Below are 52,636 nucleotides of genomic sequence, written 5' to 3' on the forward strand. Positions count from 1 at the left end.
GCGACGTCGCGGATGGTGGCGGGCACAGCGGCGTCTCCATTCCTGCTCGTGTGGTGGTCGTCACTGGGATCGGCCAATTAATGCAAACGGTTGCTCACGTGTCAACGGGCTTGGATTGCGGCTTCGTTACGACGACCTGCACCGGGAGCGCTCCAACTCAGTACCAAAGGGATTTATCAGGTCACTTTTCCGGAAAGCGTTGACGCGCAGCGGGCACTCGGGAATTCTTCTGCTGCAAACCTTTGCACCTTCTGGAGGAAGCCTCGATGTCGGATCAGCCGGAGCGGCGGCTCCGCTACGCCCTCGTCGGCACCGGTTCGCGCGCTGAGATGTTCGTGCGTTCGATCGTCCGCGACCACGCAGACCAGGCCGAGTTGGTGGCGTTCGCCGACGTCAACCAGGCCCGCATGGACGCGCACAACTCCTGGCTGGAGGAGCTCGGCGCGGACGCGGTGCCGACGTACCAGGCGGGCGAGTTCACCAGCATGCTCGACAAGGAGCGGGTCGACGTCGCGCTGGTGACGAGCGTCGACCGCACCCACGACGAGTACATCGTGGCCGCGCTCAAGTCGGGTCGCGACGTGGTGACCGAGAAGCCGATGACCACCGACGTCCAGCGCTGCCAGCGCATCCTCGACACGGTCGCCGAGACCGGCCGGCACGTCACCGTCGCCTTCAACTACCGCTACAACCCTTTGCACGAGAAAGTGCGTCAGGTGCTCGCCGACGGTGAGATCGGCGAAGTGGGCTCGGTGCACTTCGAGTGGCTGCTGGACGTGCGGCACGGAGCGGACTACTTCCGGCGGTGGCACCGCGACAAGGCCAACTCCGGCGGCCTGATGGTGCACAAGAGCAGCCACCACTTCGACCTCGTCAACTGGTGGCTCGGCGCGGTGCCGGTCGAGGTGTTCGCGTACGGAGGGCTGTTCTTCTACGGCGAGCAGGGGCGCCGGCACGGGTACGCCCGCGACTACGAGCGCGCGCACGGCAGCCCCGAGGCGGCCGGCGATCCGTTCGCGCTGCACCTTGCCGCCAATCCGCACCTGCGGGCGCTCTACCTGGACGCCGAGGCGGAAGATGGGTACCACCGGGACCAGAACGTCTTCGCACCCGGCGTGACTATCGAAGACGACATGGCGGTGCTGGCCAAGTACTCCACCGGCGCCACGATGACCTACCACCTCACCGCGTACGCCCCGTGGGAGGGCTACCGAGTGATGTTCAACGGCAGCAAGGGGCGGCTCGAGCTCGAGGTCGTGGAGAGCGACTTCGTCAGCCCGTACGCCGCCACCGAGTTGAAAGGCGCGGCGCTGCACGGTGTGCAGGCGGCCGTGGAGGAAGGCTGGGCACGGATCACCCTGCGGCCGTTCTGGGCGCAGCCGCGGCAGGTGCCGGTGCCCGGGTACACCCGAGCGGGCCACGGTGGTGCGGACGCCCGCATGACCGCGGTCCTATTTGGGGGCGTGCATGATCCAATGGGTCGCGGCGCTTCCGCTCGGGACGGCGCGCTGGCCCTCCTTACCGGCCTGGCCGCCAACCGTTCGTTCGAGACCGGCCAGCCGGTCAAGGTCGCCGACCTGCTCACCATCCCCTAGGAGCCGTCCGTGTCGCGAGCCGACCTGCTCTTTCCCGCCGAACCCACGCAGCGGGGCATAGCCCGGGAGCTGTACGCCCTCGCCAAGAACCAGCCGATCATCTCCCCGCATGGGCACATAGACCCGGCGATCCTGGCCGAGGACACGCCCTTCCCCGACCCGGCGCAACTGATCATCTGCCCGGATCACTACGTCACGCGGATGCTGCTCAGCCAGGGCGTGTCGCCGGCGTCCCTCGGCGTACCGACCCGCACCGGCGAGCCGTACGAGACCGACGGGCGGACCATCTGGCGCCGGTTCGCCGAGCACTGGTACCTCTTCCGCGGCACGCCGTCCCGGCTGTGGCTGGAGGAGACGTTCGCCAACGTGTTCGGCGTGACGACCCGGCTCAGCCCGGACACCGCCGACGAGGTGTACGACGCGATCGCGGCGAAGCTCGCCGAGCCGGAGTTCCGGCCGCGCGCCCTCTTCGAGCGGTTCAACATCGAGGTACTGGCCACGACCGAGTCCCCATTGGACGATCTGGGCCGGCACGCGAAGCTCGCGGCGGATGGCTGGGGCGGCCCGGGTGGCCGGGTCGTCACCACGTTCCGGCCGGACAACGTGGTCGACATGGAGTTCGACAACTGGGCCGACAACGTGGCCCGCCTTGGCGAGATCACCGGCGACGACACGACGACGTACCACGGATACCTGGCCGCGCTGCGCAGCCGGCGACAGGCGTTCATCGCGGCCGGCGCGACCTCTTCGGACCACGGCCACTTGACCGCTCGCACGGTGCTGCTGGACGAACCGGATGCCGCGAAGCTCTTCGAGAAAGGGCTACGGGGCGAGGCGACGGAGGCCGACGCGGAGACGTTCCGGGGCCACATGCTCGTCGAGTTCGCGAAGATGTCCATCGAGGACGGGCTCGTGATGCAGCTGCACCCGGGTGCGGTGCGCAACCACAACACCTGGCTGTACGACACGCACGGGCGCGACGTCGGCGGTGACATCCCGCGGGCGACCGAGTACGTCTACAACCTGTTGCCGTTGCTGGAGAAGTACGGCAACGACCCGCGCCTGCGCGTGGTGCTGTACACATTGGACGAAGACACGTTCACCCGCGAGCTCGCGCCGCTCGCCGGCGGATACGCCTCGCTCTTCCTCGGCGCGCCCTGGTGGTTCCTGGACTCGCCGGAGGTGTTGCGCCGGTACCGCGAGGCGGTCACCGAGACCGCGGGCTTCTACAACACGGCCGGGTTCGTCGACGACACCCGCGCCTTCTGTTCCATCCCAGTGCGGCACGACGTGTCGCGCCGGATCGACGCCGGTTTCCTCGCCCGACTGGTCGCCGAGCACCGGCTGCCGCTCGACGAGGCGGCCGAGACGATCGTCGACCTCGCCTACCGACTGCCCAAGAGGATCTTCAAACTGTGAGCACAGTCATCACGTCAGTAGACGTCCACGACGTGCGGTTCCCGACGGCGGCCGCCGGCGACGGATCCGACGCGATCAACCGCGGCGACTACTCGGCGACATACGTTTCCCTTCGCACCGACGGCCCGCAGACCGGTGCTGGCTTCACCTTCACCAACGGGCGCGGCAACGAGATCACCTGTGCCGCGGTCCGCGCCTTGGCGCACCACGTCGTCGGACGATCCATTGAGGACATCTTCGCCGAGCCGGTCGCGTTCTGGCGTTCGCTGAGCGCCGACGTCCAGCTCCGGTGGCTCGGGCCGGAAAAGGGCGTCATCCACATGGCCACGGGCGCGATCGTCAACGCGGTGTGGGACCTGCGCGCCAAGCTCGAAGGCAAGCCGTTGTGGCGGCTGCTCGCCGAGATGCCCACGGAAGAACTGGTGCGCAGCATCGACTTCCACCACATCACCGACGCGCTGACGCCCGCCGAGGCGGCCGCGATCCTCGACAAGGGCCTCGTCGGCATCGACGACCGGCTCCACGAGTTGGAGCGCGACGGCTTCCCGTCGTACACCACGTCGGTGGGGTGGCTCGGCTACCCCGACGACAAGGTGCGGGCGCTGACCCGGCAGGCGTACGCCGAGGGCTGGCGGGCCATGAAGATGAAGGTCGGCGGCCCGATCGACGACGACGTCCGCCGCGCCCGGATCATCCGCGAGGAGATCGGGCCGGACGCGTTGCTGATGATGGACGCCAACCAGGTCTGGGACGTCGACGAGGCGATCGCCAACATGGCGCGGCTCGCCGAGTTCGACCCGTACTGGATCGAGGAGCCCACGCACGCCGACGACGTACTCGGGCACGCCCGCATCCAGCAAGCCGTCGCGCCCATCCGGGTGGCGACCGGCGAGGTGGCCGCCAACCGGGTCATCTTCAAGCAGCTGCTGCAGGCCGAGGCGATCGGCGTCATGCAGATCGACGCGTGCCGGGTCGGCGGCGTCAACGAGGTGCTCTCCGAGATCCTGATGGCCGCCAAGTTCGGCGTGCCGATCTGCCCGCACGCGGGTGGCGTTGGCCTCTGCGAGTACGTCCAGCACCTGGCGATCTTCGACTACCTGCGCGTGGGGACCTCGCTCGACGGCCGCATGGTCGAGTACGTCGACCACCTGCACGAGCACTTCGTCGACCCGGTGCGCACCCGCGACGGCCGGTACCTGCTGCCCGAGCAGCCTGGGTACAGCGCCACCATGAAGCCAGAGTCGATCGCCGAGTACTCCTTCCCGGACGGGCCGGTATGGCGACAGTGAGGCTTTCGCTGGGCGGCCTGCGCCAGGTACCGGTGGCGAGCCGGCCCCGGGTGCGCCCGGGTACCGTGCCCGCCGGCATCGTGCACCTCGGGCTGGGCGCGTTCCACCGCGCGCACCAGGCGGTTTACACCGAGGCGGCCATCGCGCTCGCCGGTGGCGACTGGGGCATCGTCGGTGTCGCACCGCGCAGCCTCGACGTGGTGCGCAACCTGACCGAGCAGGACTGCCTCTTCAGTGTCACGTCGCTGAGCGGCAACGGCACGCACAGCGAGGTGGTCGGTGCGTTCGCCGGGGTACGGCACGCGGCCAGCGATCCGGACGCCGTGCTCGACCTGATCGCGTCCCCGACCATCCGGGTCGTGACGCTGACGGTGACCGAGAAGGCGTACCAGATGGACCCGGCCACCGGGCGGCTGAGGCCGGATCCCGCCGTCGCCGCAGATCTGACCGGCGACGGGCCGCCCATGACGGTGCCCGGCCTTCTCGTGCGCGGCCTGATCGCACGAGCGGCCGCCGACGCCGGCCCGATCGCGCTGCTGAGCTGCGACAACCTGCCGTCCAACGGCAAGCGGCTGCACGGCCTCGTGACCCAGGCCCTGGAGTACGGCGGCGCACCCGCCCCGGTGGTGGACTGGGTGCGCGACAACGTCACGTTCCCGGGCTCGATGGTCGACCGGATCGTGCCGGCGACCACCCCGGAGACGCTCGCCACGGTCGAAGCGCTGCTCGGCGTGAGCGACCTGGCGGCGGTGGCGGCCGAGCCGTACCGGGAGTGGGTGATCGAGGACGCGTTCCCCGGCGGGCGGCCGGCGTGGGAGCGCGCCGGTGCGGTGCTGACCGACGACGCCGGGCCCTGGGAGCGGTTGAAGCTGCGCTCGCTCAACGGCGTGCACTCGGCGATCGCCTACCTGGGCGCGCTCGCGGGCCGCGACATGATCGCCGAGGCGCTGGCCATCCCCGGCATGCGGGAGGCGCTGCGGAGGTTCGTCGCCGAGGACGTCGCCGGCAGCTTCCAGCCGCCGGACGGGGTTTCGGTGATCGAGTACGGCGACTCGGTCCTGGAGCGGTTCGCGAACTCGGCGATCCGGCACCGGACCATCCAGGTTGCCATGGACGGCTCGCAGAAGCTGCCGCAACGGGTGCTGCACACCCTCATCGATCGGCGCGCGACCGGTGCGGTGCCGCGTTGGGGCGCCCTGGTGCTCGCCGCGTGGATGCGCTTCGTGCAGGGGCAGGCCGACGACGGCGCCCCGCTGCCGCTCGACGACCCGCTGGCCGAGCGCATCAGGACCGCGCTTTCGGAAGGCAAGGACTCACCGGAGGGCGTGGTCGACGCGCTCTTCGGCCTGACCGAGGTGTTCCCGGCCGAGCTGGTCGGCGACGACGCGATACGGGAGCTGGTGGTCGGCTGGCTCACCGCCCTTGAGCAGCACGGCGTCGAGCAAACCCTCCGAGAGGCCGCACTATGATCTCCTCCCCGGAGGTGTACAACCATGAGTGAGCCACGGGTGGCGCTGGTTGGTGCCAGTGGGCATGGTCTCTGGCATCGCCGGCAGATCGCGCCCATGCAGGAGGCCGGCCGGGTGCGGCTAGCGGGCCTGGTCGACGTGCGCCCGATCGAGGCGGCGCCGGATGCGCCAGTACCCGAGGGCACCGAACTCTTCACCGACCACCGCGAGATGCTGCGGGCCGTGCGGCCCGATGTCGTGGTGATCTGCACGCCGCCGCAGACGCACCTGCCGATCGCCACCGACGCGCTCCGCGCCGGTGCCGACGTGTTGCTGGAGAAGCCGCCGGTGCTCTCGCTCGACGAGCACCGCGCGCTCAGCGACGTGGTCGACGAGACCGGCCGGGCCCTGCAGGTCGGGTTCCAAGCGCTCGGCTCGGCGGCGCTCGCCGAGCTGATGGGCGCGATCGCAGACGGCCGGCTGGGCGTGGTCACCGGTGTCGCGGCGGTCGCCTCCTGGCACCGCGCCGACTCGTACTACCAGCGGTCTCCGTGGGCCGGAAAGCGTACGGTCGACGGGCACCCGTCGCTCGACGGTGCGCTCGCCAACCCGCTGGCGCACGCCTGGATGCAGTGCCTTGCCATCGCCGGGCTGGCGCCGTCCACAGTGGAGCTGGAGCGGTACCGCTGCCGGGACATCGAGGTCGACGACACCGCCTGCCTGCGGATCACGCTGGAGTCGGGCCTGCCGATCCTGGTGGCCGTGACGTTGTGCGGCGAGGAGAAGATCGAGGGCGAGGTCATCGTGTACGGCACCGGCGGTACCGCGGTGCTGGAGTACCCGACCGACCGGCTCCGACTGCCGGGCGACTCCGAGTTCCGCGAGGTCCCCGGTCGCACGAGCCTGCTGGAGAACCTGCTGGCGCACCGGGAGAAGGGTGAGCCGCTGATCGCGCCCCTCGCGCGCACCAAGCCGTTCACCGCGGTGCTCGACGTACTGCACGCCGCGCCACAACCGACCCGCCTGACCGACGACCTGCTCTCCGAAAGTGGCGTCGCGCCAGAACGCTTCTTGACGATCAAGGGGATCAACGCCGTGCTGCGCCAAGCGACGGAGCGGCTCGCGTTGTTCTCCGAACTGGCCGTCCCGTGGGCCGAACAACCGCTCCGGGTCGCCTTGAACGAGGAGGTGACCGGTGCCTGAAAACGCACTGCAAACATTGGCAACTGTCGTTCGGTAAAAATCGGACCCAACACCCACTATCTCGGCATATAGCGGCCGAGCAATTCTTCTTTGCCTGCTTTAGTTGCAACATTTCTGCAAATCGAAGGCATTGACTCTCTTAAGCGTGGATCCGTAGCTTTCTTGTTAAGAACGCGTTAACCGGATCCCGCGCGGAGAGTGCGATGCAACTGAGGCAGTTGGCCGCCGTAGCGGCCGGGCTCGGCATGGTGGCGGCGTTTGCCGCACCGGCCCGCGCCGAAGGCGAAGTGTCCTGGGGAGCACGTCAACTGGGCCGGCAAGTGCTGCCGGCAAACGATGGATGGGCCGCGTCAGGGCCCGGCACAACCGGCGGTTCCACCGCCACCGAGGAAAACGTCTTTGTCGTCGAGAACCGCGCCGAGCTTATCGCCGCGGTCGCCGGCACCACCCCGAAAATCGTGTACGTCAAAGGCACGCTCGACGGCTTCGAAGGGCTGGACGGCGGCTGTGCGGCACTGGCCGACCCGGCCTACTCGCTCGACGCGTACCTCGCCACGTACGACCCGGCGGTCTGGGGACGGGTCAACCCGAGCGGCCCGCTGGAGCAGGCCCGGGTGCGGTCGGTCTCCAACCAGACCGCCTACACACAGGTCAACGTCGGGCCCAACACCACGATCATCGGCATGCGCGGCGCGACCCTGAAGCACCTCACGCTGATGGTCGACCGGGCCAACAACGTCATCGTCCGCAACCTCACCTTCGTCGACGCGCAGGACTGCTTCCCCGCCTGGTCGCCCACCGATGGTGACCTCGGCAACTGGAACTCGCAGTTCGACCTGATGTCGGTGCGGCGCAGCGAGAACGTGTGGGTCGACCACAACACGTTCACCGACGGCGACAACCCCGACAGCGAACAGCCTGTCTACTTCGGACGGCCGTACCAGGTGCACGACGGTGCGCTCGACATCACGCACACCGCGAGCCTCGTGACCGCCTCGTTCAACCGGTTCTCGGCGCGCGACAAGGTGATGCTGATCGGCTCGTCGAACACCGTCGGCCCGGACGTCGGCCGGCTCAACGTCACGCTGCACCACAACGTGTTCGACGGCAGCCTCCAGCGCCTCCCGCGAGTGCGCTTCGGCCAGGTCGACATCTACAACAACTACTACAAGGTCGCCGGCGACGGGTTCTCGTACGCCTGGGGCGTCGGCGTCCAGTCATCGATCTACGCGGAGAACAACTTCTTCGCACTCGGCGCCGACGTGACCGCCGCGGACATCATCTACGACTGGGGTGGCACGGCGATCACGGAGAAGGGGACCTGGGTGCGGTCCGGCAAGAGCCGGCCGGCCGCGGTCGACCTGCTCGACGCGTACAACGCCGAGCACGATCCCGACCTGAGCGCCGATTCAGGCTGGACGCCGACCCTGCGCAACGGTCCCGTCCTGCCCGCACAGTTCGTGTCCATCCTGGTGCCGGTACTGGCCGGCGCCGGGCGGCTCTGCTGAGGAGGTCCGGCAGTGAAACTGAAAGGCGCGATCGCGGCCGTCGCCACCGGGGCACTCGTGGTCATCGCCGCGCCGTACGCGTTCGCGGACACGTTGCTCTCCGACGATTTCGAGGACGGCAACGCAAGCGGCTGGTCCACGTCCGGCGGTACGTGGTCGGTCGTCACGGACGGCACCCGTGCGTACCGCCAGGCGGGCACCAGCAGCGACTCCCGTAGCCTGGTCGGGTCGACGAGCTGGGCCGACTACTCGGTACAGGCACGGGTCAAACCGACCGGCTTCAACGGATCGAGCCGGTTCGCCGGCCTGATCGCACGCGCGCAGAGCAGCAGCAACTACTACGCGCTCGTAATCACCAGCTCCGGTGCCGTTCAGTTGATCAAGCGAGCGGGCGGTAGTCCGATCGTGCTGGGCAGCGGCACCGGAGCTGGCTCGGTCGGCACCTGGACCACGCTTCGCCTCGACGCGGCCGGCAGTTCGCTGCGGGGGTACGTCAACGGGGCGCTCGCGGTCAACGCGACCGATACCGCGTTCGCCAGCGGCCGTCCGGGCATCGCGGCCAGCTACGCCAGCGTCACGGTCGACGACGTCACGGTCGCCACCGGTGTCGGTGAGCCGACCCCCGGACCGACGAGCGGCGGGCCGACCCTGCCACCCACCGAACCGCCGATCGAGCCGGGCGCGCCGCCAAAGGGCTTCGCCTCGGTCAACACGCTCGGGCAGAACGGCACCACGGGCGGTGCCGGCGGACCCACCGTCACGGTGGACACCGCGGCCGAGCTGCTGGCCGCGATCGCGCAGAACGGACCGCTGAACATCCGGGTGAGCGGCATGATCGCGCTGCCCGGCCCGATGCACGACGTGACGTCCGACAAGACGATCGTGGGCGTCGGTGCCGGTTCCGGCATCACCGGTGGCGGCTTCAACGTCGGGGTGCCGATCAGTGACGTCACCACCCCGCCGGCCAACGCCGTGCACAACGTCATCATCCGGAACCTGAACATCCGCGACTTCCCGGACGACGGGATCAACGTGCAGATGTTCTCGCACCACGTGTGGCTCGACCACAACGACATCTCGAACGGCTACGACGGGGCGCTCGACATCAAGCGTGGCTCGTCGTACATCACGGTGTCGTGGAACCACCTCCACAATCACACCAAGACGATGCTGCTCGGGCACGACGACGGCAACGCCGCTCAGGACACCGGAAACCTCAAGGTGACGTACCACAACAACTGGTTCAACCGGACGCCGCAGCGCAACCCGCGGGTCCGCTTCGGCGAGCCGGTGCACGTGTTCAACAACTACTACGTCTACAACACCGACGTCGGCGTGGCCTGCCAGGCGAACGCGGGCTGTGTGGTCGAAGGCAACTACTTCGAGGACGTGGAGGAACCCGTCAGCAACAGCTACGCGGGCCCGGGCGGCCGCTGCGTCGCGCGCAACAACGTGTTCGTCGGCGAATCGGGGCAGCCCGATTGCAGCGGCACGGTGCAGGAGCCGAGCGCCTACTACAGCTACACGGTCGCCGACCCCAACACCATCAAGTCTGTCGTCACGGCGGGAGCTGGTACCGGGAAGCTCAGCTTCTAGGGGCCGTGCACGCGAGATGTGACCGCGGGCGGTGGGCAGACACCGCCCGCGGGCACCACACCCGGTCGGGGACGGGGCACGGGCGGCTACAGCCCGGGCCTCCCGCGTCCCGCCCCGGCCGGTCCTGCTCTTTGCGGTTCCCACACAGAAAAGGGCGGGCCCAACCGGGCCCGCCCTTTTCGTAGCTTGTATCAGAGGCGCTGGCCGGTCGCGGCGTGGAACGCGTGGTAGTGGTCGGTGCGCGGCTTCACGAATACGGTGTCACCCATGTTCGGCATGGTCCGCCGGTCGGTGCGCACCACGAACCGCTCCGAGCCGCCGTCGAGCGCGGCGTGGCCGTACACGTTGGCGTCCGAGCCCAGGTCTTCGACCAGCTCGACGACCACGGGCAGGCCGCCCTCGGTGGCGCCGACCAGGTCGCAGTCTTCCGGACGGAAGCCAACCGTGATCTTGCCGTCGCCGCCGTTGGCCTGCGCGGCCGCGACCTGCTCGCGGCCCAGCGGCACGATCATCTCGGCGAAGACGGCACCCTGCTCGGTGAGCGGGACGGTCTTGATGTTCATCGCGGGCGAGCCGATGAAGCCGGCCACGAAGACGTTGCCCGGCTTGTCGTACAGCTCACGCGGGGTGTCGACCTGCTGAAGCACGCCGTCGAGCAGGACCGCCACGCGGTGGCCCATCGTCATGGCCTCGACCTGGTCGTGGGTCACGTAGACGGTGGTGATGCCGAGCTTGGCCTGCAGCGTGGCGATCTGCGTGCGGGTCTGCACACGGAGCTTCGCGTCGAGGTTCGACAGCGGCTCGTCCATGAGGAAGACCTGCGGCTCACGGACGATCGCGCGGCCCATCGCGACACGCTGGCGCTGGCCACCGGAGAGGGCCTTGGGCTTGCGGCCGAGGTACTCCTCGAGCTGGAGCAGCGCCGCCGCCTCCTTGACCCGCCGGTCGATCTCCGACTTGGGGGTCTTGCGGAGCTTGAGCGCGAACGCCATGTTCTCGTACACCGTCATGTGCGGGTACAGGGCGTAGTTCTGGAAGACCATCGCGATGTCGCGGGCCTTGGGCGGCAGGTGCGTGACGTCGCGGCTGTCGATGTAGATCGAGCCCTCGTCGACGTCTTCGAGACCAGCGAGCATCCGCAGGCTGGTGGACTTGCCACAACCGGAGGGGCCGACCAGAACGAGGAACTCGCCGTCGCCGATCTCCAGATCCAGGTGGTCAACCGCGGGACGTTCGGTGCCCGCGTAGATCCGGGTCGCCTTGGAGTACGTGACCGTAGCCATGGTGGAGCGCTTCCTTTCACCGGCAGGAACGTGCCGGACGATCCGAGTGAAGGAGCGACCGGCGCGGAATGGCGCCGGCCAGCGGGTGCACCTAGGTGTCATCCGCGTCACGCAACGGTAAACGGTTTCCGGCTGCGTGCCAAGGTGCGACGTGGTTTCTGGGACCGCCCGGTGCGGATCATTCGGGCATCCGGGCATGGCTGGGCACGAACGCCCCGCGCGTCGATGAGACACCGATCACCGGCGATGCCAGTCTGTCGTTATGCTGGCGACGAGCAAGCCCCTGTAGCTCAGTTGGCCAGAGCTTCCGCCTTGTAAGCGGAGGGTCGCCGGTTCGAGTCCGGCCGGGGGCTCCAACACTCCTCTACCTGCGGAAACGTCCGTGAGCGTCCCGGACAAGGGGATGCAACGAGGCTCATGGAGTATCCGCTTAGCGCACATCGCCCGATGCCGCCCACCGTCCTCTCCGGGGGACGGTGATCCACATGCCACCGCTACACCCGAAGCAGCGCAGGCCCAACGCGGGACGCTTCCAGCCGCTCATCAACAGCTTCGCCCTGGCCTTGCGCGCCGTCGGCCGCAGCGAACGCACCGTCTTCACTTACACGGACGCCGCCGTCCTGTACGCAGGCTGGCTCCTACGCGAACACCCGCACCTCAACGGCTGGGAAGACGCCGGCCGCGACCACCTCCGTGGTTTCCTCGTGTGGATCCAAAACGGCGGCGACCCGTGCCCCCACTGGTTCGCGCCAGAGACCCGGCACGGTGACGCACCGGCATGGCGAATGGCCGAGGAACGACAGCCCTGCACCGGGTACGGCAAGGCATACGTCAACCAGCTCGCCCGGTCGCTCCAGCAGTTCGGGCACTTCCTCAGCGAGGAAGAGGACATGCCCGAGATGTTCGACCGCCGAGTCAAGGTCCCACCGGCCCCCAAGATGACCGAGAACCCCGTGCCCGTCCTGACGCCCACCCAACTGGCCACGCTCATCAAGGACGCCGAGAGCAAGAGAGACTTCCCGCATCGGCGCGACGCCGCGATCCTGCACCTATTCCGCGCCACCGGATGCCGCCTGGCCGAGATCGTGGGCATGAGCCTGGACCACGTTGACCTCAGCGACCGGTCCGCGCTGGTAACCGGCAAGGCCGACAAGACGCGGCGGGTCCGCTTCGACCATGCCTGTGCGCGGGCGATCGACCGGTACCTCCGTGTCCGTCCGCGCCATCCGGCGCAGCACCTGCCGGCCCTGTGGCTGGGTGTGCGCCGGCGGCAGGCCATGACCATCTCCGGCTTGTATCAGCTGGTCGAGCGGCGCGGCGCGCGGCTCGGGATCAAGATCCACCCACACATGTTCCGCCACGGCTTTGCCGACGCCTGGATCGACAACGGTGGCACCGAGGGCGACCTCATGGAGCTCATGGGCTGGGACAGCACGCAGATGCTCCAGCGGTACGGCCGCGCGGTCCGAGCCCGCCGCGCGGCGCGCGCGTACGACCGGGTCATGGGCGGATGACGCAGCAGACCGGCAACCGTAAAGGGCTGCCGGTCTGCGCTGGAGCGTCTAAACCGAGTGAAGCGGACGCGTTGCCGATCCGTTCGTTGCGTGGGTTTCTGGCGCCTTGCCGGTGGAGCCGTGAAGCCAGCCGCGGTCGTACCCACGGGTCTCGGCCTGGTTCAGTGCGACCGACATCGAGGACAGGATCTGTGCGAGCTGCTCCTCGGTGGCCTTGAGGCGTGCCTCGTCGGCCAGCATTCGTGCGGCGAACGCGTCGACCAGGGCGTCGACGCGTTCGTCCTCGCGCTGCTGGGCGACCTGCTGTCGTTCTTCGGCGCGGTCGTCGAGCCAGTGCGCGACGCTGTCGATCAGCCAGGCCAGGCCGCCGACGATGAAGAGCACTGCGCAGAGGCCGATCAGGGCGCCGTGCTCTTGGTAGCCGAGCTGGGCCTTGCTGGCGCCGGTCCAGTAGAAGGCGTCGGCCATCAGCATGGCGCAGGTGACGACGCTGCCGCCGATAGTGCAGATGAGTGCGGTGGTGCGAGCGGTGGCTGGTGGAGTGGCTGGTGCGGGGTGCTTGGTTTCTGGCACGTCGTCGGTTCCCTCCGTGGTTTTCGGCGAGTCCCGCCCCTCGCCGAGTCCTCCTATGTGTGCGCTCCCACCGGCTGTGTTGCCGACCCCGCCGGTCGGATCATGGGAAGCGAAGCACCTATGATTCCGATCACTGAAGGCCGCGCGCTAGACACGGAGAGTTGACCCCACGTCACCCGAACAGGCGCATCGCTGATCGGCCGTTAAGCCCGATCAGGACACCAAGGTCGAGAACACCCATGAATAGCCGTGACCAGCGAAAGAACGTCCTCGGGCTGATGGTCCACTCAGCATGACCAAAAGGTCAGACCGGCCGTGCAATCACCCGATCAGGTGACGGGAATCCGTCACTCTGCGTGCGGCTGCAGCTTGGCCTCAACCACCGAGCGCCGCACCTGGATGACCCCACGGGACGACAGCGGCTTGAGTCGCCAGCCCTCGCCCTCAGCGCCGAACTCGCGCTCGCGCGCCGCTGGGTCGTTCAGGATGCGCAGCATCGTCGACCGGTGCACCCCGAGCAGGTCGGCCGCTCGTGGCCCGGTGATCCACTCGTCGTTGCTCACGCACACCCCGACGTCATGCACCGGATGATCCCACGTCCGCTGCACCTGCTCCAAGCGACTCGATAGCGCAAATTGCTTCATCCGACGCAACGGCTTCAGTTGCATCATTCGCTTCAGTCGCGTCACACTGTCCGGCATGACCTTCACCCGCCGCCTCGTGCTCATCACCAGCGCGGTCTTCGCCCTCTTCGCGATCGTCTGGGTCGCCGGCGTCGCCCTCGCCCCTGGCCCCATCCCCTGGGGCGTCGCCGCTGTCGGCGTCATCGCCCCCGTCGGCGCCGCCGTCACGCTGCTGCTCAACCTCCGCGCCGACCAGCTCCGGGCCTTCCGTCCCCGTCGACGGCGGGCTCGCGCGGCCGCCGGCTTGGAGGCACCGCGATGAGCACCGACACCCTCCTACCCCAGGCCCGCCGGCTCGTCGCCGAGCTGGGTGAGCTGCCCGCCCGCAACCGGCTGATGTCCGAGTTCAAGATCTCCGGCCCCCGGGCTACCGGCCTGCGCGACGAGCTGATCCGCGAGGACACGCGCGCCCAGCTCGCCACCCCGGGCCCCGCCGCGGCAAGGCCCCGCCGGCGTCGCCCCGGTGCCCACCTGGCGTGGGCATCCCGTCGGCTCCGGCAGGTGGGCACCGACCCTGCGCCGCCGCCGGTTCACGTGACCGTGACGGCGCCAGCTCCGCAGCCTCGTCGCCGGCTCGCGGGTGCCCACCGTGCCCTCGCGTCGCGGAGGCTGCGCGAGGTGGGCACTAAGGCCACCGTGTCGGTACCGCCGGCCGCTCCGGAACCGATCACGCCACCGCAGGCCACTGTGGACGTGCCCACCCCAGACCCGGCACCCATCGCACCCGCCGACGGTGGGCACCAGCCGCCCGACCGCGCCGCCCGTCCGGTGCGCGCCTGGCCGGTCCTGGTGCTCGCCCTACCCGCCTCCATCGCCATCTGGGCCGGCTGGGTCGGCATCGGCCGTCTGACCGGCTTCGGCGTCGTCAACCTGCTGCCCGGCATCGCACCCGAGGGCGGCTGGGCCACCATCGACACGGCCATCACGCTGCCCATCGGAATGGAGGCGTACGCCGCGTACGCGTTGCGGGTCTGGCTGAGCGGCCAGGTACCTGCCCGGGCGCGTCGGTTCGCACGCTGGTCGGCCATCGGCGCACTCGCGCTCGGCGCGGCCGGACAGGTCGCCTACCACCTGATGGTCGCCGCCGGCGTCACCGCAGCGCCGTGGCAGATCACCACCGCGCTCTCCTGCATCCCGGTCGCCGTCCTCGGCATGGGGGCAGCGCTCTACCACCTCATCCGCACCGAGGAGAAGTGATGGCCGCACGCCGGTACCGCATCCGCGCCCACGACCCGCGAGGCGCTGAGATCCACACAAACCGCGAGTTCGCAGCGGTCCTGGACCTGGACGGCCGCGGCGCCCGCGAGGCAGGCGCCCACCTCGACGACCTGGCCGTCATCCTCGCGCGGGCGGACGGGGCACGCGGTGAGGAGATCGCCGGTTACTACCTGGCGGTGCACGAGGTGGAGACGGGCGCGCTGATCTGCCACTGGCCGGCCATGATCGAAGGGGAACCGTGGACCAGCCGATGAGCCCGACCGGCGTCGCCGTCCTGTTGTTGTTGGCCTTGGTCGTCGACTACATGAGCGTCGGCCCGAACTCGCTCCGGGACAGGCTGGCGTTCTTCATGGCCTTGCCAGCAATCCGGCAGGGCTTCGACGGCTCTCCCCTCGACCAGTGGACCGTCAGCGCGCTCTCCGGCGTCATCGACGAACTGCTCGCGGCGAGCGGCGGCGCCTACATCGCCGGCGCCACCACGTCTGTTGTGCTCGGCGCCGGGATCGGGGTGCTCGCGATCTACACGGTTGGCTGCCTACTCCCGGTACGCATGTCCAAGCGGCTCGGGCGGTTCGCGTCGCTGTCCTTTCCCACATCCGGCATCTACCGCCTCAACCTGCCGCTCTGGGCGTGCGCCACCCTGCTTGGACTGATGGCCGAGCTACCCGGCGGCGCCGTCGGCTCGCTACTACTCGCCGCCATCGACTTCGTCACCGGCTGGGTCAGCTTGATCCCGGCCTGGCTCTTTGGAGTGTCATGACCATCCTTGCCGCATCCGAGCAACCGGCCGGCTGGGGCCGCTTCGTCGGCCTCCTCGTCGCCCTCGGGATCTTCATGGCCGGCGTCCGCCTGCAACGCTGGTGGGTCGCGTCCGGCCGATCCCTCCCCTCCCCCAGGGGACAGGGGTCACGCGTCGGCAGGGTCAACCCGCAGGTCAGCAAGGGTTCTGACCCCACTGACCCCTCCGATGACCCTACGGCGGAAGAGGACGTGGCCGAGTACGACTGGGGCAGCGTCTCCGGCCGCGGCAACAAGGTCGAGGTCGTGCTCCGCCGCGCCGGCGAGCCAGCCCCGTCGGGCCAGGATCTTGACGGCTGGGTCGCCCAGCAGCTCGGCAAGCTGCGCCCGGCAGAGATTATCCGCGAGGCGCGGCGACGATTCGGTGCAAGCGAGTCCACGGTCAAACGGCGTATGCGCCGGGCGCGCGGTCGCCGCTAGGGCAGCTCGTCGGGCACGTAAAGCCCACGGCCCTGCGAGCTGACCACCCAGCCCCGATCAACCAACAGCGCGACGGCACGCTGCATCGTGCTCACCGACACCGAGTACAGCTCGGCGAGCTGGGGGTACGTGGGCAGCTTGGCACCCGGCTGGTACTCCCCGGTGTCGATGCGCTCCTGAAGGTCCGCGGCTATGTCGCGGTACCCCATCGGTATGGGCATGGTGGTGGATCTCCCTGGCTGACCCGGAGATCCGACCATGCCCACTGTGGGCACATCAAGCACTATGTGTTCTCTGGTCACACTGTGACCAGAGTCGCTAGGGTGTTGAGCTGGGTACCTGCTCCCTGGCTGACACCGGGCGTAGGGCCTGCCGGGGGTGGCCGAAGGGCGCCCGCCCGCTCGTGTCACCCCCGGCCCCCGCACTACCCTTGTGGTGGCGCCGGGCTTGCGGCCGGCGCCACCATCCCTGACCGCAAGCAGGGAGCACCATTGCCGAGGACCGTCGACCCTCGCTTCCCCAGCGAGCTGCGCCGCCTGCGCCAAGAGCGTGGCCTATCCGTGCGCGGCCTCGCCGCCCTCGCGCACCAAAGTCACGGCCACATCAGCGACCTGGAGAGCGGACGCCGAGCACCGCTGCCCGACGTCACCGAACGCCTGGAGACTGCCCTCGGCGTGGCCACGGGGACGCTCGCCGCCCTCGCTGAGACTCGGATTGAAGACGACGACGGCCTCGACGCCGTGGAGCTCGCGCGCCGTGTAACCGCCAGCGACGTCCGCAGCGCCCTGCCTCGCCTGGAGGGGGCGGTTGACGGCCTCGCCATGGCGTACGCCCGCCGCCCACCAGAGGAACTGCTACCACGTGCACGTCGCAACCTGGACTACGTCGGCGAGCTGCTCGACAAGCGCAAGACGCTCGACGAGCACCGCCGCCTCCTCGTCGCCGGCGGCTGGCTCTCCCTGCTCGCCGCCACGCTACGGATTGACCTGCGACATCGGCGCGCAGCCGATTCCCACCTGACCACCGCCCGCGAGCTGGCGGAACAGGCCGAGCACCGCGAGATCCAAGCCTGGTGCTGGGAAACCGAGGCATGGGACGTGCTGACTACGGGCGACTATGCCCGCGCCGTCGCCCTGTCACAGCAGGCCCAAGACGTTGCGCCGGCTGGCAGCTCGGCGCTCATCCAGGCCACTGCGCAGGAAGGCCGGGCGTGGGCGCGCATGGGACGCGGTAAGGAGACCAGGGATGCGCTCGGCAGGGTCGAGCGCCTCGTGTCGCCGCTGCCGCGCCCGGAGCGCCCAGAGCACCACTACCAGTACGACCCGGCCAAGGCCCTGTCGTACACGGCTACGACGCTCGCGTGGGTCGGCGACGCGGGCGCGGAAGCCTACGCGCGGACCGCGCTCGACGAACTGGAGGCCGCAAACGACGGCGTACAAAGGCCGCGGCGGATCGCGTCGGCACGCCTGGACTTGGGGCTTGCGCTGTTGGCTGCGGAGAAGGTCGATGAGGCTGCGGACGCCGCGCGCCTGGCGATCACCTCGGGGCGCGTGGTGGCGTCGAACTGGTGGCGCGCCACGGAGATCGTCAGGGCCGTTGAGGAGGCTGGCGTCGGTGAGGCCGCGTCCGAGCTTCGTGACGCCTACGAGACGTTCAAGCCGCGTCCGCAACACGATCGGGTGACCGCCGGCTGAATTTGCGGACACTGACGGTCCTTTGCGGACACCAAAGTCCTGGATGTAACGGCTGGTGCCGGCGAGGCTACGGGGTGTCGGGTCGGCTTGGGGCTCGCCCTCCAGGTCGACCCGGCCCGCCAGGCCAGCGTGTCGAGGGTGTCCCCGGCACGGACCCGTCGCCCGCTGGCCTGGCACCAAGCCGGGTGCGGCGGCTTGCTCGGTACCCTCCGCGGGCCACCGCACCCCCAAGAGCCGGCGCGGCGGCTCGTGGCCCCCCAGACTCGGGCCGTCGCGCCATCCACCACCTGGAGGAGCGCGATGCAGGACCGGCAGCGATGGTTTGCCCGACGAACCGGCGGCGAGATGGTGTACGACGCACCCGGCAGAGCTGAGCTTGTCGCCCACCCGGCGCGCGGCGTGGCCCGCGTAAACGAGCAGGTCACCTACTACCGACGAAACCCCCTGCTCACGCTCGGCCAAGAGCACCGAGCGCCGACACCGTGGTGGTACGGGTGACGACGACCGCGACGGACCAGCACACCCCGCAACGACCCAGCTGGGATTGCAGCTGCTGCGGAAAGGACTGGCCATGCTCGCCCGCCCGCATCCAGCTCAGCGAGCAGTACGGCCCGCGTCGGACCGACTTGGCGGTGTACATGGCCGTCCAGCTCGGCCACGCGGCCGGCGACCTGCCCGCCGCCACCACGTCTACGCAGCTGTACGAGAGGTTCATCGAGTGGACCCGGCCTTGACCGACGGACCCGAGGCGAACCCTGAGCTGATCGCCGCCGTCGTGGCCACCGATGACGAGCTGCTCGGCGCAGCTATTGCGCTGGGCGAGCACTCCTTCCAGCACGGCCACGCGGTCGGGACAGGTGACTGGCAGCGAGCCGGAGCGGAGCACCGCAACACGGTGGCGACGCTGGCTGTTATCCAGCGCCTTGTTGACCAGCTGCGAACGGAAGGAACGAGCGGTGGGCGATCAGCTTCCAAGGGACGAGCAGGCCAGGCAGGAGAAGGGCAAGGAACGCCACGAGCCGCCAGCGAAGCCGGTCAAGGGGGCGCCGATCAATCCGCCGCACCGAGAGCGTAGCCAGAGCTGACCCGAACAGCCTGGGACGCAAAAAGCGCCCCCGCCGCCCATGAGGGCAGCGGGGGCGCTCTTCTGTGTGCGCGGGGCGGATGGGCGTCGGTCAGCGGATGAGCTGGGGCGGCTGCGGCGCCGACGCCAGCCACGGCAGGTACGTGCGGAGCCAGGCGTCGACGCCCGGCAGCGCGAGCACGCGGGTGACGGCGGCCGAGACGATGACGACCTGCCCGATGGCCGGGACAGTGTCGATCCCGGCCGTGGCCGCGATCGTGGGTACGAGGGAGATCCCGCCGACCGTAGCCGCGAAGATCGTGCGTACCGTGGCGCGCCACGGGTGCCGACTCTGTGTGGATGTGGCCGGTGAGCTGGAGCTTTGGTGCATGACTCACTCCTCCTTGACTTCGAACGCGTGTTCGATGGATGCTGCGGGGATGGACATGGTCAGCCGGCTCTGGAATGGGAAGTGGGGCAGGGCGCGGCTCGACATCTGGGTCGACCGCGACGGCGACCAATGGCACGTCACAGCGCGCATCGGCGGCCCCGAGGGCGACGTCATCCCGTACGGCGCCGGCGGTGAGGGCGCGGAAGACGCGGTGGCGTACATGGTGGACCGGCTGAAGGCCACCGCGCCGGGCGATCAGGAGTGGCAGGACATCACCGACACCTACCGGCGGCCAGACCGCTAGTTCGCGTCTGCGCCGGTGGCCTGGACGATCGCCGTGATCTGATCCTTCACCGAGCTGCCACCATTCGGCCGCAGCTCGCGCTCGATTCCCGCCACCCGCCGATCGAGCGCGCGGGACGTGGCCGCCTGCTCGCCCTGCTTCTGCTCGATGCTGGCGACCCGGGCCATCAGGGACGGCCGGGCCGGCTGGCCCTCTCGCTCTGGCTCGCCGAGGACGTCATCGAGGAGGTGGCCGAGCTGGCGGGCTCGGCGCAACACCCACCGGCTGGCCTTCCCGATCAGCACGATGGCTCCGCCGAGGACCACGATCGCGCCAGCGGCGCCGAGCAGCCAGTCCACCTCAGCCTGCCGCCAGGAGCTGGCCGACGGCGGCCGCGCGATCGCCGAGCGCAGCACGCAGCAGCGCAGCCGTCTCCTCCACGCTGTCGGCCTGCAGCGCCTGCACCACCTGCTCGTCGACGTCCCGCACCGCCAGGAGCAGCTCGTCGCTGGCAGCGTCGATCTGCTCGAACTCGGCCCGCAGCCGCGCGGCGACCTCCTCGTCGACCGCCGCCACCGCGGTGGTGAGGGCGTTCACCTTCTGCTCGATGGCGACGATCCGCTGGTTGATCACGACGGGCTCGCCGCGGGTCGGTCCGCCGGCGACGGCGAGCCGGCCGGCGGTGATCCCCTCGATGCGCCAGATGAGCGCCCTCTGGTCGGGCTCCGGTATTCCGGCCATGAATCCCTCCTCCTGGTCGAGCAGGCCCCACGGCCTGGTGTCCTGCTCCGCCGTCGCCGACTGGCGGATGCTGAAATGCACGTGCTGGGTGTGCGGGTTGTCGCCGTGGTACGCGCGCCGCTGCCAGCCGTCGTCCTTGTCGGCGATCTGCCGGTTGTAGATCCAGTAATGCGACGAGGGGTGGCGCTCGAACGCCCCGATCACGGCCCAGACGTCGACGCCGTCCTTGTCCATATCCCAGGCGTCGACCGACCCCCGTGAGTTCGGGTTGTGGTCGGACTGGGTCGCCTGGTGGGCGGCGTCTCCGATCGTGCCGTCGGATTCCTTGCTGCGGGTGGGCCAACGCTGGTTGACCTCCGACCTGCCCACCGCGAGCGCGGGAGCCAGATACCACGCCATGACTGCCTCCTTACGCGACGATGAGCCGGTCCCAGTCCACCGCCATCGACGGCTGCTCGGACGTGGCCACGGTGGTGGACAGCGAGCCGCCACTGTTCTGGAAGGCGAACAGCTCGACGAAGTCGCCCTCGTCCAGCTCGACCCTGATGGCGCGGGCCGCGTAGTAGGCGGTGCCGCTGGCGGTCGGCGGCTCCAGCGTGCTGGAGCCGTTGAGCGCGGTGCCGTTCCTCGCCCATCTGCTACCGCGTACCCCAGCGTTGCTGGCCGCCCATCCGACACCGCCACCGAGCAAGTAGATCCCCGGATACCGCGCTGTGTACCGCGAGGTGTTGCTCGATGTGGAGTGCCCGCCGACGCCATCCGGGTCGTCGTCCCAGTCCTCAACCCCGAAGGTGAGCGCGGTCCACGTGTTGTTGGCGATCGCCTGGTTGGTGGCCTGCCGCAGCATGGCGCTGGGCTTCCGCATGAGGAAGCGGACAGGATCGCGCAGGTAAGCGTTCAGGTTGGTGCTGTCGAGGGCGTCGACGTCGTTGGTCCACGTCGCCTTGGTCTCGGGTACGGCAGGCATCGAGACCCCCTCAGTAGGCGATGATCGCGTCGGCGGAGACAAGGTCGCCGACCATGGGGCACGGCGGCGGTACGCCTGGCTCAGGGCCCAAGAGCGGCGATGTATTGAACTGGATCAAGCGCCGCCTGCCGGGCCCGATCGTGTGCCGAATGCCCTGGACGAGCAGGTGCGGCACGTCCTCCGGCGAGCCGTCCGGTAGGTCCGTGATCTCGATCCGGTCGCCCACCTTTAGCCCGAGCAAGGCTTTCCGCTCGGCGAAGCTCCGGCGCAGCATCCGGATCACAATGCTCGGACAGCGGGTCCGCATCTGGCTCAGCGCGGCCAGGAGCCACCCCGCGAGGTTGCCGGGGTCGGAGTCGATCGCACTGTCCAGGTCCACCGTGAGGCCGCGCACGCCGTACCGGGAGCGCTTGATGCGGTCGATCCGGCGGGCAACGCCGCCGCCCGTCCGGGTCACCACGACGTCCGTGACTGGTGGGTCTGGGCGATAGCGCAGACCGCGGTATCCGATCCACCCGAACGGGATCTCAAGGGCAACGGCCTGGTTGTACCGCTGCGACCTCGGCACCACCGTGATCTTTCCGTCGCCAGAGGTGATCAGCGTGTCCTGCCCTGCGCGCGCCGTCGCGCGGAAGGCATCCGCTGGGTTAGCCCCCGCCAAGCGAGCAACCTGGAGAGGCGTCGACGCCGCGGCCGACACGTCCAGCTCCGTCGATGGAATACCTGCGTACCCGCCCAGCGTGACGAGCCGCTCAGCCACCGTCTGCCGCTCCAGCCCGCGGTACCCGTGCCGGTGCTGGGCGACATGGTCCGTGTACGTCATCGTCGAGGTGTCGCCGACCCGGACCTGCACGTGGCCGATCGCGCCGATCCAGCCGAGGCCGATGCCCATCTCGGTGACCGTGTGCGCCCCGGGCGCCGTGATAGTGCCGGACGCCACCATGTCCGTCCCACACCACAAGTCGACAGCTCCCGTGGCGCAGTTGACCCTTCCGGTCACCAGCCGCCACTCGTCGAGCTCGATCTTCCGGCTGCCGCTGACCTGGCCACCAGGGACGGACGCAATAGACGAGTCGACCCCCACGCCGGTGAGCTGATCGTCCTCGATCCAGATGAATACATCGTCAGCAGGCGCCCTGAGTGTCACAAGGATCGAGTTCGGCACCCACCCATCCGGGTCGGGGCGAGACTGCACCCACACCGAGATCGCGACGGTGTCTGTGGCACCAACAGGGATACTGACCGGCGCGAGCAGGTACGCGCGAGCTAGCGGTGCTGTGCCGTCTGATACGACGTCCCACCGTGCGTAACGCTGGTCGTCTCCGGGGGGTCCATCAGCGTCTTGCGCGCGGATCAAGTCGGCGGGCTCAGCTACCACTGACAGATCGAAACCGTTGACTACCCGGCGGACGGTTGCATCGCTAAGCGTGGACATGTGCGGGTACGGGTCAGTGAACGGAAACCACTCGGCCAACTCGCCACCCTCGGTGCGGATGTGCTCGGCAAGGGTGCCCTCGAACGGCGCCGCCGACTCCAACCGGCCGATCCAGTCGACCGCCGTCACCGTCACGGCCTGCTGCGAGTTCGGGTCGACGATGGGCATGTCCGGGATCGTCAGGAACCCTGTGCCGAGGTCGAAGGTGTCGCCGTCGACGGTTTCCCGGACCTGGCAGCGGCGGCCCTGCTCCCACTTCTCGTACAGGTCGCTGCCCGGGTTGCGCGGTGTGAAGCGGTTGTCGTTGTTGCGGACCGCCCAGGCTTGCTCGGTCGGTTGGATCTCCGCGCGCTCGTCCTGTCGGCCGATCTCGACCACGATCTCCCGGCCGCCCTCGCCGTAGTGGAGCCGGTCGTTGAGGCTGGTCCAGACCGGGGCTGGGTCATCCGGGTCGCTGTCGAGAGCGACCCGGACCGTAATGTCGGGATCGGCCACCAGGCGCCTCCTTACGCGATGCCGAGGTACGGGCCGACGTCCTGCCCGCGCAGGCTGGCGGCGTCGACGAGCTGGTCCTTGATGACCCGCCCGTCAGGCCACTGGAGGATGATCCGCAGCACCCCAACCAGGCCCGCCATCGCGGAGCCGCTGGCGAGGGGCTGGACCTGGGCGCCGCGGCCGAGGCGGACGAGCTCAGGTCCGGCGTCGCCGACGACGGCCAGGCCCTCGCGCAGGATGTTGCCGCCCTTGGCCAGCATCGGAATGTTCGGCGTGGAGATCGTCCCGCCGCCTACGCTGCCGATGCCCGGGATGGACACGCTCGGGATGCTGAAGCTCAGGTTGTTCCACCTGGTGATCACCCAGTTGAGCGCCGACTTCAGCGCCGACTTGATCCCGTCGAATAGACCCGAGAACGAGAGGCGCTTCTTCAGCCCGTTGGCCTTGGTCACGATCCACTCGATCTTGTCGCCGACCCAGGACGCCACCCCAGTCACAGCGCCCTTCACCTTGCCGAACGCATCGACCCAGAACGAGATCCACTCGATCACGAAGCCGATCCCGTCGATCAGCCGCGCGAAGACCTCGGTGTAGAGCATGTAGAGAACGGGCAGCAGGTTCGCGATCACCCACTCGGCCACAGCCTTCACGACCGCGCCGAACTGCTCCAGCTGCTCGCGGTTTTCGTCGACCTTCTCCTCGACGCCCTGCCAGGCGCTGATCAGCCGGTCGAGCGCGTCCTCGCGGATCTGCCGCAGGACCGGGATGACCTTCTCCTGGATCCACGACCACAGCGTGCGCAGCGCCGGGACGACCCGCTGGTCGATGAAAGCCGATGCCTTGCCCAGGAACTCCTGGGTGTCCGGATCGTCAGCGACCTGCTGAAAGAGGCCGATCGCGCCGCCGGCCAGCTCGGTGAGCTGCCCCATCGCCTTCCGCTTGAATGACTCGATACGCGTCGCGGCGTTGTCGTTAAGGGTCTCGCCCATCCGGTCGGCCGCGCCACCGACCTGGCCGAGCATCGCAACAGCCTCGGACGGGTCCAAGGCGTAGAGGGCGTCACCGAGGTCTTCCGCTTTGGTGCCAAAGAGCGCCACCGCGGCGGCATCCCGCTCGGCCGGGTCCTTGATGGCGCGCAGCCGGTCAAGCACCAGGTCGAGCGCCTTCGCCGCACCCGGCCCGCCCCGTGCGAAGATCGCGGCCATCTTGCTGGCCGACAGCCCGATAGCATCGAAGCCCGCCTTTGTGGACTCCGAGCCGTCGATCGCCCGGATCGCGAACTCTTTGAGCGCGTCCGCGACATAGTCTGTGTCACGCGCACCGGCCCGCAGCCCCTGCGTCAGCAGCCCCATCGCCTGCGCACCGGACAGACCCAGGTCCCGGAACTTGGTCGAGTACTCGGTGACCGTGTCGAGCAGGTCGTCTGCCGGGTCGCCTGTCTCCTGGAACCCCCTGGTCAGGATGTCGAGGGCCTCGGCGGCGTCCTTGGCGAGCCCGTTGCGGATCATCTGGCCGACGGCGCGGGCGGTCTCGCCGACCTCCTCGTCGAAGGCCGTCGCAAGATCCATTGCCTTCGCGGTGACGGCCTCGATCTGCTCCGAAGACTCGTCCTCCATGACGGCGCCGGCCTGCATCACCGCGCGGATGGCCTCGGTGACCGCGCCCATGCTTTCGCCGTAGGCGTCGGCGTAGAGGTTGCCGGCGATCTCGCCGAGCTCGGCCGACCACTCCGGGTTGGAGCCGCCGAGCTGGGCGGCCAGCTTGTCCTGAGCGCGCTCGACGTCGAGGGCCTGGACGAAGGCCACGCCGAGCGCGAGGGCTGCGGCGGTGGCGGCCGCGACGGCGCCACCCTTGAGTAGCGGCCCGAGCTTGCCCAGGAAGCCACCGCCGGTCGCCTCGCCCGTCGCTTCGCCGGTGTCCTTGGCGATCTTGACGTAGCGGCCCTTGGCGTCCCGCAACCTGCCCTCGCCGCGCTTGAGCCCCTGCTCCATCGGCCGGTCGTCGGCCTTGAGGATGGTGGACAGCTCGCCGAGCACGAGCGACATAGCCACCTCCTCGGTGACGGATGGGTGACAGCCGGTCTTGACGCAGCCCGATAGCGTGCGCCAAGTCACAGGCGACGACAGGAGGCCGGTGTGAGGGCACGACACGCGTGGGTCGCCGCAGCCGCGGCAGTGTTCGCACTCGGCTGCGGAGCCGGCGGCGCCGGCGAAGACAAGGCCGACGAGCCGCCAGCGACCACAGCACCAGCGGTCGACATGTCGGCAGCGCTCGCCGCAGCTGGCATCCCGCCCGCGCCGGAGGCGAAGGCCTGGACCGCCTACATCGCCGCGCTCCGGAAGATCGACCCCGCGATCGTGGGCGATGACGAGGAGAAGGCCGTCGACCGCGGCCGCAACCAATGCGGCTCGGTGAAGGAACATCCGGACGACGAGGCGAAGCTGGTCGACCTGACCAACAAGCGGTTCACCGCTCCCGGCCACTCAGCCGGTTTCGGCAAGGCCAAGGCGACGAAGATCCTCGCTGCGGTGCGCAAGTACATCTGCCCCAGCTACTGATCCTGCGGCTCGTCGCCTGCCTTCGGGGCGAGTGCCCGGTACACCCGGCAGTCCGTGGTGAGCAGGCCCAGGATGCGGGTCTTCAGCCACCGCCAGGACCGGGCCTTCATCAGCGCCCGGTCCTCGACGTCAACCCCGTATACCTGGTGCAGGTCGGCCTCTACATCCGCCCAGAGGGTCAGGACGGCTTCCCACGTGACGGGGCTGCCTTCTTGGCTGCGGCGGACTTCCTCGGGGTACTCGTACCACTCGTAGAGGCCCGAGACCGGGTCGCGGCGGCCGCGGCCGTACGGCTCCCGCCAGTCGCCTTCTTCGCTGCCGCCCGACGCTCCTGCCGGTTCGTCGGGCGCATTGCTTCCGGGCGGCCACCAGCCTGCCAATAACGCGTGGCAGCCTCCTCGCCCCCGATGATCCAGATGTAGGCCGTGGCGCCGCAGAACTCCACGAAGTGGTGCGGCACGTCGTCGGCCATCATCTCGTCGTACGCGGTCCCGAGTACCCGCTGCTGGAGAGTCAGGTCACCCTCCAACTCCGGCAGCGCGTTCACCCGAGCGACGGCCGCAGCCATCTCCTGCTCGGTGTCCGCAGCAGAGATGGCGCCGGCAGCGCGCGCCATCCGCTGGCACCACAACCCCAGTTCCGCGTTCGGAAGCGGGACGACGTACTTCTGCCCCCGGACGGTGAGCGTGAGCCCGGGGGAGAAGTACTCGTCGAGGTCGCCGAGTACGGCGCCCATCAGACGTACACGTAGTTGTCGGCGGTGCCGCCGGTCGCCGAGGTGCCCTCGGCGGTGGTGACGGAGACGTTGACCGTGGAGGCGGCGACAGCCGGGGCGACAGCGACGATGTGGCCGTCGTTGACGACCTCGAACACCGCGGCGGCGACACCGAAGTCGACGTCGGTGGCGTCGGTGAAGTGCTGGCCGTAGATGTTGACCAGGTTCCCGCCCGCTGCCGCGCCGGTCGCCGGGTCCAGGCCGGTGACGACCGGGTCTAGGTTGGCCAGCGGGTTGACGATGTCGGCGAGGGCGCCTTGGCCCTGGAGGACGACGTCGACGACGTTGCGGCCCTTGCCGCCCGGCGGAGTCCACGTCTTAACAAAGACCCTGCCCTCGGAATCGTGGCCGGAGTCGATGCCGCTGCGGTGGTAGAAGCGGACGCCGAACTCGGCCTGCTCGACCCGCATCGTGCGGTGCTTCTTGAACTGGGTGCGCAGAAAGGCGTGGATGGGGTCGAGAAGGGTGCCGGCGAGGTTGGTGGAGTAGGCGAGCTTGCCTTCGATCCGCCACTTGTAGCCGGTATTGGTCTCCCGCCCGGCGCCGTCGTCCTCGTAGTTCTCGTCTTCCTCAGTGCGGAGTTCCTCGATCAGCTTGGCATCTTCGATGCCCATGAGCTGGTTGTAGGCCACGGCGGGGAACGTCGCGGTGTCGATGTCGATGCGGTACTCCCGCGCGAGGTCGGTCACGCGGGTAGTTGGGGTCGTCGCCATGACGCCTCGCTTTCAGTCGGTGCGGTTGGTGGTGGCCCTCATGGCCTCGACGTAGTAGTTCTCGCTGCGCTCCCAACGGTTCTGGGCGTCCTGGCCGAGCGAGGTGTAGGACTGCCTCCACATGTCCACGACCGCGACGGTGTTGAGCGTGGCCCGGCCGAGCGAGTCGAGGTCATCGAAGATCGCGTCGGCCAGGTCGTCACACACGCGGGGGTCCTCGGTGCCGCGTACCCGGATCTGGATGGCGCTGGTGTGGTCCTGCATCCCGCGTAGCGCGGTACCGACTGGATACGGGGCGAGGGTGATCAGCAGGTTGGGCGTCTGCGGGATCGCCCGGATCACGATGGCCGTCTCGTTGACCATGTAAGCGCCGGTGGCCCGCCAGGTGCCGATGCCGGCCGTGTGAAGGCGCTGGGCGATGCCAACGAGCAGGAGGCTGGTCCAGCCTTCCCCGGCCACCGGTCAGCCCTCCAGCGGCTCGCCAGCCGCCTCCGCGATGAGTGCGATCATGGTGTCCGCCTCGGTGCCCATCGGCTCCTCCAGGTACTTGGCTTGCTTGCCCTCGTCGTGGCGGAAGGTCAGGTCCTCGTGCTGCACGGCGGCATACGGGCGGTCAAAGTAGACGGCGACCGCGCCGTCGGCCTCGTCCTTGGAGATGTCGCCGGAGCGCTCGAGTTCGCCCTCCTCGTGCGGCGCCAGGTCGGACGAGACCTGGAGCAGGTGTTCGCCGGCCAGCTCCAGGCCCTCGAAGCTGGCGCCTTTCAGCGCCGCGAGGATCTCGTCGCCGTGCCATTCGAGGACGAAGTCTTCGTCGGCCATGGCGGTCACCTCACTCCAGGGCCAGCTCCCAGTGCGCGGGCAGCGGGTGCCCGTGCGGGTCCTGGTAGGACGCTGCGAGGACCTTGGTGACCGCCCCGGTTGGCAGGGTGACCCGGGAGCCGACCGGCAGGACCGTCGCAGGCGGCGCGTACACCGTGGTCGACGAGATCACCACACCACCGGCGGCATCCTGGGTCTGTACCTGGACGCGGCGGCGGGTGTGCTCGATGACGCAGCCCTCGACGTCGACGGGTGCCGCGTAGGTGTCCCCGTAGGCGCCGCTGCCCTCGTACGCCTCGCCGGTGATGGTGTGCGGCTCCGGGATGTTCTCGGCCAGGAAGGCTGCCCAGTCCATCAGCAGTAGCCCGGCTCGGAGGGGCCATCGCCGGTCAGGCCAGCCTGCTGGAGCACGTTCCAGGCTTGCTCCCACAGCGCGCCGATCTTGACCGGCGAGGCGGCGTCGCTGCCTCCCGTCGCGCGCTGCACGGAGAGCCGGCCGAGCGTAAAGCCGCCGGACGTCCGACCCAGACCTGAGGTGTTGCCCGCACCGAGGTTGCCGGCGACCTGTTCCAGGGTCGCCATCCGCAGCGCCTCCAGGTACGCGTCGGAGGTCGGCAGGCCGTCGTCGTCGACCTCGTACACCGCGCAGAGAAGCGCCCGGTTGACGTCCCTGCTCGCCCGTACGAGCAGCAGCGCTGCGTTCGCGGGCGTCGACCCCAGCCAGTCCTCCAGGTCGTCGACCGAGGCGTATGCGCCTGCAGCCGGCCTGGCCAGCACGGTAACGACCTCGTCGGCCGTGACCGGGTCGCCGAGGTAGGTTCCCGCCCAGGCGGCGAGGTAGTCGCCCTTAGGCAGTGCGTCTGGGGTGGCCCACGGGTAGCCGTAGGTGCCGGTGCCCGGGTGCGTGATACCTACCGAGGTCGGTCCGACGACCGCGGCGCCGCCGGCGATCGGGGTGATGGTGATGGTCAGCCCGGTCACGTCGACGAGTGGCCCATCAGGGTAGGCGCGCATCCGCGCGACGAGGGTGACGGTGCGGCCCTGCACCACGCTAGTCATCGAAGTCCACCGCCCCGAAGTTGATCGCGTGTATGCGGAAGCTGTAGTTGGTGTCCGCGTAGACCTGCCCGGCACCGCCTGTGCCTCGACGCACCAGGGCGATCTTCGCGTCGCCGGACACGAGCATGGGCGCGGTGACTTTGAAGATCGCCGAGCCGGGCGAACGAAGGTAGGTGTTGTCCGTGTACCAGCCCGGCTCGCCGTCGAAGTCCGGTGCCGCGCCGTTCGTCGAGCCGTACTCGACGATGGCGTTGGCGGCGCCCAGTGCCGCGAGGTCCAGCGCGATGCCGCCGCCCACGATGGCCATGAACCGCGCGGATACCTGGATCACGTCGTCGACCGCAGCCGGGATGACCACCGCCAGGTCCTCGGTGCCGTTGTTGCAGACCACGAAGTTCCCGCTGGTGTTGGAGCCGGCCACGTTGCCCGAGGTGATCCGCTTGCGCCGGATGACGACCGTGGAGCCGCCTCCGCCTTCGTGGGTGTGGTCGCCAGCGGCCACGGTGCCGGCAGCCGTCCCGACTGCGCGGGTGGCGGAGTCGCCGAGGCCGAGGTTGGTGCGCGAGGTGCTCGCGCTGGCCAGGTCAGAGAGGTTGCTCGCACGCTGCGCTGAGGCGGCGATAGCGGCGGCCTGGGCGGCGTTCGCCTTCGACGTCGCGCCGGCCTGGGTCTCCAGCGTGCTGGTGTCGGCGATGCCGTGCACGCTGGTGCTGTCCGCGTTGTGCGTGGTCACTGCGGCGTCGGCGTATGCGCGGTCGCCGTGTGGATCGCTGGCCCCCGCGTGCGCCACCACCGCGGCGGCCGCAGTGCCGGCAGCATCGGCGCCGACCTGAGCAGCGTTCGGCAGCACCGGTGTGCCGTGTGTGTGGTTGCCACGCGAGTAGGCGGTGGCGTTTCCGGCGGAGGCAGCCTGGCCGTAGGTCGTTTCGGAGACCACAGTCGTCGACGGCGTTCCGCCCCCGCCGCCGTTGTTGGCCACGTACTCCTCGGATGCGGCTGGGGAGCCGTCCTCGAGGACGAGAGGGCCGGTCATGGTGCCGCCGGCGAGGTCGAGCTTCGTGGGGTCGCTGGTGTCGGCGTAGCCGTCCGCAGCCATGGCACCTCCCCGGCATGTGGTGAGGGGTGCCCGGCCGCCGGGGTGGGTGGCGGCCGGGCACGATCAGAAGGTCAGGAGACGATCGCGATGGGGCACTTAGCGACCCCGGTCTGCGTCCCCGTAGCGGCCGGGAACACCCCGTCCAGCCCGGTGCCGAACGTGAAGCCCAGCGCCCTGCCGCCCACCGCGGCCGAGGCAGTGACGATCGGCGCGCACCCCAGCAGCGTGTTGACCGTGGTGGTGGCCGTCGTCGTGGTGGCGACGATGTACCAGCCGTCTTCCTCGATCACCTGCGGCGTCGCGAGGGCAAGCTGCTTCTTGGTGTTGACCGCCCACGCCGTGTTCGTGATGTCGGCGGACTGGGCCAGGAGCGCGCCGTCCGGGTCGTACAGCGCGTGCGCTCGGTGGGTCGGCCCGTTCTCGGCGGTGTTGCCCGCGACGAACGCCAGGTTGGTGACCAGGTCGCCCTTGCGGAGCCAGATGCGGGTGCCGATGGCCACCCCGGAAGCGGTGGCGGCCAGGTCGGACGTACACGCCCAGGCCGGGATGTTCGACCTGACGAACGCTCCCTGGCTGATGCCAGGAAGGGCGTTGAATGCCAGGTCAAGGGCCGCAGCGTCGGCGAGCGGTCCCTCGTAGTAGCGGCCGAGTACCGTCATGCCGGCTCGCCTCCCTTCGGGCCGAGCACGAGCTCGGCGAGCTGGTCGCGGGTCTTGGCGTCGGCGTCGGCCTGGGCGAGACGCTTCTCGCCGGCGGCCTCGGACGTCACGTAGGTGACCCAGTCGGCCTTGGACGAGCCGCGCGTCGGCACCTCGGTCGGCTTCTCCTCGGCGGGCGGGTCGGCGTCGGGCTCCTCGATGTCGGGCTCCTCGATGCCGAGCTGCTCGATGCCGTACCTCTTGCGCTCGAAGTAGGCGAGCGCACGACGGTGCTTCTCTTCCGCGGTGTCGATCGTCGCGGAGCCGTCGGCGAACGCGACGCCAGCGACCAGACCGGTGTACCCCGCAACCGGGGCTGTGATCTTGTACCGCATCACTGCACCTTGACCTTCCGGAGCACGCCGCAGCTCTTGGTGCTCTTCAGCACCATGGCCACGGGGCCCATCTCGACCTCGTAGGTCTTGACCGCGCCGGGCTCGTCCTGCCGCGGCAGGTACGTCTCGACGAGCGGCTTGTTGGACACAGCCGCGCCGTGCAGCGCGTCCATGCCGAACGTCGCCGCATAGAGGTCGGTCAGCCCGGTGATCGTGCCGCCGCCGCCGGCCTCGTCCGCGTCCGCCGAGTAGATCGGCACGATCGGGCTGGAGCCGGTCTGCCCGTTGCCGAGGTCGACCAGGACCCAGTCGCCGTACCGCTCGATGCGGCGCCCCAGGTCGTCCTTGTCGGCCGTGTACATGCCGGCCCAGCGCGCCAGCGCACGGATGCGGGTCACGCTCTTGTTGTTGCCGAGGATGGCCTTCTCGCCGGGCGGGAGCGCACCCGGGACGCCGAGGTCACCGCCGCCGGTCTTCGACGGGGTGATCAGGGACAGCATCTCGTCGAGGCGGTCCAGGGCCGCCATCGCGAGCGCCTGCGTGATCACCGTGCTGGCAGTCCAGTCGAGGTACCCGGCGCTGACGCCGTTGTCGAGCGGGTCGTACTCGGTCTCGGTGCCGGTCAGGCTCTTGTCCAGACCGTCGAAGCCGAGCACGTCGACCGCGACGTCGCCGTTGATCAGCTCCTCCTGCACCTTCTGCTGAGTGCCGGTGAGCAGCTGCTGCATCTGGAACGTGGCCTCATTGGTGGACGCCTGGCCGAGGTTCCGCAGGACCCGGTCGATGTTGAACGCGCCGCCGAGGGGCTTGAGGTCCACGGTGTACCGCTGACGCTGCGCCTGCCCGGGCGTGTACTCCGTGTTCAGAGCACGGAATGCTGCACCGCGGGGCGTGGTCAGTCGGGTGTAGCCGTAGGTGAGGGTGGCGCCGCCGGTTGGGTTGACGACGTCGTCCCAGACGATTCGGTCCAGGAGCCAGGAGTACCGGCGCAGGTGGTCGATCACCGCGAAGGCGACGTCGTCCTGCACGTTCACCTGGGCCTGGGCGAGAGTGATAGCCATTCGGCTACTCCTGTCCTGGTTGGTGAGTGTTAGCCGCTGGCGGCGGCGAGTGCCGCGCCGAGCGAGGATGGGCGTTGCTTGCCGCCGCCTCCGCTGCCGGTGTGGTCCGCTCCCTGGCGGGCCGGCCCTTGGCCACCCTGGGGAGCAGTCGCGGCGAGCTTGGGGTTGGCCTTGATCGCGTCCTTGATCGCGGCCGTGACGCTCTTCTCGAAGTCGGTGGCCGTCGGGTCGAGCTCGGCCAGGGTCTTCATGAAGCCGCGGCTGTCCTGGAGCGCGTCGACGTCGCCGCCGGCCTTGCCTGCGAGTTTGAAAAGCGCGTTCTCGATGGACAGTTCGCTGATCTTGGCCTGGGCGTCGGTCAGCTCCTTGGCGACCTTCGCCGCGGTGGCGGCCGGGTCGGTCTTCGGGTCCGGCTTCAGCCCGAGCGCGATGAGGACCGCGTCGAGCTTGGCCTGCTGGTCCTGCTCTGCCTTCTGGCGCAGCTCCTTCTCGCGCTTGGCGTCGTCTCGGGCCTTGCCGAGGTCCCGCATTGCACGGTCGGGGTCGAGGTCGCCGTCCAGCTTGGGTTTCTTGGCCGGGTCGTCTCCGTCGCCGGCCTTGCCGGGGTCGGTGTCGCCGGTACCGGGGCCCCCGCCCTGGGGGTTGGGGTCGCCGGTGTCGCCGGGGGCGTCCCGTCGCCAGCCGCCGCGTGGTGCACGGATGCTGGGGATGCCGGACAGGGCGCAAGCTGCGGCGATGGTGCGTGTACGGGTTTTGTGCATGGTGAGGTGCCCTCCTTGAGGGTGCTCAGGGTTGACCCAGCCGGCCTTGCCGGTGGGAGCAGAGGGTGAAGAGTCGGGCTACTGCTCGGCGGGGCGCAGCTGCGTGTACCCGTTGGACCAGCTGCGGAGAGCCTCAGCGACCGGCGTGGTGGTGGGTAGGTGGCGGGTCACGTCCTCGACTACCTGGCGGGCCTTGCCCGTCTCGTAGGAGATCTCGTCGCCGTCGACGGTGATTCGGTCGAGCACCTTGCCCGACCTCACCGATACGTACTCGATGATCATCCGAGGAGTCCCTTGCCCTTGGCGTACGGCTCGATGGCGCGTAGCCGGCCCATCATCCCATCCCACCAGTCCAGCCGACTCAGTCGCTCGAACTCGGAGCGCAGCGCGCGGAGCCGCTGATCGAGCCTGCGGATGTCCGCCGGCGAGAGCGGATTGTCGCGCCAGCCGCCCCCGCTGGTTCCGAACGCTCGCCACCAGTCGTCTCGCAGCTCGGGTGGCCGCCCGGGCGCGTTGTACTCGTCATCGAATGCGAAGGCCGCGCCGTGGTCGATCGCCCTGATCTGGCCGCCGCTGACGAGCAGGTTGCCGCCGTTACGGTCGACGTTGCCCATGAGCAGGTCGGCGAGGCCCAGCCGTGCGCCTTCGTCACTGGCCATCAGCGCGCTCGCCGCAGCGTCGTCCAGCTCGTCGAAGACGTCGCCGTCGAGGTATTCCATGTAGACCTCGTCGCGGCCGGACCGGTGGATCTCCGGCGCGCGGACGCCGGTGGCGCGGGCGACCAGGGCGCCCAGCTCCTCGGCGTCCTGCTGGTCGACGGCCGGGATGCCGGAGGAGTCCTTGGCGCGCTTGCGGACGGCCTTGGTGCCGTCGGCGAGGGTGACCAGTTCGGTTTCGGCCATGACGCCGCCGCCGAGCTGACGCCGTTCGGTGATCCCGCCGGCGACCCGGTCCCCGAGCATCGGCTTGGGCGCGGCCGCGGGCGTCGGGGTGGGCTTGGGCGGCGTCGGTGTAGCCGGCTGCGCGGCGCCACCAGGGGGCCGCTGGCGCGGCAGATTGCCAGCCCCCGGCGTCTCCCGGTACGGCAGTCGCTTCAGCTCTGGGGTGGCCTTGAGGTGGTCGCGCATCGCGCCCTGCCACTGCCGCACCTTGGCCTTCGCGGTCGCCTTGCCAGCGTCGTCCAGGGCGGCGAGCTCGCGTTCCTTCCACCGCCGGATATGCCGCTCGATGGCGCGCTGACGCTGCTTGGCCTCGTACCCCTTGGGGTTGGACAGGTCGCCGGTCGGGACCTTGGTAGCGCCGGCGATGTAGGCCCTGAGCGCGTGTGTGCAGTTCGGGTGCTGCAACCCGGCCGCTCTAGCCTCCTCGACGCTGCCGGCGATGTCGACGGTGACCGTGCCCCGGCCGACCGCGGACTCGAGTTCGACGCGGCCGCGGAGCCTGCCCGAGATGGAGAGGACCTTGCCCTCCCAGGGCCGGCACTTGGGGCACTCGCGCGGGCTGTTGCTGACGATCACCGTGTCGACGCCCAGCCGGGTCAGCCGGTCTGTCTGGCCCTGCACCGCGGCGCGCTGGGTGACAGTGCGCGTGCCCATCTCGACGTACGACGACAGCCGCCACTGCCTGCCCGCCGCGTCCGTGAAGCTCGCGATGCCCTGGTCGACGAACCGCGAGTACGCCCACTGGGCGGCCTGCCGCCGCGTCATCCCGCCGGCGACGGAGACCGCAGACGCCTGCTGGATCACCGACCGGTACACGTCCTGCACGTGCCTCAAGACGTTGCTGTGCTTGGCGCCGATGTCCTGGACCAGGGCGACAGCGAGGTTCTCCACCACGGCCGCCCGGATACCGGTCTCGGCGACTGCGGAGGCGGCCTGCACGGCCGCCGGGTTCCTGGGCAGCACCTCGGCGGGGATACCGGTCGTCGCGGCCCCTGAGCCCGTCCTGTACGCCTCGGCGAGGCTGTCCCGAATGGCCTCGGCGGCCTCGTCCTGGACCACCGCGAGGATGGCCTCGACAGCCTGCCGCAGGGTCGCCAGGGCGCCGAGCCGGTTGACGGCCCAGTCTGCTGCGTCGATCCCGGCGGCGAGCTGGCGGGTGACCTGCTCGACGATCGCCCGCTCAGCGCCCTGGTACAGCTCGACCACCGAGCGGGTGATCTCTTCGATTTGGTCGCCGGTGAGCGCCACGGATCACTCCTCGCCTGGCGGGGCCTCCTCGCCGGTCGGCTCGTCCGGGTCGTTGCCGGCCAGCGCGCCCAGCGCCCCACCAACCTCGATCGGGGCTGGCTGGTCGCCCTTGATCCGATCGACCTCCTGCTTGACCTGGGTGTCGTCCCAGTCCGGATGCAGGGTGCGGACCTTGGTCTCGACCGAGATCGCCTCGGCGGCGTGGAGCAGCTGGAGCGTGCGCGCCACGGTCTCGGGTGCTTCGCTGACGCTGTCTCCAAACTCGACGTTCGGCAGGATCGGCTCCGGGCCTCGCCTGAACGCAGCGCGCTCGACGGCCAGGTGGAGCTCCAGGTACTTCGCGATGCCCGGCCGCCACGCCCCGGTGATCCGGTTGCCCCTGGTGGTGAAGCTTTGACGCTCGCGGGCTTGGACCTCGGTGGCGGTGACCGCGACTTCGCCCTCCTCGCCCAGCGTCTGGCTGGACAGTCCTGCGTGGCGGAGGGCGACCTCGACCAGGGCGTCGATGGTGGCCTTGTGCTCCACGTGCCGGATCGGGAAGTCGGTCATCGTGATGGGGGAGCCGCCACCCTTGTCGTCCGGGAGGGCGTTCAGCGCGGTGAAGACGGCACGCTCGGCGTCGAAGACGGCCCCTTGGCCGGGCCCCTTCGACTGGAGCATGTAGTCCGGCACCAAGATCCGCGCCCGTGCGAGGCGCAGCTCCTGCATCCACAGCGTCCAGCCCTCGTCGACGCTGTCGAACCACTGCTCGTTGCCGTCGAAGTCGGACTGGCCGAGGTGCTTCAGGCCGGCCGCGGTGCGCCAGAGGCGCTGCGGGCCGGCGTTGGGGATGCGGACGACGTCCAGGCGGTCGAGGCCGGTCGGCTGCGAGCCTTCGGCGTCGACCAGGTCGGCGAGGTAGGCCGTGGCGGGGTGCTCGGTGTAGGGCACTGCGCGGCCGAGGTGGGTGGGGCTTCCCTCGTACAGGGCGTAGGTGATCCGCCCGACCCGGGTGGTGCCGGGGTCGCCGACGACGTCGTGGTGCTCCAGCAGGCGTAGGACCGTCTGGCCCTCTTGCAGGATGGTCGACCAGAACGTGACCTCGATGAGGTGACCCCAGCGGATGGTTGGCAGCGCACCGTCGGCGTGGACGACGTCGGGGAAGGCCCGGTCGGGGTAGATGTCCCGGTCGATGACCGGGCGCAGGTACACGTCACCGAACACGCTGTTGGCTTCGGCCGCGTGCAGGAGCGTCGCGTTGAGGCCGTCGTCGACGAGCTGGTCCAGCCGCGTTTGTACCTCGACATCGTCCGCGGTGAGCTTGGGCGGCTCGGAGAAGATGAGGTTGGAGGCGGTGCGGGCGAGGTCGGCGGGGAGTGGGCAGTGGAGCCGGCCGTCTCGCTGGCCTTGCGGCGGCGGTGCGCCCCATAGCCAGCGGGAGAGGGTGCCGACGAGTCCGCCGGCGTACTGGCTGGCGCGTACCCGCTGGGACGGCGGAAGGCTGTTGCTGGTCAGACCGCGGCCGTTGTAGACGTCGCGGAGGCGGTCGGTGTTGCCGACGTACCAGGCGTCCCAGTCCCTGTAGCTGGCGTAAGCGGGCACGTACGCGGGCGGGGGCCAGGCGCCCTCGGTGGGCATCGGCATGACGGCCTGGCCTCCCTTCCAGATCAGGTGGTCCGGCATTCCGGTGCCGCTGCCGGTGACGGTGGTCGACGTGGTGGGGAGCAGCGTGTGCTCTACCGGTCGGGGGGTGGCCTCCTGCGAAAGAAGGCAGACGATGCAGAGGACGACGCGCTTGATCTTGCTGCTTGCAGGCATGGCAGGAGCATGCGGTCAATCCGGCATTCATTTGTGACGGTCGATCAAGCGGCGAGTTCTACGGCGCTGCGGAGCAACGGCCGCCAGAGCACCTCGGGCGTCTTGATCGCGTACCGGGCAGCGTCGATCGAGTGGTCATCCGTCTTGATCGGCGCGTCCGTTCCGTCGCGCTCGACCGCCTTGTCGTCCCAGCTGTAGCCGGGCATCTCGTTGATCAACCCGGTGCACGACTTGTGCACCTTCAGCAGCCCTCGGCCCAGCAGCGACGACATGAGCCGAATGCCGTCGAGCACCGCGTTGTCGGCGAGCGCCGGCGTGAGGCCATCCTCGTGCAGTTGGAGCCGCAGCGAGGCCGCCGAGGGGTCGACGACCAGCCACTCCGGCATTACGCCCTTCAGCCCTGGCGCGACCTCGACGTTGCCGAGCCACTTCCGCAGCTCTTGGGAGAGCTTGTGGTCGGTGAGCTGCCGCCGCGCCGTGGCGGGGTCGTGGCGCCACTCGCGGGCCAGGTACAGCACGCCGTGGCCGCTGACACCCAGGAGCAGGGCAGCGGTGGCGTTGCGGGTGCCGTAGTCGATGCCCAGCGAGATCCAGCGGTGGATCGCTGGCAGGACAGGCACGACGTGCTGGTCCTCGTCCCACATGTCGAAGACGGCGCCCTCGGCCTGCACCCAGCGGCCCTCGATGAATCGCTTGTACCAGAGGCCGACGTACTCGGTCTTGAGGTCGGCGACGTACTGCGGGTCGAGGTGCGGGTTGTCGTCGATGGTGCTGTGCCAGCTGTGGAGGTTGATCTCGCCCGTGCCGCCGGCGTTGCGGCCGCGGAGGAGGTACTTCTTGCGGAGCCAGTGGTTCGGGGCGTCCGGGTTGGTCGTGCCGAACAGCTGTGCGCCTGCCACGCTGAGTCGTGCCAGGACCTGGGTGAAGAATGCCTCCGGCACGGTGGTCAGCTCGTCGCCGTACGCAAGGCACAGCGTCATTCCGCGGACTTTGGGCTCGGCCTTGGCGTCGTTGGCGCCCAGGACGTCGACCTCGCGGCCGAGGATCGTGCCGGTGGGCGCGCCGGGGTTGTACTTCGTCAGGCGGGCGAGGGGACCGAAGAGCGCGGGGTCGGTGAGCACCGCGAACACGTTCCGGTTGACCGACTCTCGGGTCTTCCCGAACAGCAGCACGCGCCCCGAGGTGGGCGCGGTCGCGACGGCCATCAGGAAGCGGAGCAGGCTGGAGACCGTCTTGCCGGACCGGACGCTGCCCTGCCAGATGTTCAGCCGGGCCGTGCTCTCCACGATGGAGCGCACGTGCACCGGGGCGAGGTTGCGGGTGACGGCGTCGACGTCAATCGTCATCAGAGGTCGCCTGGTTGAGCTGGTCGTACGCGGCGCCGAGACCTGCGGCGAGCGCGCCGAGCATGGACTTGGCGGCGTCGATGCCGGGGTCGGCATCGTACTCGTCGAGGCGGACAGCCTTGTCAATCGCGGTGCCGATCGCGCCCATCAGGTCCCGCTTGTCGCGGAAGCTGGGCTCGTTGATCAGTGCCTGCTCGAAGGTGTTGTCCTTGCCGCCGAAGTTGTAGACCATGCACGCCGCGAAGAGCTGTTGCCGGAGCCGCTCGGCGTCGTCGAGCAGGCTGACGGCGAGCGCGGCCCGCTTGGCGCGGGCGTCGGCCTTGCGGGCCTGGGTGGCCTCGCGGACCTGGTCGCCGCGCTCGAACGACAGGTTGAGCTTGTCGGCGATGCGGGAGACGGTGCGGCCGGAGCGGTGGATGCGGCGGGCGATCTCGTTGCGGGACAGCCCTTCGGCGTGGAGCTCGGCGACGAGCCGTTCGTCGTCTTCGTTGACCGGCCGTCGGTTGCTGCTGGCCATGGGGCACCTCCGCCGGCCCTTGGCCAGCCTGGCTATGCGGCGACGCGCCTTGCGCGCTGCTTTGTGGTGGCCGGCGGGCAGGACTCGAACCTGCTACCCAAGCCAGTCTCGCCGGCCACCGTGGGATCCCCTGGCGTCGTGGCGGGGGCCGGACTCGAACCGGCGTCCTCTCGGGTTATGAGCCCGGCGCGCTGCCGCTGCGCTACCCCGCACCGTCCTAATCAGACCCGAGGCGGTCAGGCCCAGGTTCCCTGATCGGCGCCCTCGACCCGCGACGTGGCCCAGTAGGTGTCATTGCCGTCCAGAAAGACCTGGAGGTTGGCGGCCGTGCCGCCGAAGGTGTTCACGACCATGGCCGGGTAGATGTCGCCGGTGGAGGCAGGGTTGCCGACGTGGCCGACGAAGCCGGTGTTCGTGGCGGGTGCCTCGGCGAAGTCCTCGCGGCGGCGGTTGATGGCTTCGGCGTCCTGCTCGCTGAGCGTGTAGTGGACGATCCGGCCGATGGTGGGCAGCATGAGCCGCTCCTTCTCTGGAAGGGGTGAGGGGTGCGCGGGCCACCGTTCAGGCCCGTACGTGGTGGCAGCCCCGAACCCACAGGCCCCGTAGGGCGGGGGTTCTCCCAGCCGCGCACCCCTCGATCATCAAAATGGGAGTCCTAGGAACGACGACAGCCCGGGAGCTGGGTGCTCAACCGGGCTGCACGTACGTTGGTCTTCGCACGCGGTGATCGCCGCCGTGCTCGGCGCTGGACACACCCCACCTAGTCGCCGTGGGTGGTCAAATCATGCGGCCAGCGTCCCGCCAACGTCAACTCGCCGCGGCCGCCCGCGTGTCGCGAGTCGCTTCCGGGCCTCGATCGCGGCGGCCTCGTCGAGTGGGTGGTACGCCACGCCGCCGGCGAGGTGGCTGGGGAGGCCGTCGCGACGGGCCCAGTTGCGCACCATGTCCGCGGTGACGTCGGGGCCGAGCGCCTGGGCGATCTCGTCGCGGGTGCCGTATCGCCGGCCGTCCACAGTGATCATGTCGGCACCGTGCGGGTGTGGAGGGTCACGGTCGTGCCGCTCGACGTCGGCACCGACACCTCGCTGGCATCCGGGTTGTCGAGCCGTCTCTTGGCCAGGGCCATGAGGACCTCGTCGCCGTCGACAGGCACGTTGTGGCCCTCGGCGTGAAGGACCTGGATGTCGGTGCCGCGGAGAAGGGTCCAGGTGGTATTGGCGATGACCTGGTAGCTCATGCGGTCAGGGTAGCTGCGCCCCGTGCTGGACGCGGTCGACCAGGCCGGGCGCGAGCTGCTCGACCGCGACGGCGAGGCCGTCCAGCTGTCGGAGGCTGACGGTGACCTCGGTGGGGCGGTGCGTCGCGGTGGCGAGGAGGCGGGCGGCGGCGAGGGTGAGCCGGTCGACGGCATCGTCCCGGCCGGTGGGCTCAAGAGCTGGCGTGGTCATGTGTCTAGCTTGGCGTGTGGGTCGAGGTCTTTACTCACGGTGCGCTCACACAGGCTGAGTGCTTATGCATCAAAAGGCGCATTATGGTGCGCGCTTGATCAAGATCAACTAGCCGAGTCGGAGGCTCTCCGCGGCGTCGGGCGCGACGCTCCACCGGGCGGACTGCTCCTGGACGAGGACGCGCCCGTACTTCTTCTCGGCCTGCTGCCGGGTCTTCAGACCGACCGCGTCCGCGATCTCCTGCCACGTGGCGCCGGCGTTGCGGAGGGCGGCGACAGCCTCCAACTCGCGCCGGGTGGCGGCGAGGCGGTCGGCGTGCGCGTCGGTGAGGGCCTGGAGCAGCTTCGGGTCGGCGGGCATGGCGGCATCCTTCCAGAGACGGCGCAAGCCCGGCCGTGGTGGCGGCCGGGCGGTGCGCATGGTGTCGTCAGCCACCGAGGGCAGCGCGACGACCGTTCCCGACGCGAGGACCACCGAGGTCGGCGCGGCGGCCGGCCTCGACGCCATCGCGGTAGCCGCTGCCGGACAGCTTCCGGTGGCGGGCCTTGCCGAGCTTCGGGTACGCCTCCTCCAGCTTGCGCTGGACGACCGTGGCGCGGTCGGCGAGGACCAGGGCCACGGACGGGCCGCCGGTGCCGGTCTGCTCGCGCTCCTGGGCGGCGTTCGCGGCGGCGCGCTGCTCGGCCTGCTGGAGTCGCCGGGCGATCATGGCGGCGAAGCCGGCGAGCCAGGAGCGGCGGAACGCGGCCGCGCTCTCCCCGTAGGGCACCCACGTCTGCGTCATGCCGTTGACCGCCTGGAGCAGCAGCGACGTGAACAGCATGTCGACGCGCTCCAGGTCGCTGGCGTAGCCGAACAGGTGAACCGAGTAGCGGCCGTCCCAGCCGCGCTTGAGGACGGTCTTGCAGCCCAGCGCCATGCCGACCTGGGACAGCAGGCGCTGCTTGTCCAGCGCGTACGGCGCCTGGACGGTGATGATCCGGTCGCCGGGGGTGTCGCTGGTGGGGTCGGCGGCGGCGAGCATGGCGCGGTCGACGCCGTACTTGGCCATCAGCTCGGCGGCCTTGGCGGTGTAGGTCTCGGCCTCTTCCGGTGTGGCGGCCGGGTCTTCGGCCTTGGTGAGCAGGGCGCGGATACGGGCGAGCATCTTCTCGGGCGCGTCGGTGGTGGTCATCGTGCTCCTTCTGGTGGGTCGATGGGCTGGGCTGAGCGGCCTTGGCGAGGCCCGCCGTGGCGGGCCCCACCAGGGGCGCTCAGTTCTCGACCGGGTAGGCGGAGCAGTACTCCAGGGTGTCGGAGTTGCGGATCATGTCGATCGCGTCCTCGGCCTGGCTGGTGGGCACGGTCAGGGTCTTGATCTGGCCGGTGCCGAGGTTGCGGTAGTGGATCTCGGTCTGGGCGGTGGTGGTCATCTGGGGCTCCTTCGTGGGTTCCTGTCTTGCCGTCCCCACTAGTATGACACGTCCCCACTAAGGTGACAAGTCCTCAAGGGTGACCTGAGTCACATCAGCGCCGGCCACACGTGGACCAGGCCCTCCACCAGCGCAGACATCCCGCACCCGCAGCCCTCGCCCCGACAGCGGCAGGCCTGCGCCCGGCACACCAGCACGTCCCCCGGCGCGCGGTAGACCAGCCGCTCCTGGCAGGCCGGGCACTCGACACGCGGCAGCAGCAGCCCCTCGTCGACGGGCAGGGCCAGGGCGTCGCGGAGCCAGGCGTCCTCGTCGCGCAGGTGCTGGGCCACGACAGCTGCGGCGCCGGCAGGGAGCGCGGGGATGCGGGCGGCGATGCGGTGCAGCAGGTCCCCGGGGCCTGGGGCCGCCCGGTCGGCGATCCAGCCCAGGCGCCGATCGGATCGTGCGCGCAGCTCGGCCCACCAGGTCGTTCGGGTCGGCTGGTCGAGGGTGGCGATCGCGCCGACGGTGGGGTCGCCGTGGCCGCCGGTGGTGATGCGGGTGCCCCAGACGGTGGAGCGGAGGACGGAGGCGGCGGGTAGCTGGTCGGCGACGTTCTGGGCGGTCTCGCGGGCGACGAGGGTGTCGAGGACGAGGCGCGCGGCGTGCAGGGAGCAGGCGACGGTGGTGGCGTGGAGCTGGTGCGGGTGCATCGGCTACTCCCGGGCGAGGTCGGCGAGCGCAGCGCGATCCGTGAGCATCGCGGCGCGATCGGTCGGCGTGGTACCGCCCCAGACGCCGTGCCGCTGCTCCGTGTCCAGGGCCCAGGCGAGGCAGGGGCGGCGTGCGGGGCAACGCCAGCAGAGGGCGAGGGCGCGGCTGTAGTCGGAGAAACCGCGGCTGTCCGGCGAGTAGAAGGCGCTCGCGTTGTCCGGGTTGCAGGCCAGATCGCGGCGTCCGGCGACCGGTGGCCACCTGCGGGCGGAGACGAGGTCGTTGGGCATCGCGGGCATTGGGGCCTCCGTCAGCGGATGCGGCGGGAGAGTGCGACGAGGACCTGGCCGATCCACACGACGGCCAGGGCGAGCAGGATCGCGCTAGCGGGGTCGAAGCGGGCCTCGGCGGTGGCGGCGTAGGCGAGGACCAGGGCGATGAGGACGGCGACGGCCGCCCCCACCGCTACGGCGACCCGGATCATCGAGTGGCCTTAGCAGGCGCGGCACGCCGCACCTTCACGGCGCCGCGCGGCAGCTTCCCGACGTTGACCATCGTGGCTGCGAGGGACTCGGCGTGCTCCTTGTCGTCGCACGCCACCTCGACCACACCGCCGATCACGCACGGCTGCTTGGTCTGGCGGAGCCGGCCGCCGGTCCCCTCGAAGCGGGATCGGAACTTCCACCACCAGTTGGCGCCGGCCGGACTGGACGCCTCGACGGCGCCTTCGTTGACCTCGACCACCCACGCTCGCTCAGCCACGGTGGCCGCCGGTGGGCCAGCGGGCGGTGCGGTCCATCAGGTCGACCGGCCGCTCCCCGACGATCACAGGGCCGCCTGCGCTGACCGGGCCACCACGGCGGACCTGGCGGGGCAGCTCGACGAGGGATGCATCGACACGGACACCGACATGGTCGGCGAGGGCATGGGCCAGGACCTGGCCGATCTCGCGGGCGGTGTCGGCCGTGGCGAAGGCGCCGACGAGCGCGTCGCCGTGCCAGCGGTCGAGGCCGGGGCCGCCGACGGTGAGGCGGATGGCGTAGCGGCCGTCGAGGAGTGCGAGCGCCTGGGCGAGGTCGGCGCGGGCCGTGTCGCGTTCGTCGATGGCGGCCTGGAGCGCGTCGGCGATCTTGCGCGCGGCCTCCGCTGCCTCGGGGGCGATCGCGGCCGGCTCTGGGCGGTCGCCGGCACCCACGCGGCCGTCCTCGACCGTGATCTCGTAACCCAGCGCGGCCGCGAACCCGATGCGGTAACCGCTGGTGGCGAGCAGGCGGTTGGCGTCAGGGGTGAAGCGGGTGGCTGCCTCGGTGAGGAGCGCCTGGAGCTGTTCGGCGGGGATCTCCTGCCCCTGCGACGGCTCTACGCGGGCCGGGATCGCCGAGACCGGACGCAACGCGCAGTCCGGGTCGTGGTCCGGCTCCTGCGGCTCGCTGCCCGCCCAGCGCGGCACAGTGATGCCCGTGCAGCAGGGCTCGTCGACGGCCTCCAGCGCATCCCGGGCCTCCTTGTCGGTCAGCGGACGGGTGGCGAACACCCAGGCGCAGTCGTCTGTGCCCGTCTCCGGTGCGTAAACGTGGACCAGGCCGCCAGTCAGCTCGGCGAGCAGCGAATGGAGATGGTTGACGTCCGGCTGCTCACACCAGTCCCAGGTCAGCACCAGGGCGTCTTGCGCGCGACGCGAGGAACCGGGGCCGCCGGCGAGTCGGTAGGTTCCGTGGCCGCACGGTGGCGTGCATCCGCAGTCGGGGTCACGGTCGAAGACGAGGTCGAGGCGGTCGTCCTGGTTGTTGGCGAGGATCTCGTCTACGCGGTCGAGGAAGCCGGCCAGGTCGAAGTCGCAGCCGCCTTCGGTGCAGTCGCGTTCGCAGGTGTGGGCTCGGGCTTCGCGGATGGCGCGCAACTGGCGGTGGGCGTGGTCGGCTGCCGGGGCAGCGGTGATCAGCCTGTCCAGGCGGGCCCGGAGGCGGTCGCGTTCGGCGGCGAAGTTGCCTGCGCGGTTGCTGGCGGTGAGGTGCCTGGCGTCGGCTCGTGCGGCTCGTGCGGTCTCGGCTTCGACGCGGGCGAGGGCCTGGTCGCGGGCTTCCTCGGCGGTCTTGATGCGGTCGAGGAGGTCGTCGGCGAGGGTGGCTGGCTGTTCGTCGGTCATGGGTGCTCCTGTGTGGGTGTTGGCCACCAGTCGTCGTCGGTGGCGTCGAGTTCGGCTCGGATTTCGCGGGCTCGGGTGTGGTCGACGTACGGGTAGAGGCGGCCCAGTTCCTCGTCTGGGTCTGGTGTGGACGGTCGGTGGACGTGGGCTTGGGCGCGGGCGATCGCGGTCTGTGCGGACTGCCGGGCGGCGCGCTCGCGGGCGGTGAGGTAGGGGGTCATCGGGTGGTCCGTGGGGTGACGCCGCAGAGGGGGCAGCGGCGGGAGGCGCCGCCCTGGCGCTTGAGGGCGCGTTCTCGGGTCTTGGTGCCGGTCCAGGTGCGGGCGAGGGTCCAGGTGATGCCTGCGGCGGCTACGACGGCGAGGAGGCGGGCGCCTGTGCCTGCGGCGTGGTGGGCGAGGCGGGCGTCGAGGTCGCGGGCCCAGCCGAGGTAGTGGCGGGCGTGGCGGTATGGGCGGTCGAAGTGGAGGAGGTAGATCGTGCCGATCATCAGGCGCTCCTGGGCTGGAGGAGGGCGAGGTGTGCGCGGCGGACTTGGGCGCGGATCTCGTCGGCCTCGGGGTCGTCGTCGGTTCGGTCGTGGGGTGCTGGGGTGGGTGGTGCTCCGCGGCGGCAGAGGGGGCATGCGGGCTTGCCGTCGGGGCGGCGGCCGGCGGCGAGGCCGGGGTGGTCGGGGCAGTGCGTGGGGGTCTGCTCGGCCTGTTCTGCGACGGGAGATGGATCTTGGGGGAAGTCGTCGCGCGCGGACGCTGATGCGGCCGTGGAAACCCTGTGGTGGTTTGGCTGGTCGGGGTTGTGTCTAGGTCCGTGGTGGGTGGCTGGTCCCTGTGGGACCAGCAGGTCAGTCCCACAGGGACCAGCAGGTGCCCCGATGTCAGTCCCAGAAGGACCAGCAGGTTTGAGGGCTGCTGGTCCTTCTGGCACCAGCAGGTCTGCCTCTTCTGCGGGTCCCTCTGGGACCAGCAGGTCACCCTGTCCGGGCGTTGGGTCGCGACGGCCGGGGTAGCGGCCGCGGTTCGCGTCGCGGATGCGCTCGACCTCCAGGCGGTGCCGTGCGGGCGTCCACACGTCGATCCGGTCGAGGAGGTCGACGGGCAGGGCGAGGCGGTACTCGTCGGCGTGCCCGGGGCGTGCGCCGGGGCGGACGAGGCGGAGCAGGCCGAGTCGTGCCAGGTGCTGCACGGCGCGCTTGACGGAGCCGAAGTGGAGCTCCAGGTCGACGGCGAGGCGGGCGAGGCCGGGGCGGACGCGGGTGCCGTCGGCGTCGGCGTAGGCGGCGCAGCGTGCGGCGACGGCTTTGATGGTGGCGCCGGTGATGTTCTTGCCGGCCACCTTGACGGTGCCGAACCGGACTCGCGCCAGGACGTCGGTCCAGTCGCGGACGGTGGCGCTGTCGTCGGTCACCCCGTGGCTCCTGTTTCTGTGTCGATCTTGTGAGGGATGTGGGTCGGCCCCACTACGCGGCGGCCGGCGGCGACGCCCTGGCGGCGGCGGCACGGGGGCGGCCAACGGGTGGGAAGTTGGCGGCCAGGCCGAGACGGCGGCGTGCGGTGTTGATTCGCCACCCAGGCACGCCGCCGAGCTGCGCGCCGATCGCGGCGTCGCTCAGGCCCTGGGCGTGGAGCCGGCGGACCTCGTCGTCATCGAGGGCGACCCTGGCCAGCGCGACCGGGCCAGGGCGGGCCGGCATGACGGCGACCAGCACCGGCCCTGGGTACGCCTCCCAGCCGGGCTCCTGGGCGGCGTCGTGGATGTCCCACTCCTCGACCGGGCCGGCGATGATGGCCCCGGCCTCGGCGGCGTACGCCGGTAGCAGGTCGGCGGCCTCCGCGATCAGCTCGGAGCGGTGGAAGGTCTGGTCGATGATGGGCCAGACGCAGCGCAGTGCGAAGGCTCCGCTCACCGGTCGTCCTCGCGTTCTCCGAGCCGGTCGGGCACGTCGGGCGCGGGCGGGAGCCGGTGGCGCGGGTGCTTGTGCGGCATGTGGCAGGTGCACGGCTGGTCGCCGTCGGCGTCGGGCGGTGCGTCTGGGTCTGGCTGGTAGATGCACACCGACGCGAAGACCGGCGTCACCGGGGGCCGGCGGCGGCTCATCGCTTGCCCCGGGGACCGTGGCCGATGTGCCAGGCACCGCAGTGCCGGCACTGGTACACCTGGTACCGGGACCTGAGGGCCCCGCGGCGGCGTACGAGGCTGGTGATCTGTGCGAGGGCGGCCTTGCGGGTGGGCTGGGCCTGCTTGCCCTCACAGCCGCGGCCCTTCGTCATGACGCACGCTCCCGGACGTGCACGCGGTGGTAGATCCGCGACCGTCCCTTGTCAGCCCCGCCCAGCGGCGTCGACGTGGTCGGCGTGGGCCGGCCGGCGTCGTTCGTCGGCACCACGACGACGCCGATGCCGGCCAGCGCGGCCTGGAGCCACTCCAGCTCGCGGGCGGTACCAATGGCCCAGACCTCGAGACCCATGGCGACCTTGGCCGGCTTGAGCGGGTCACCCATGGCCGTCTCCGTAGCCGCCCAGCTGGAGCAGGCGGGCCAGCTCGGGGCAGTCCACGCCAGGGCCGCACTCCGGCGTCATCGCGGCCGGGTGGGCGCACAGGCCGTCGACCGGGCTGATGTGGCGGCAGCCGTCAACCGGACGGATCTCCATCAGGTCGACGACGTTGCGGACCTCGTGGGCCAGGTCGCGCCGTACGCTGGCAAGCTGGCCGCGAAGGTGGGCGATGTCCGCAGCCAGAGCGTCGCGCTCCCGGGCCACGCGGCCGACTTCGTCCCGCAGGACGGGCACGTCCTCCGCGACGGCGAGGGCCAGGAGCCGAACCGTGAGGGTCTCGTCGCGCTCCCGGGCCTCGCACAACGCGGTGTACCGGTCGCCGATGGCGTCCAAGTCGGCCGGGCCTGGGGCCGGTGCCGGGCCGACCCCAGGGAATTCGACGATGTCAGCCATGGGTCACCAGCGCGCGCTGCTTGGTGGTCATCCAGGCCGGGTACTCGCCGGGCGCGAGCGGCTCCGGGTACGCGCGTTCCGGCTCGGGCGCCGGCAGCGGTGGCAGGTCGCCGGGCTCGTCCAGGTCAGCCAACTCGTACAGCTCGTCGACCAGGTCGCCGCACAGGTCGGTGAGGGAGGCCAAGCCGTGCGCCTCGCGGATTAGCTCGGCCAGTGCCGGGCCGGGCGGCTCTGCCTTGGCCGGGCCAGCGCCGAACGGCCCGGCCTGGTCGGAGGGGTCCGGGTCTACCCGGTACAGAGCGCTGTCGTCGACGTCGGGCATGATCGCGGCAGGCGGGTGCACCTTCGCGACGATCCGCTGCCGCTCGATACCGTGGCCGGGTGCGCCGCGCACCACTACGGGGACGCCGTGGTCGTGGAGCCGCTCCACCCAGCGGGTCGAGAAGTCGTCCAGGATGTCGACGGCGCGGGTGACGGTGACGTACAGGAGCATCAGCTCGGCCGCGTCCAGCACGAGGGCGTAGCGGCCGCTGTCCCGGTCTGGCCACGGCCGGGGGAACGGCTCCTTGAAGTCCGGCGCGACCTGAACGGTGCCCCACTGGCGGCCCTTAGACTTGTGCGCTGTGGAGACGGTGACCTCTGCACCCGTCTCGGAGGCGAGGCTGTCGGCAACCTTGACGATCTTGTCGGGGCCGTGGTCGTCGATCAGCTTGACGATCGTGGCGAGCTGGGCGCCGTCGTCGAGGGCGGCGTACTCGCGCACCGCCTCCCAGGAGTCGAAGGCAACCAATTCGGGGTGGTCGGCCCGCTTGCCGTCCATCAGCCGCAGGGCGGCCTGGGCAAACCTCTTGATCTCCGATGCGCCGCCGACCAGGTGGACCTTGCGGCCGGCCTCGACGTGGTCCATCACGCGGGCCATGGCGCCGGCGTTGGACCGGCACAGGAGCGCGTCGGCCTGGTCGAGGGGCGCCACGGTGGAGGCGATGCGGTCGAAGCCAATGACGCGCTGCTCGGCGCCGAGCAGCCGCAGCCACTCGTTCGCACGCTCGGCCACGGCCGGGCCGAAGCGGAAGCTCTGGGCGAGAGTGAGCCGACGGTCGGCGGGCCACGTCGCGAGCGCGTCAACGGCGCCGCGCCACGCGTAGAGCTGCTGGTACGGATCGCCGACCGCTACGAGCTGGGTGTGGGCTTGGGCGCGCAGCACTGCGGAAAGGACCGGGTTGGCGTCCTGGGCCTCGTCGAACAGGATGAAGTCGGAGCTGATCCGCGGCTTGGAAAGGGCCCACATCTTGAGGTAGATGTCCGGCTGGAAGCGGAGCCGGCCACGCGGGTGCGTCAGGTCCTTCCAGGCCAGCTCGGCGATCGGTACGACGAGGCTGGTGAATGCATCGCGGGCGTGCCGGCCGTCGATCCCGTTGACGGCCGGCACGTGCTGGGGGCCGATCTGGTCGGCGTCCGACTGGCAGTAACGTTCCACCGTGTCCAGCGCCAGCCGGGCCATCTGGCCCGGGGTGAGGATCACGTCGGCGGCCACCTCGACCGGGCCGTTGAGCACCTTGGTCTCGCGGTACCGACCGCCGGCGAACATGACCTCGGCCGCCTGCTTGCCCGTCATACGCGGGGCGCCGATCCGGTGCGCGAGGTCCCGGCCGTGGGTGGCGAACGCCAGGCTGTGGGCGGTGCGGCAGTCGACGGAGGCGGGGAACGCGCCGCGGGCCTCCTTTGCCAGCGGTGCGTTGTACGCCACGTACAGGCCCCGTCGGCCCGGGTTGGCGGCCTGGTCCTCCTCGGCCGCCAACCGGAGCGTGGTGGTCTTGCCAGCGCCGGCGACGGCGACCACCACGAGGGACTCCCCATCGCGGAAGTCGTCGATCACGGCCCGCTGCTCGCCTGTGGGCGGGTGCTTCGGACGGTTCACGCCGGCACCGCCTCACGCTGCTGCGTACGCTGCTGCCGGTCCTCCAGCGCCGTGATCACGCGCTCGATGTCGGCCAGCTCCAGCTCCTTGGTGGAGCGGACCTCGCGGTCGAGGACCTTGGAGTAGATCCGCAGGCGGTTCTCGCGCTGACCCTCGCCGCTGTACCCCAGCTCGTTGAACAGGGCGAACATGCGCTTCTGGCGGCGGTCGATGTCCTTCTGGCTGGGCTGCGCCACGGCGGCCGGCTTGGGCTCCAGCTCGGCCGCGCGCCGGTCCAGCAGCGCGCCGATCTTCTCCGGGTCGCCGACCTCGTTGGTCACCTCAATGTCGGCGACCGCCGGGTGGTCGGCTCGCAACTTGTCGGCGGCCGCGCGAACGCTCACTGCGGTTCGCGTTGAGTCCAGCGCCCAGTCCCGCAGCTTGAGCGGGTCCGGACCGACCCTCGGCGCGACTCGCTCCGTGGCGGCGTCGTCCCCGGCCTGCTGGCTAGGCTCGACCGGCGTCGACGCGGCGGATTCCGGCGGGGCAGCGGCCGGCGGGGTGGCCTGCCTGCCGAGGTGGACGATCAGCTCGCCCAGCGACACCGCCGCGCCGGCCGCGTCCAGCACCGGTGCGGCCAGCAAGCCAGCCGCACGGGCCTCGGTGTGCAGAGCGAGCAGCTCGGTGCGCGTCGCGCCGTCGGCCAGTGCGCGGGCCCGGAACTCCGCGACGGTCGGGCCGCCGGCTTCGCCCTCCTCCAACCACTCACGGATCGTGTGGCCGAAGTCCAGGCCCGGCTTCTGGATGACCGCGCCCGAGAGCTGCGGGCACCGGGACTTGCTGACGACGAGGGTGTTGGAGTCGTCGAGGGTGCCGACGACGTCGAACTCGTACTCGAGGCCCTCGCGCTGCTCGGCCTTCGTGCCGACCTTGACCATCTGCCGCTTGCCGTTGCGGCCCTCGCCCTCGACCCAGTCGTTCTTGACGCGAAGGGTGGCGATGATGTGGCCGGGGAAGGCCAGCATGGCCTCGATCATCTGGCGCTCGACCGGGCGCATGGCCTTCCAGCCAGACATGCCGTGGCCGCCGTCGCGCTTCCCCGCGCGGTCGACCTGCTCCAACATGCCGTCGGTGCCCATCCAGAAGTGCGAGAGGCTATCGATGATGGCGACGTCGATGCCCTGGTCGCCGGCGGCAGCGAGGGCGGCGATCAGGAAGCGGGGGTCGTAGCTGTCCAGCGGCAGGTGGCGGAACTTGAAGATGTGGGCGTACTTCGATGCAGAGCGGTGCTCGGTGTCGATCACGCCGATCTGGGTGCCGAGCGCCGACGCGATGGTCAGCGCGGTCCAGGTCTTGCCGCTGCCGGAGATGCCGTCGAGGGCGATCCGGGCCTTGGCTTCCTTCTTGGTGGCCTCGACGAAGGTGAAGTTGGGCATGGTCATCGGGTTGCCTCCGGGCTGGTCGTGACGGGCTGGGCAGCGAGCCACGCCTCGTAGGCGGCCACCTCAGCGGCGACCTCCTCGGCGGTGCGGCCGCAGCCGCAGTCCTCGCCGGCGAAGACCTCGCCGCACGGCGCGAGCGGGATCGTGAACGTCCGCGGGACGGAGAAGTCGGTCATCAGGCACCGGCCTGGGTGTCACCGAGGATCGCGGCGAGGCGGCGGGCACCGACCGGTGGCATCCACCCGTCCGGCACCACGTGCAGTTCGACGGTGTCCTCGCGGTGATGCCCGCGGTACCTGCCCCGCACGATCGGCGGCACGGCGGCCGCGGCTTCGGTCAGGACCGCCAGATCAGGGCCGGTAACCGCCACACAGCGGCCGTCCACATCGGTGCAGGGCTCGCCTGGGTGCACCGTGGCGACGTGCGCCTCGACGATCGAGGCAGCCAGGTCGTCCACGGCGGGCGGCTGGATCAGGTCGCGCCAGCCGCCGGCGACGACACGCCGGTCGTCGGCCTCGTCGAGCGAGCGGCGGGCCCGGTCGACGGCGCTGGGCGTCCAGCCAAGCTCAAGGATGCTGTGCCGCGCCTGGACCTCCGGCCGCTGGTGCTCGGCGCGGTGGACGTTCTCGGCGTACTCGTCGTCCCAGTCCAGGGCCTCGGGCAGGCCGTGTTTGGCCGCGAGGTGCATGCGCAGGTGGTGCGGGCTGTAGTCGCCGTCGAGGTCGGCCGGGCGTTCGGCGGCGGCCGCCGCGACCTCCGCGAGGTCGGCGGCCGGGGACCAGCCGATCGTGGCGCCGCCCCGGTGGACGATGAGCGGCTCGGGGCGGAGCATCCCGGCGATCGCGACGAGGATGCCGCCGCAGGTGAGGGCCAGGGCGAGGGTGATCTCGGTGGTCGGCATCGTCACTGCTCCTTGGGCTTGGTGCGGCGCGGGTAGATGGCCATGCCGTGCGGCCCCGGCGGTTCCGGCGCGGGCTGCTGCGGCTCGTCGACGACCGGCGGCTCAATGGCCGGCTCGTCGGCCACTGGGAGCGCGTCGAGGTCGCGCCGGACGGCGGTCTCCAGGTCCTCGGGTACCGGCGTCGGCCGGGTCGCCTCGACGAGCGCGTCCAGTTCGCCCTGGTAGCCGGCGATCTGCTCCCGTTGCCGGGCGATCCAGACGCGCTGCCGGCCGTGCAGGGCGAGCATCGTGGCGTAGCGGCGCCGGGCGAGGTCGCGCTGGCGAGCCAGGTGGAGCGCGATGAACAGGACGACGATCGACCACACGGTCATGGCGATCAGGCCGGCGAGGTAGATGTCCGCGTCGCTCA

At 70.3% G+C, this 52,636-nt stretch carries 70 protein-coding genes and 2 tRNA genes (2 of these 72 running past the window's edge); 17 read left to right on the forward strand and 55 right to left on the reverse strand.

Annotated elements, in window-relative coordinates:
- The first annotated feature begins 266 nt into the window (after positions 1-266).
- The 7 genes from QMG73_RS13030 to QMG73_RS13060 all read left to right on the forward strand — a co-directional run bounded on the left by QMG73_RS13030 (position 267) and on the right by QMG73_RS13060 (position 10,058).
- Entirely contained in the window at positions 267-1,595 is a 1,329-nt protein-coding gene (locus QMG73_RS13030; protein ID WP_281895080.1) for a Gfo/Idh/MocA family protein, read from the forward strand.
- 9 nt (positions 1,596-1,604) lie between these two features.
- A complete protein-coding gene (gene uxaC, locus QMG73_RS13035) occupies positions 1,605-3,014 on the forward strand; it encodes a glucuronate isomerase (RefSeq protein ID WP_281895081.1) in 1,410 nt (469 codons plus the stop codon).
- On the forward strand, positions 3,011-4,303 hold the full coding sequence (locus QMG73_RS13040) for an enolase C-terminal domain-like protein (protein ID WP_281895084.1): 1,293 nt from the start codon (positions 3,011-3,013) through the stop codon (positions 4,301-4,303). Before uxaC ends, QMG73_RS13040 begins: the two co-directional genes overlap by 4 nt.
- Positions 4,291-5,772 (forward strand): mannitol dehydrogenase family protein, encoded by a 1,482-nt coding sequence (locus QMG73_RS13045; RefSeq protein ID WP_407676790.1) that lies wholly within the window; start codon positions 4,291-4,293, stop codon positions 5,770-5,772. The genes QMG73_RS13040 and QMG73_RS13045 overlap by 13 nt, the downstream gene beginning before the upstream one ends.
- Positions 5,773-5,796: 24 nt before the next feature.
- A complete protein-coding gene (locus tag QMG73_RS13050) occupies positions 5,797-6,954 on the forward strand; it encodes a Gfo/Idh/MocA family protein (protein WP_281895087.1) in 1,158 nt (385 codons plus the stop codon).
- Between the two features lie 203 nt (positions 6,955-7,157).
- The gene (locus QMG73_RS13055; protein ID WP_281895088.1) at positions 7,158-8,462 is read left to right on the forward strand and encodes a pectate lyase family protein; all 1,305 of its coding nucleotides are present in this window, start codon (positions 7,158-7,160) and stop codon (positions 8,460-8,462) included.
- A 12-nt stretch (positions 8,463-8,474) separates the two neighbouring features.
- On the forward strand, positions 8,475-10,058 hold the full coding sequence (locus tag QMG73_RS13060) for a pectate lyase family protein (RefSeq protein ID WP_281895090.1): 1,584 nt from the start codon (positions 8,475-8,477) through the stop codon (positions 10,056-10,058).
- Positions 10,059-10,249: 191 nt separating this feature from the next.
- Here QMG73_RS13060 and QMG73_RS13065 read toward each other — a convergent pair whose 3' ends face one another.
- The gene (locus tag QMG73_RS13065; RefSeq protein WP_281895092.1) at positions 10,250-11,341 is read right to left on the reverse strand and encodes an ABC transporter ATP-binding protein; all 1,092 of its coding nucleotides are present in this window, start codon (positions 11,339-11,341) and stop codon (positions 10,250-10,252) included.
- Positions 11,342-11,620: 279 nt separating this feature from the next.
- Here QMG73_RS13065 and QMG73_RS13070 point away from each other — a divergent pair.
- A tRNA-Thr gene (locus tag QMG73_RS13070) sits at positions 11,621-11,697 on the forward strand.
- 129 nt (positions 11,698-11,826) lie between these two features.
- Positions 11,827-12,855: a tyrosine-type recombinase/integrase gene (locus QMG73_RS13075; protein ID WP_281895093.1), complete on the forward strand. Its 1,029-nt coding sequence runs from the start codon at positions 11,827-11,829 to the stop codon at positions 12,853-12,855.
- A gap of 48 nt (positions 12,856-12,903) precedes the next feature.
- Here QMG73_RS13075 and QMG73_RS13080 read toward each other — a convergent pair whose 3' ends face one another.
- Complete coding sequence (locus QMG73_RS13080) at positions 12,904-13,329, reverse strand: hypothetical protein (RefSeq protein WP_281895095.1); 426 nt, start codon at positions 13,327-13,329, stop codon at positions 12,904-12,906.
- Positions 13,330-13,775: 446 nt separating this feature from the next.
- Entirely contained in the window at positions 13,776-14,129 is a 354-nt protein-coding gene (locus QMG73_RS13085) for a hypothetical protein (protein WP_281895097.1), read from the reverse strand.
- Here QMG73_RS13085 and QMG73_RS13090 point away from each other — a divergent pair.
- From QMG73_RS13090 to QMG73_RS13110, 5 genes are read left to right on the forward strand one after another with little or no spacing between them, the layout of a single operon-like run.
- Positions 14,128-14,373, forward strand: coding sequence for a hypothetical protein (locus QMG73_RS13090; RefSeq protein WP_281895098.1), 246 nt, complete (start codon positions 14,128-14,130; stop codon positions 14,371-14,373). The two genes, QMG73_RS13085 and QMG73_RS13090, sit on opposite strands and share 2 nt — an antisense overlap.
- Positions 14,370-15,308, forward strand: a complete 939-nt coding sequence (locus QMG73_RS13095) for an ABC transporter permease (RefSeq protein ID WP_281895101.1) — start codon at positions 14,370-14,372, stop codon at positions 15,306-15,308. The genes QMG73_RS13090 and QMG73_RS13095 overlap by 4 nt, the downstream gene beginning before the upstream one ends.
- A complete protein-coding gene (locus tag QMG73_RS13100; protein ID WP_281895103.1) occupies positions 15,308-15,583 on the forward strand; it encodes a hypothetical protein in 276 nt (91 codons plus the stop codon). Before QMG73_RS13095 ends, QMG73_RS13100 begins: the two co-directional genes overlap by 1 nt.
- Entirely contained in the window at positions 15,568-16,089 is a 522-nt protein-coding gene (locus QMG73_RS13105; RefSeq protein ID WP_281895106.1) for a hypothetical protein, read from the forward strand. The genes QMG73_RS13100 and QMG73_RS13105 overlap by 16 nt, the downstream gene beginning before the upstream one ends.
- Positions 16,086-16,547, forward strand: a complete 462-nt coding sequence (locus QMG73_RS13110; RefSeq protein WP_281895108.1) for a hypothetical protein — start codon at positions 16,086-16,088, stop codon at positions 16,545-16,547. Before QMG73_RS13105 ends, QMG73_RS13110 begins: the two co-directional genes overlap by 4 nt.
- Here the strand turns inward: QMG73_RS13110 and QMG73_RS13115 are convergent.
- Complete coding sequence (locus QMG73_RS13115; RefSeq protein WP_281895110.1) at positions 16,544-16,768, reverse strand: GntR family transcriptional regulator; 225 nt, start codon at positions 16,766-16,768, stop codon at positions 16,544-16,546. The genes QMG73_RS13110 and QMG73_RS13115 overlap by 4 nt on opposite strands.
- A 270-nt stretch (positions 16,769-17,038) precedes the next feature.
- Here QMG73_RS13115 and QMG73_RS13120 point away from each other — a divergent pair, with 270 nt between their 5' ends.
- Positions 17,039-18,241, forward strand: coding sequence for a helix-turn-helix domain-containing protein (locus tag QMG73_RS13120; RefSeq protein ID WP_281895112.1), 1,203 nt, complete (start codon positions 17,039-17,041; stop codon positions 18,239-18,241).
- 448 nt (positions 18,242-18,689) lie between these two features.
- Here the strand turns inward: QMG73_RS13120 and QMG73_RS13125 are convergent, their stop codons facing one another.
- Together QMG73_RS13125 and QMG73_RS13130 are read right to left on the reverse strand one after the other, a co-directional pair.
- The gene (locus QMG73_RS13125; RefSeq protein ID WP_281895115.1) at positions 18,690-19,127 is read right to left on the reverse strand and encodes a hypothetical protein; all 438 of its coding nucleotides are present in this window, start codon (positions 19,125-19,127) and stop codon (positions 18,690-18,692) included.
- Between the two features lie 289 nt (positions 19,128-19,416).
- Positions 19,417-19,695 (reverse strand): hypothetical protein, encoded by a 279-nt coding sequence (locus QMG73_RS13130; RefSeq protein ID WP_281895117.1) that lies wholly within the window; start codon positions 19,693-19,695, stop codon positions 19,417-19,419.
- A 49-nt stretch (positions 19,696-19,744) separates the two neighbouring features.
- On the opposite strand from QMG73_RS13130, the gene QMG73_RS13135 reads away from it, so the two are divergent.
- Complete coding sequence (locus QMG73_RS13135) at positions 19,745-19,999, forward strand: hypothetical protein (protein ID WP_281895119.1); 255 nt, start codon at positions 19,745-19,747, stop codon at positions 19,997-19,999.
- Here the strand turns inward: QMG73_RS13135 and QMG73_RS13140 are convergent.
- The 5 genes from QMG73_RS13140 to QMG73_RS13160 are packed head-to-tail and all read right to left on the reverse strand — an operon-like array spanning position 19,996 to position 25,661.
- Positions 19,996-20,337 (reverse strand): hypothetical protein, encoded by a 342-nt coding sequence (locus QMG73_RS13140; protein WP_281895121.1) that lies wholly within the window; start codon positions 20,335-20,337, stop codon positions 19,996-19,998. The genes QMG73_RS13135 and QMG73_RS13140 overlap by 4 nt on opposite strands.
- Position 20,338: 1 nt before the next feature.
- Complete coding sequence (locus QMG73_RS13145) at positions 20,339-21,118, reverse strand: hypothetical protein (RefSeq protein WP_281895123.1); 780 nt, start codon at positions 21,116-21,118, stop codon at positions 20,339-20,341.
- 10 nt (positions 21,119-21,128) lie between these two features.
- Complete coding sequence (locus QMG73_RS13150) at positions 21,129-21,686, reverse strand: hypothetical protein (protein ID WP_281895125.1); 558 nt, start codon at positions 21,684-21,686, stop codon at positions 21,129-21,131.
- Between the two features lie 10 nt (positions 21,687-21,696).
- Positions 21,697-23,616, reverse strand: coding sequence for a hypothetical protein (locus tag QMG73_RS13155; protein WP_281895126.1), 1,920 nt, complete (start codon positions 23,614-23,616; stop codon positions 21,697-21,699).
- Positions 23,617-23,627: 11 nt separating this feature from the next.
- A complete protein-coding gene (locus QMG73_RS13160) occupies positions 23,628-25,661 on the reverse strand; it encodes a phage tail tape measure protein (protein ID WP_281895128.1) in 2,034 nt (677 codons plus the stop codon).
- A gap of 90 nt (positions 25,662-25,751) precedes the next feature.
- Here QMG73_RS13160 and QMG73_RS13165 point away from each other — a divergent pair, with 90 nt between their 5' ends.
- Complete coding sequence (locus QMG73_RS13165) at positions 25,752-26,174, forward strand: hypothetical protein (RefSeq protein ID WP_281895131.1); 423 nt, start codon at positions 25,752-25,754, stop codon at positions 26,172-26,174.
- Here the strand turns inward: QMG73_RS13165 and QMG73_RS13170 are convergent.
- Complete coding sequence (locus tag QMG73_RS13170; RefSeq protein ID WP_281895376.1) at positions 26,168-26,356, reverse strand: hypothetical protein; 189 nt, start codon at positions 26,354-26,356, stop codon at positions 26,168-26,170. The two genes, QMG73_RS13165 and QMG73_RS13170, sit on opposite strands and share 7 nt — an antisense overlap.
- Positions 26,353-26,910 (reverse strand): DUF7426 family protein, encoded by a 558-nt coding sequence (locus QMG73_RS13175; protein ID WP_281895133.1) that lies wholly within the window; start codon positions 26,908-26,910, stop codon positions 26,353-26,355. Before QMG73_RS13175 ends, QMG73_RS13170 begins: the two co-directional genes overlap by 4 nt.
- The gene (locus QMG73_RS13180) at positions 26,910-27,662 is read right to left on the reverse strand and encodes a phage tail tube protein (RefSeq protein ID WP_281895134.1); all 753 of its coding nucleotides are present in this window, start codon (positions 27,660-27,662) and stop codon (positions 26,910-26,912) included. The genes QMG73_RS13175 and QMG73_RS13180 overlap by 1 nt, the downstream gene beginning before the upstream one ends.
- A gap of 12 nt (positions 27,663-27,674) precedes the next feature.
- Positions 27,675-28,121 (reverse strand): minor capsid protein, encoded by a 447-nt coding sequence (locus tag QMG73_RS13185; RefSeq protein WP_281895135.1) that lies wholly within the window; start codon positions 28,119-28,121, stop codon positions 27,675-27,677.
- Positions 28,122-28,124: 3 nt separating this feature from the next.
- Complete coding sequence (locus tag QMG73_RS13190; RefSeq protein ID WP_281895138.1) at positions 28,125-28,481, reverse strand: hypothetical protein; 357 nt, start codon at positions 28,479-28,481, stop codon at positions 28,125-28,127.
- A gap of 10 nt (positions 28,482-28,491) precedes the next feature.
- Positions 28,492-28,836: a hypothetical protein gene (locus QMG73_RS13195; RefSeq protein ID WP_281895139.1), complete on the reverse strand. Its 345-nt coding sequence runs from the start codon at positions 28,834-28,836 to the stop codon at positions 28,492-28,494.
- Positions 28,836-29,540, reverse strand: coding sequence for a hypothetical protein (locus QMG73_RS13200; protein WP_281895141.1), 705 nt, complete (start codon positions 29,538-29,540; stop codon positions 28,836-28,838). The genes QMG73_RS13195 and QMG73_RS13200 overlap by 1 nt, the downstream gene beginning before the upstream one ends.
- A complete protein-coding gene (locus QMG73_RS13205) occupies positions 29,533-30,636 on the reverse strand; it encodes a hypothetical protein (protein WP_281895144.1) in 1,104 nt (367 codons plus the stop codon). Before QMG73_RS13205 ends, QMG73_RS13200 begins: the two co-directional genes overlap by 8 nt.
- A gap of 71 nt (positions 30,637-30,707) precedes the next feature.
- On the reverse strand, positions 30,708-31,295 hold the full coding sequence (locus QMG73_RS13210; protein ID WP_281895147.1) for a hypothetical protein: 588 nt from the start codon (positions 31,293-31,295) through the stop codon (positions 30,708-30,710).
- Positions 31,292-31,669 (reverse strand): hypothetical protein, encoded by a 378-nt coding sequence (locus tag QMG73_RS13215; protein ID WP_281895149.1) that lies wholly within the window; start codon positions 31,667-31,669, stop codon positions 31,292-31,294. Before QMG73_RS13215 ends, QMG73_RS13210 begins: the two co-directional genes overlap by 4 nt.
- Positions 31,669-32,730 (reverse strand): major capsid protein, encoded by a 1,062-nt coding sequence (locus tag QMG73_RS13220; RefSeq protein WP_281895151.1) that lies wholly within the window; start codon positions 32,728-32,730, stop codon positions 31,669-31,671. Before QMG73_RS13220 ends, QMG73_RS13215 begins: the two co-directional genes overlap by 1 nt.
- A gap of 29 nt (positions 32,731-32,759) precedes the next feature.
- Entirely contained in the window at positions 32,760-33,491 is a 732-nt protein-coding gene (locus QMG73_RS13225; RefSeq protein WP_281895153.1) for a hypothetical protein, read from the reverse strand.
- Positions 33,492-33,569: 78 nt separating this feature from the next.
- Positions 33,570-33,773: a hypothetical protein gene (locus QMG73_RS13230; RefSeq protein ID WP_281895156.1), complete on the reverse strand. Its 204-nt coding sequence runs from the start codon at positions 33,771-33,773 to the stop codon at positions 33,570-33,572.
- The gene (locus QMG73_RS13235) at positions 33,770-35,680 is read right to left on the reverse strand and encodes a phage minor capsid protein (RefSeq protein ID WP_281895159.1); all 1,911 of its coding nucleotides are present in this window, start codon (positions 35,678-35,680) and stop codon (positions 33,770-33,772) included. Before QMG73_RS13235 ends, QMG73_RS13230 begins: the two co-directional genes overlap by 4 nt.
- Positions 35,681-35,683: 3 nt before the next feature.
- Positions 35,684-37,477: a phage portal protein gene (locus tag QMG73_RS13240; protein WP_281895162.1), complete on the reverse strand. Its 1,794-nt coding sequence runs from the start codon at positions 37,475-37,477 to the stop codon at positions 35,684-35,686.
- A gap of 44 nt (positions 37,478-37,521) precedes the next feature.
- Positions 37,522-38,823 (reverse strand): PBSX family phage terminase large subunit, encoded by a 1,302-nt coding sequence (locus tag QMG73_RS13245; RefSeq protein ID WP_281895165.1) that lies wholly within the window; start codon positions 38,821-38,823, stop codon positions 37,522-37,524.
- Positions 38,813-39,340, reverse strand: coding sequence for a helix-turn-helix domain-containing protein (locus QMG73_RS13250; protein ID WP_281895168.1), 528 nt, complete (start codon positions 39,338-39,340; stop codon positions 38,813-38,815). Before QMG73_RS13250 ends, QMG73_RS13245 begins: the two co-directional genes overlap by 11 nt.
- A 139-nt stretch (positions 39,341-39,479) precedes the next feature.
- A tRNA-Met gene (locus QMG73_RS13255) sits at positions 39,480-39,552 on the reverse strand.
- A 24-nt stretch (positions 39,553-39,576) separates the two neighbouring features.
- Complete coding sequence (locus QMG73_RS13260) at positions 39,577-39,855, reverse strand: hypothetical protein (RefSeq protein ID WP_281895171.1); 279 nt, start codon at positions 39,853-39,855, stop codon at positions 39,577-39,579.
- A 267-nt stretch (positions 39,856-40,122) separates the two neighbouring features.
- Complete coding sequence (locus QMG73_RS13265; protein ID WP_281895172.1) at positions 40,123-40,362, reverse strand: hypothetical protein; 240 nt, start codon at positions 40,360-40,362, stop codon at positions 40,123-40,125.
- Positions 40,359-40,577, reverse strand: a complete 219-nt coding sequence (locus QMG73_RS13270; protein WP_281895174.1) for a hypothetical protein — start codon at positions 40,575-40,577, stop codon at positions 40,359-40,361. Before QMG73_RS13270 ends, QMG73_RS13265 begins: the two co-directional genes overlap by 4 nt.
- 4 nt (positions 40,578-40,581) lie before the next feature.
- Positions 40,582-40,788: a hypothetical protein gene (locus QMG73_RS13275; RefSeq protein ID WP_281895176.1), complete on the reverse strand. Its 207-nt coding sequence runs from the start codon at positions 40,786-40,788 to the stop codon at positions 40,582-40,584.
- Between the two features lie 108 nt (positions 40,789-40,896).
- On the reverse strand, positions 40,897-41,148 hold the full coding sequence (locus tag QMG73_RS13280) for a hypothetical protein (protein WP_281895179.1): 252 nt from the start codon (positions 41,146-41,148) through the stop codon (positions 40,897-40,899).
- 67 nt (positions 41,149-41,215) lie between these two features.
- Entirely contained in the window at positions 41,216-41,962 is a 747-nt protein-coding gene (locus QMG73_RS13285; RefSeq protein ID WP_281895182.1) for a DUF2786 domain-containing protein, read from the reverse strand.
- A 79-nt stretch (positions 41,963-42,041) separates the two neighbouring features.
- Positions 42,042-42,200, reverse strand: a complete 159-nt coding sequence (locus tag QMG73_RS13290; protein WP_281895183.1) for a hypothetical protein — start codon at positions 42,198-42,200, stop codon at positions 42,042-42,044.
- An 89-nt stretch (positions 42,201-42,289) separates the two neighbouring features.
- The gene (locus tag QMG73_RS13295; protein WP_281895184.1) at positions 42,290-42,895 is read right to left on the reverse strand and encodes a hypothetical protein; all 606 of its coding nucleotides are present in this window, start codon (positions 42,893-42,895) and stop codon (positions 42,290-42,292) included.
- A 3-nt stretch (positions 42,896-42,898) separates the two neighbouring features.
- Entirely contained in the window at positions 42,899-43,195 is a 297-nt protein-coding gene (locus QMG73_RS13300; protein ID WP_281895186.1) for a WhiB family transcriptional regulator, read from the reverse strand.
- Positions 43,196-43,206: 11 nt separating this feature from the next.
- The gene (locus QMG73_RS13305; protein ID WP_281895189.1) at positions 43,207-43,380 is read right to left on the reverse strand and encodes a hypothetical protein; all 174 of its coding nucleotides are present in this window, start codon (positions 43,378-43,380) and stop codon (positions 43,207-43,209) included.
- A complete protein-coding gene (locus tag QMG73_RS13310; RefSeq protein WP_281895191.1) occupies positions 43,377-43,658 on the reverse strand; it encodes a hypothetical protein in 282 nt (93 codons plus the stop codon). The genes QMG73_RS13305 and QMG73_RS13310 overlap by 4 nt, the downstream gene beginning before the upstream one ends.
- Positions 43,651-45,042, reverse strand: a complete 1,392-nt coding sequence (locus QMG73_RS13315) for a hypothetical protein (protein ID WP_281895193.1) — start codon at positions 45,040-45,042, stop codon at positions 43,651-43,653. The genes QMG73_RS13310 and QMG73_RS13315 overlap by 8 nt, the downstream gene beginning before the upstream one ends.
- On the reverse strand, positions 45,039-45,263 hold the full coding sequence (locus tag QMG73_RS13320; protein ID WP_281895194.1) for a hypothetical protein: 225 nt from the start codon (positions 45,261-45,263) through the stop codon (positions 45,039-45,041). The genes QMG73_RS13315 and QMG73_RS13320 overlap by 4 nt, the downstream gene beginning before the upstream one ends.
- Positions 45,260-45,532: a hypothetical protein gene (locus tag QMG73_RS13325; protein WP_281895195.1), complete on the reverse strand. Its 273-nt coding sequence runs from the start codon at positions 45,530-45,532 to the stop codon at positions 45,260-45,262. Before QMG73_RS13325 ends, QMG73_RS13320 begins: the two co-directional genes overlap by 4 nt.
- Positions 45,532-46,446: a hypothetical protein gene (locus QMG73_RS13330; RefSeq protein WP_281895197.1), complete on the reverse strand. Its 915-nt coding sequence runs from the start codon at positions 46,444-46,446 to the stop codon at positions 45,532-45,534. The genes QMG73_RS13325 and QMG73_RS13330 overlap by 1 nt, the downstream gene beginning before the upstream one ends.
- A gap of 52 nt (positions 46,447-46,498) precedes the next feature.
- Positions 46,499-46,945, reverse strand: a complete 447-nt coding sequence (locus QMG73_RS13335; RefSeq protein WP_281895199.1) for a hypothetical protein — start codon at positions 46,943-46,945, stop codon at positions 46,499-46,501.
- Positions 46,942-47,136, reverse strand: coding sequence for a hypothetical protein (locus QMG73_RS13340; RefSeq protein WP_281895201.1), 195 nt, complete (start codon positions 47,134-47,136; stop codon positions 46,942-46,944). The genes QMG73_RS13335 and QMG73_RS13340 overlap by 4 nt, the downstream gene beginning before the upstream one ends.
- On the reverse strand, positions 47,133-47,309 hold the full coding sequence (locus QMG73_RS13345) for a hypothetical protein (RefSeq protein WP_281895203.1): 177 nt from the start codon (positions 47,307-47,309) through the stop codon (positions 47,133-47,135). Before QMG73_RS13345 ends, QMG73_RS13340 begins: the two co-directional genes overlap by 4 nt.
- Entirely contained in the window at positions 47,306-47,539 is a 234-nt protein-coding gene (locus tag QMG73_RS13350) for a hypothetical protein (RefSeq protein ID WP_281895204.1), read from the reverse strand. The genes QMG73_RS13345 and QMG73_RS13350 overlap by 4 nt, the downstream gene beginning before the upstream one ends.
- Positions 47,532-47,987, reverse strand: a complete 456-nt coding sequence (locus tag QMG73_RS13355) for a hypothetical protein (protein WP_281895205.1) — start codon at positions 47,985-47,987, stop codon at positions 47,532-47,534. Before QMG73_RS13355 ends, QMG73_RS13350 begins: the two co-directional genes overlap by 8 nt.
- On the reverse strand, positions 47,980-49,905 hold the full coding sequence (locus tag QMG73_RS13360) for a UvrD-helicase domain-containing protein (RefSeq protein ID WP_281895207.1): 1,926 nt from the start codon (positions 49,903-49,905) through the stop codon (positions 47,980-47,982). Before QMG73_RS13360 ends, QMG73_RS13355 begins: the two co-directional genes overlap by 8 nt.
- Complete coding sequence (locus tag QMG73_RS13365; protein ID WP_281895208.1) at positions 49,902-51,326, reverse strand: ATP-binding protein; 1,425 nt, start codon at positions 51,324-51,326, stop codon at positions 49,902-49,904. Before QMG73_RS13365 ends, QMG73_RS13360 begins: the two co-directional genes overlap by 4 nt.
- Entirely contained in the window at positions 51,323-51,502 is a 180-nt protein-coding gene (locus QMG73_RS13370) for a hypothetical protein (RefSeq protein WP_281895209.1), read from the reverse strand. The genes QMG73_RS13365 and QMG73_RS13370 overlap by 4 nt, the downstream gene beginning before the upstream one ends.
- Entirely contained in the window at positions 51,502-52,227 is a 726-nt protein-coding gene (locus QMG73_RS13375) for a hypothetical protein (RefSeq protein ID WP_281895210.1), read from the reverse strand. The genes QMG73_RS13370 and QMG73_RS13375 overlap by 1 nt, the downstream gene beginning before the upstream one ends.
- Positions 52,228-52,229: 2 nt before the next feature.
- Positions 52,230-52,636 carry the 3' portion of a hypothetical protein gene (locus tag QMG73_RS13380; RefSeq protein WP_281895212.1) on the reverse strand. 1 nt of this gene lie beyond the right edge of the window, so only the last 407 of its 408 coding nucleotides appear in the window; only part of the start codon is in view: it crosses the right edge, with 2 bases visible at positions 52,635-52,636; its stop codon occupies positions 52,230-52,232.
- Positions 52,634-52,636: the final stretch of a hypothetical protein gene (locus QMG73_RS13385; RefSeq protein ID WP_281895214.1), read on the reverse strand. It continues 525 nt past the right edge of the window; the window shows 3 of its 528 coding nt (coding positions 526-528); its start codon lies beyond the right edge, outside the window; its stop codon occupies positions 52,634-52,636. Before QMG73_RS13385 ends, QMG73_RS13380 begins: the two co-directional genes overlap by 4 nt.

Source organism: Phytohabitans aurantiacus (assembly GCF_027923225.1).
Taxonomy (GTDB): domain Bacteria; phylum Actinomycetota; class Actinomycetes; order Mycobacteriales; family Micromonosporaceae; genus Phytohabitans; species Phytohabitans aurantiacus.

Coding starts and splice junctions, on each gene's coding strand:
- QMG73_RS13260 (WP_281895171.1), bottom strand. CDS start 39,855: ATGCTGCCCACCATCGGCCGGATCGTCCACTACACGCTCAGCGAGCAG.
- QMG73_RS13055 (WP_281895088.1), top strand. CDS start 7,158: ATGCAACTGAGGCAGTTGGCCGCCGTAGCGGCCGGGCTCGGCATGGTG.
- QMG73_RS13225 (WP_281895153.1), bottom strand. CDS start 33,491: ATGCACAAAACCCGTACACGCACCATCGCCGCAGCTTGCGCCCTGTCC.
- QMG73_RS13325 (WP_281895195.1), bottom strand. CDS start 45,532: ATGATCGGCACGATCTACCTCCTCCACTTCGACCGCCCATACCGCCAC.
- QMG73_RS13285 (WP_281895182.1), bottom strand. CDS start 41,962: ATGACCACCACCGACGCGCCCGAGAAGATGCTCGCCCGTATCCGCGCC.
- QMG73_RS13045 (WP_407676790.1), top strand. CDS start 4,291: ATGGCGACAGTGAGGCTTTCGCTGGGCGGCCTGCGCCAGGTACCGGTG.
- QMG73_RS13305 (WP_281895189.1), bottom strand. CDS start 43,380: ATGATCCGGGTCGCCGTAGCGGTGGGGGCGGCCGTCGCCGTCCTCATC.
- QMG73_RS13160 (WP_281895128.1), bottom strand. CDS start 25,661: ATGTCGCTCGTGCTCGGCGAGCTGTCCACCATCCTCAAGGCCGACGAC.
- QMG73_RS13150 (WP_281895125.1), bottom strand. CDS start 21,686: ATGCCTGCCGTACCCGAGACCAAGGCGACGTGGACCAACGACGTCGAC.
- QMG73_RS13085 (WP_281895097.1), bottom strand. CDS start 14,129: ATGCCGGACAGTGTGACGCGACTGAAGCGAATGATGCAACTGAAGCCG.
- QMG73_RS13080 (WP_281895095.1), bottom strand. CDS start 13,329: ATGCTGATGGCCGACGCCTTCTACTGGACCGGCGCCAGCAAGGCCCAG.
- QMG73_RS13215 (WP_281895149.1), bottom strand. CDS start 31,669: ATGCGGTACAAGATCACAGCCCCGGTTGCGGGGTACACCGGTCTGGTC.
- QMG73_RS13375 (WP_281895210.1), bottom strand. CDS start 52,227: ATGCCGACCACCGAGATCACCCTCGCCCTGGCCCTCACCTGCGGCGGC.
- QMG73_RS13030 (WP_281895080.1), top strand. CDS start 267: ATGTCGGATCAGCCGGAGCGGCGGCTCCGCTACGCCCTCGTCGGCACC.
- QMG73_RS13320 (WP_281895194.1), bottom strand. CDS start 45,263: ATGACCCCCTACCTCACCGCCCGCGAGCGCGCCGCCCGGCAGTCCGCA.
- QMG73_RS13200 (WP_281895141.1), bottom strand. CDS start 29,540: ATGACTAGCGTGGTGCAGGGCCGCACCGTCACCCTCGTCGCGCGGATG.
- QMG73_RS13050 (WP_281895087.1), top strand. CDS start 5,797: ATGAGTGAGCCACGGGTGGCGCTGGTTGGTGCCAGTGGGCATGGTCTC.
- QMG73_RS13300 (WP_281895186.1), bottom strand. CDS start 43,195: ATGCCCGCGATGCCCAACGACCTCGTCTCCGCCCGCAGGTGGCCACCG.
- QMG73_RS13295 (WP_281895184.1), bottom strand. CDS start 42,895: ATGCACCCGCACCAGCTCCACGCCACCACCGTCGCCTGCTCCCTGCAC.
- QMG73_RS13115 (WP_281895110.1), bottom strand. CDS start 16,768: ATGCCCATACCGATGGGGTACCGCGACATAGCCGCGGACCTTCAGGAG.
- QMG73_RS13280 (WP_281895179.1), bottom strand. CDS start 41,148: ATGCCCGCCGACCCGAAGCTGCTCCAGGCCCTCACCGACGCGCACGCC.
- QMG73_RS13110 (WP_281895108.1), top strand. CDS start 16,086: ATGACCATCCTTGCCGCATCCGAGCAACCGGCCGGCTGGGGCCGCTTC.
- QMG73_RS13245 (WP_281895165.1), bottom strand. CDS start 38,823: ATGACGATTGACGTCGACGCCGTCACCCGCAACCTCGCCCCGGTGCAC.
- QMG73_RS13180 (WP_281895134.1), bottom strand. CDS start 27,662: ATGGCGACGACCCCAACTACCCGCGTGACCGACCTCGCGCGGGAGTAC.
- QMG73_RS13265 (WP_281895172.1), bottom strand. CDS start 40,362: ATGATCACTGTGGACGGCCGGCGATACGGCACCCGCGACGAGATCGCC.
- QMG73_RS13220 (WP_281895151.1), bottom strand. CDS start 32,730: ATGGCTATCACTCTCGCCCAGGCCCAGGTGAACGTGCAGGACGACGTC.
- QMG73_RS13195 (WP_281895139.1), bottom strand. CDS start 28,836: ATGGACTGGGCAGCCTTCCTGGCCGAGAACATCCCGGAGCCGCACACC.
- QMG73_RS13135 (WP_281895119.1), top strand. CDS start 19,745: ATGGACATGGTCAGCCGGCTCTGGAATGGGAAGTGGGGCAGGGCGCGG.
- QMG73_RS13175 (WP_281895133.1), bottom strand. CDS start 26,910: ATGGGCGCCGTACTCGGCGACCTCGACGAGTACTTCTCCCCCGGGCTC.
- QMG73_RS13290 (WP_281895183.1), bottom strand. CDS start 42,200: ATGACCACCACCGCCCAGACCGAGATCCACTACCGCAACCTCGGCACC.
- QMG73_RS13065 (WP_281895092.1), bottom strand. CDS start 11,341: ATGGCTACGGTCACGTACTCCAAGGCGACCCGGATCTACGCGGGCACC.
- QMG73_RS13100 (WP_281895103.1), top strand. CDS start 15,308: ATGGCCGCACGCCGGTACCGCATCCGCGCCCACGACCCGCGAGGCGCT.
- QMG73_RS13270 (WP_281895174.1), bottom strand. CDS start 40,577: ATGAGCTACCAGGTCATCGCCAATACCACCTGGACCCTTCTCCGCGGC.
- QMG73_RS13240 (WP_281895162.1), bottom strand. CDS start 37,477: ATGCCTGCAAGCAGCAAGATCAAGCGCGTCGTCCTCTGCATCGTCTGC.
- QMG73_RS13230 (WP_281895156.1), bottom strand. CDS start 33,773: ATGATCATCGAGTACGTATCGGTGAGGTCGGGCAAGGTGCTCGACCGA.
- QMG73_RS13250 (WP_281895168.1), bottom strand. CDS start 39,340: ATGGCCAGCAGCAACCGACGGCCGGTCAACGAAGACGACGAACGGCTC.
- QMG73_RS13075 (WP_281895093.1), top strand. CDS start 11,827: ATGCCACCGCTACACCCGAAGCAGCGCAGGCCCAACGCGGGACGCTTC.
- QMG73_RS13090 (WP_281895098.1), top strand. CDS start 14,128: ATGACCTTCACCCGCCGCCTCGTGCTCATCACCAGCGCGGTCTTCGCC.
- QMG73_RS13315 (WP_281895193.1), bottom strand. CDS start 45,042: ATGACCGACGAACAGCCAGCCACCCTCGCCGACGACCTCCTCGACCGC.
- QMG73_RS13145 (WP_281895123.1), bottom strand. CDS start 21,118: ATGGCGTGGTATCTGGCTCCCGCGCTCGCGGTGGGCAGGTCGGAGGTC.
- QMG73_RS13130 (WP_281895117.1), bottom strand. CDS start 19,695: ATGCACCAAAGCTCCAGCTCACCGGCCACATCCACACAGAGTCGGCAC.
- QMG73_RS13340 (WP_281895201.1), bottom strand. CDS start 47,136: ATGAGCCGCCGCCGGCCCCCGGTGACGCCGGTCTTCGCGTCGGTGTGC.
- QMG73_RS13355 (WP_281895205.1), bottom strand. CDS start 47,987: ATGGCTGACATCGTCGAATTCCCTGGGGTCGGCCCGGCACCGGCCCCA.
- QMG73_RS13365 (WP_281895208.1), bottom strand. CDS start 51,326: ATGACCATGCCCAACTTCACCTTCGTCGAGGCCACCAAGAAGGAAGCC.
- QMG73_RS13190 (WP_281895138.1), bottom strand. CDS start 28,481: ATGGCCGACGAAGACTTCGTCCTCGAATGGCACGGCGACGAGATCCTC.
- QMG73_RS13095 (WP_281895101.1), top strand. CDS start 14,370: ATGAGCACCGACACCCTCCTACCCCAGGCCCGCCGGCTCGTCGCCGAG.
- QMG73_RS13275 (WP_281895176.1), bottom strand. CDS start 40,788: ATGACCACGCCAGCTCTTGAGCCCACCGGCCGGGACGATGCCGTCGAC.
- QMG73_RS13205 (WP_281895144.1), bottom strand. CDS start 30,636: ATGGCTGCGGACGGCTACGCCGACACCAGCGACCCCACGAAGCTCGAC.
- QMG73_RS13345 (WP_281895203.1), bottom strand. CDS start 47,309: ATGACGAAGGGCCGCGGCTGTGAGGGCAAGCAGGCCCAGCCCACCCGC.
- QMG73_RS13210 (WP_281895147.1), bottom strand. CDS start 31,295: ATGACGGTACTCGGCCGCTACTACGAGGGACCGCTCGCCGACGCTGCG.
- QMG73_RS13370 (WP_281895209.1), bottom strand. CDS start 51,502: ATGACCGACTTCTCCGTCCCGCGGACGTTCACGATCCCGCTCGCGCCG.
- QMG73_RS13350 (WP_281895204.1), bottom strand. CDS start 47,539: ATGGGTGACCCGCTCAAGCCGGCCAAGGTCGCCATGGGTCTCGAGGTC.